52 protein-coding genes and 5 pseudogenes (2 of these 57 only partly in view) are annotated in these 56,698 nt (G+C 63.0%); 18 read left to right on the forward strand and 39 right to left on the reverse strand.

The window, feature by feature from the left end; genetic code table 11:
* On the reverse strand, positions 1–623 hold the 5' portion of the coding sequence (locus OKW26_RS00525; protein WP_184037292.1) for an AraC family transcriptional regulator. The gene continues 289 nt to the left of window position 1, outside the view; 623 of the gene's 912 nt are visible here — the first part of the coding sequence; its start codon is at positions 621–623; its stop codon lies beyond the left edge, outside the window.
* A gap of 182 nt (positions 624–805) precedes the next feature.
* On the opposite strand from OKW26_RS00525, the gene OKW26_RS00530 reads away from it, so the two are divergent.
* On the forward strand, positions 806–1,807 hold the full coding sequence (locus OKW26_RS00530; RefSeq protein ID WP_429352326.1) for an autoinducer binding domain-containing protein: 1,002 nt from the start codon (positions 806–808) through the stop codon (positions 1,805–1,807).
* A 76-nt stretch (positions 1,808–1,883) separates the two neighbouring features.
* Here the strand turns inward: OKW26_RS00530 and OKW26_RS00535 are convergent, their stop codons facing one another.
* From OKW26_RS00535 to OKW26_RS00550, 4 genes are all read right to left on the reverse strand, one after another.
* Positions 1,884–2,645, reverse strand: a complete 762-nt coding sequence (locus OKW26_RS00535; RefSeq protein ID WP_184060479.1) for an ABC transporter permease — start codon at positions 2,643–2,645, stop codon at positions 1,884–1,886.
* On the reverse strand, positions 2,642–3,568 hold the full coding sequence (locus OKW26_RS00540; RefSeq protein WP_184037299.1) for an ABC transporter ATP-binding protein: 927 nt from the start codon (positions 3,566–3,568) through the stop codon (positions 2,642–2,644). Before OKW26_RS00540 ends, OKW26_RS00535 begins: the two co-directional genes overlap by 4 nt.
* Positions 3,569–3,824: 256 nt before the next feature.
* On the reverse strand, positions 3,825–5,519 hold the full coding sequence (locus tag OKW26_RS00545; protein ID WP_429352327.1) for a tannase/feruloyl esterase family alpha/beta hydrolase: 1,695 nt from the start codon (positions 5,517–5,519) through the stop codon (positions 3,825–3,827).
* Positions 5,516–6,631, reverse strand: a complete 1,116-nt coding sequence (locus OKW26_RS00550) for an OpgC domain-containing protein (protein ID WP_429352328.1) — start codon at positions 6,629–6,631, stop codon at positions 5,516–5,518. The genes OKW26_RS00545 and OKW26_RS00550 overlap by 4 nt, the downstream gene beginning before the upstream one ends.
* Positions 6,632–7,015: 384 nt before the next feature.
* On the opposite strand from OKW26_RS00550, the gene OKW26_RS00555 reads away from it, so the two are divergent.
* The gene (locus OKW26_RS00555) at positions 7,016–8,140 is read left to right on the forward strand and encodes an acyltransferase family protein (protein WP_184060469.1); all 1,125 of its coding nucleotides are present in this window, start codon (positions 7,016–7,018) and stop codon (positions 8,138–8,140) included.
* Between the two features lie 113 nt (positions 8,141–8,253).
* Here OKW26_RS00555 and OKW26_RS00560 read toward each other — a convergent pair.
* Positions 8,254–10,153, reverse strand: a pseudogene (locus tag OKW26_RS00560) (ATP-dependent metallopeptidase FtsH/Yme1/Tma family protein).
* Between the two features lie 604 nt (positions 10,154–10,757).
* Here OKW26_RS00560 and OKW26_RS00565 point away from each other — a divergent pair.
* Together OKW26_RS00565 and OKW26_RS00570 are read left to right on the forward strand one after the other, a co-directional pair.
* Positions 10,758–11,606: a shikimate dehydrogenase family protein gene (locus OKW26_RS00565; RefSeq protein ID WP_429352329.1), complete on the forward strand. Its 849-nt coding sequence runs from the start codon at positions 10,758–10,760 to the stop codon at positions 11,604–11,606.
* 128 nt (positions 11,607–11,734) lie between these two features.
* The gene (locus OKW26_RS00570; RefSeq protein ID WP_184060463.1) at positions 11,735–12,358 is read left to right on the forward strand and encodes an ABC transporter ATP-binding protein; all 624 of its coding nucleotides are present in this window, start codon (positions 11,735–11,737) and stop codon (positions 12,356–12,358) included.
* 334 nt (positions 12,359–12,692) lie between these two features.
* Here the strand turns inward: OKW26_RS00570 and OKW26_RS00575 are convergent, their stop codons facing one another.
* Together OKW26_RS00575 and OKW26_RS00580 are read right to left on the reverse strand one after the other, a co-directional pair.
* The gene (locus OKW26_RS00575) at positions 12,693–13,700 is read right to left on the reverse strand and encodes a zinc-dependent alcohol dehydrogenase family protein (RefSeq protein WP_090810426.1); all 1,008 of its coding nucleotides are present in this window, start codon (positions 13,698–13,700) and stop codon (positions 12,693–12,695) included.
* 129 nt (positions 13,701–13,829) lie between these two features.
* Positions 13,830–14,144, reverse strand: coding sequence for an antibiotic biosynthesis monooxygenase family protein (locus OKW26_RS00580; RefSeq protein ID WP_429352330.1), 315 nt, complete (start codon positions 14,142–14,144; stop codon positions 13,830–13,832).
* A 190-nt stretch (positions 14,145–14,334) separates the two neighbouring features.
* On the opposite strand from OKW26_RS00580, the gene copM reads away from it, so the two are divergent.
* The gene (gene copM, locus OKW26_RS00585) at positions 14,335–14,730 is read left to right on the forward strand and encodes a CopM family metallochaperone (protein WP_429352331.1); all 396 of its coding nucleotides are present in this window, start codon (positions 14,335–14,337) and stop codon (positions 14,728–14,730) included.
* Positions 14,731–14,743: 13 nt separating this feature from the next.
* Here the strand turns inward: copM and OKW26_RS00590 are convergent, their stop codons facing one another.
* From OKW26_RS00590 to prpC, 4 genes are all read right to left on the reverse strand, one after another.
* A complete protein-coding gene (locus OKW26_RS00590) occupies positions 14,744–15,985 on the reverse strand; it encodes an MFS transporter (RefSeq protein WP_429352332.1) in 1,242 nt (413 codons plus the stop codon).
* A gap of 223 nt (positions 15,986–16,208) precedes the next feature.
* Positions 16,209–17,396, reverse strand: a complete 1,188-nt coding sequence (gene prpF / locus OKW26_RS00595; protein ID WP_429352333.1) for a 2-methylaconitate cis-trans isomerase PrpF — start codon at positions 17,394–17,396, stop codon at positions 16,209–16,211.
* A 106-nt stretch (positions 17,397–17,502) separates the two neighbouring features.
* Complete coding sequence (gene acnD, locus OKW26_RS00600) at positions 17,503–20,100, reverse strand: Fe/S-dependent 2-methylisocitrate dehydratase AcnD (RefSeq protein ID WP_429352334.1); 2,598 nt, start codon at positions 20,098–20,100, stop codon at positions 17,503–17,505.
* 112 nt (positions 20,101–20,212) lie between these two features.
* Positions 20,213–21,382 (reverse strand): bifunctional 2-methylcitrate synthase/citrate synthase, encoded by a 1,170-nt coding sequence (gene prpC, locus OKW26_RS00605; protein WP_090809234.1) that lies wholly within the window; start codon positions 21,380–21,382, stop codon positions 20,213–20,215.
* Positions 21,383–21,619: 237 nt separating this feature from the next.
* On the opposite strand from prpC, the gene prpR reads away from it, so the two are divergent.
* Positions 21,620–23,578 carry a propionate catabolism operon regulatory protein PrpR gene (gene prpR, locus OKW26_RS00610; RefSeq protein ID WP_429352335.1) on the forward strand — a complete coding sequence of 653 codons (1,959 nt, stop codon included), beginning with the start codon at positions 21,620–21,622 and terminating at the stop codon, positions 23,576–23,578.
* A gap of 6 nt (positions 23,579–23,584) precedes the next feature.
* Here prpR and OKW26_RS00615 read toward each other — a convergent pair whose 3' ends face one another.
* The 4 genes from OKW26_RS00615 to OKW26_RS00630 all read right to left on the reverse strand — a co-directional run bounded on the left by OKW26_RS00615 (position 23,585) and on the right by OKW26_RS00630 (position 25,170).
* Complete coding sequence (locus tag OKW26_RS00615) at positions 23,585–24,010, reverse strand: hypothetical protein (protein WP_429352336.1); 426 nt, start codon at positions 24,008–24,010, stop codon at positions 23,585–23,587.
* Positions 24,010–24,531: a lysozyme gene (locus OKW26_RS00620; protein ID WP_429352337.1), complete on the reverse strand. Its 522-nt coding sequence runs from the start codon at positions 24,529–24,531 to the stop codon at positions 24,010–24,012. The genes OKW26_RS00615 and OKW26_RS00620 overlap by 1 nt, the downstream gene beginning before the upstream one ends.
* Complete coding sequence (locus OKW26_RS00625; protein ID WP_429349236.1) at positions 24,495–24,740, reverse strand: hypothetical protein; 246 nt, start codon at positions 24,738–24,740, stop codon at positions 24,495–24,497. The genes OKW26_RS00620 and OKW26_RS00625 overlap by 37 nt, the downstream gene beginning before the upstream one ends.
* Positions 24,741–24,906: 166 nt before the next feature.
* Positions 24,907–25,170, reverse strand: a complete 264-nt coding sequence (locus OKW26_RS00630) for a hypothetical protein (protein ID WP_090809231.1) — start codon at positions 25,168–25,170, stop codon at positions 24,907–24,909.
* A 96-nt stretch (positions 25,171–25,266) separates the two neighbouring features.
* Here OKW26_RS00630 and OKW26_RS00635 point away from each other — a divergent pair, with 96 nt between their 5' ends.
* The gene (locus OKW26_RS00635) at positions 25,267–25,476 is read left to right on the forward strand and encodes a hypothetical protein (RefSeq protein WP_187620044.1); all 210 of its coding nucleotides are present in this window, start codon (positions 25,267–25,269) and stop codon (positions 25,474–25,476) included.
* 58 nt (positions 25,477–25,534) lie between these two features.
* On the opposite strand, the gene OKW26_RS00640 is transcribed toward OKW26_RS00635, so the two are convergent.
* The 4 genes from OKW26_RS00640 to OKW26_RS00655 all read right to left on the reverse strand — a co-directional run bounded on the left by OKW26_RS00640 (position 25,535) and on the right by OKW26_RS00655 (position 27,360).
* Complete coding sequence (locus OKW26_RS00640; protein ID WP_090809227.1) at positions 25,535–25,810, reverse strand: hypothetical protein; 276 nt, start codon at positions 25,808–25,810, stop codon at positions 25,535–25,537.
* A complete protein-coding gene (locus OKW26_RS00645) occupies positions 25,810–26,082 on the reverse strand; it encodes a hypothetical protein (protein WP_429352338.1) in 273 nt (90 codons plus the stop codon). Before OKW26_RS00645 ends, OKW26_RS00640 begins: the two co-directional genes overlap by 1 nt.
* An 84-nt stretch (positions 26,083–26,166) precedes the next feature.
* On the reverse strand, positions 26,167–26,517 hold the full coding sequence (locus OKW26_RS00650) for a hypothetical protein (RefSeq protein ID WP_221307645.1): 351 nt from the start codon (positions 26,515–26,517) through the stop codon (positions 26,167–26,169).
* A 12-nt stretch (positions 26,518–26,529) separates the two neighbouring features.
* The gene (locus tag OKW26_RS00655; protein WP_429352339.1) at positions 26,530–27,360 is read right to left on the reverse strand and encodes a hypothetical protein; all 831 of its coding nucleotides are present in this window, start codon (positions 27,358–27,360) and stop codon (positions 26,530–26,532) included.
* A 180-nt stretch (positions 27,361–27,540) separates the two neighbouring features.
* Here OKW26_RS00655 and OKW26_RS00660 point away from each other — a divergent pair, with 180 nt between their 5' ends.
* The gene (locus OKW26_RS00660) at positions 27,541–28,623 is read left to right on the forward strand and encodes a tartrate dehydrogenase (RefSeq protein ID WP_187631190.1); all 1,083 of its coding nucleotides are present in this window, start codon (positions 27,541–27,543) and stop codon (positions 28,621–28,623) included.
* Between the two features lie 96 nt (positions 28,624–28,719).
* Here the strand turns inward: OKW26_RS00660 and OKW26_RS00665 are convergent, their stop codons facing one another.
* Entirely contained in the window at positions 28,720–30,342 is a 1,623-nt protein-coding gene (locus OKW26_RS00665; RefSeq protein ID WP_429352340.1) for a hypothetical protein, read from the reverse strand.
* Positions 30,339–31,274 (reverse strand): glycosyltransferase family 2 protein, encoded by a 936-nt coding sequence (locus OKW26_RS00670; RefSeq protein WP_184060446.1) that lies wholly within the window; start codon positions 31,272–31,274, stop codon positions 30,339–30,341. The genes OKW26_RS00665 and OKW26_RS00670 overlap by 4 nt, the downstream gene beginning before the upstream one ends.
* 367 nt (positions 31,275–31,641) lie before the next feature.
* Between OKW26_RS00670 and OKW26_RS00675 the strand changes: the two genes are divergently transcribed.
* From OKW26_RS00675 to OKW26_RS00695, 5 genes are all read left to right on the forward strand, one after another.
* Positions 31,642–32,337 (forward strand): class I SAM-dependent methyltransferase, encoded by a 696-nt coding sequence (locus tag OKW26_RS00675; protein ID WP_184060444.1) that lies wholly within the window; start codon positions 31,642–31,644, stop codon positions 32,335–32,337.
* Positions 32,338–32,350: 13 nt separating this feature from the next.
* Complete coding sequence (locus OKW26_RS00680; RefSeq protein WP_184039660.1) at positions 32,351–32,758, forward strand: GtrA family protein; 408 nt, start codon at positions 32,351–32,353, stop codon at positions 32,756–32,758.
* A gap of 168 nt (positions 32,759–32,926) precedes the next feature.
* Positions 32,927–33,913, forward strand: a complete 987-nt coding sequence (locus tag OKW26_RS00685; RefSeq protein ID WP_429352341.1) for a M14 family metallopeptidase — start codon at positions 32,927–32,929, stop codon at positions 33,911–33,913.
* Positions 33,914–34,297: 384 nt separating this feature from the next.
* Positions 34,298–35,656: an MFS transporter gene (locus tag OKW26_RS00690; RefSeq protein WP_184039656.1), complete on the forward strand. Its 1,359-nt coding sequence runs from the start codon at positions 34,298–34,300 to the stop codon at positions 35,654–35,656.
* A gap of 385 nt (positions 35,657–36,041) precedes the next feature.
* Complete coding sequence (locus tag OKW26_RS00695; protein ID WP_184039654.1) at positions 36,042–36,374, forward strand: hypothetical protein; 333 nt, start codon at positions 36,042–36,044, stop codon at positions 36,372–36,374.
* 24 nt (positions 36,375–36,398) lie between these two features.
* Here OKW26_RS00695 and OKW26_RS00700 read toward each other — a convergent pair.
* The 6 genes and pseudogenes from OKW26_RS00700 to OKW26_RS00725 form a co-directional block, all read right to left on the reverse strand.
* Positions 36,399–36,521, reverse strand: a pseudogene (locus tag OKW26_RS00700) (glycosyl hydrolase 53 family protein); the annotation flags it as partial.
* A 37-nt stretch (positions 36,522–36,558) separates the two neighbouring features.
* Positions 36,559–38,523, reverse strand: coding sequence for a beta-galactosidase (locus OKW26_RS00705; RefSeq protein ID WP_429352342.1), 1,965 nt, complete (start codon positions 38,521–38,523; stop codon positions 36,559–36,561).
* A gap of 60 nt (positions 38,524–38,583) precedes the next feature.
* Positions 38,584–39,435 carry a carbohydrate ABC transporter permease gene (locus tag OKW26_RS00710; protein ID WP_018424689.1) on the reverse strand — a complete coding sequence of 284 codons (852 nt, stop codon included), beginning with the start codon at positions 39,433–39,435 and terminating at the stop codon, positions 38,584–38,586.
* Positions 39,436–39,462: 27 nt separating this feature from the next.
* Positions 39,463–40,368: a carbohydrate ABC transporter permease gene (locus tag OKW26_RS00715; protein ID WP_090809213.1), complete on the reverse strand. Its 906-nt coding sequence runs from the start codon at positions 40,366–40,368 to the stop codon at positions 39,463–39,465.
* A 90-nt stretch (positions 40,369–40,458) separates the two neighbouring features.
* Positions 40,459–41,712, reverse strand: a complete 1,254-nt coding sequence (locus tag OKW26_RS00720; protein WP_429352343.1) for an ABC transporter substrate-binding protein — start codon at positions 41,710–41,712, stop codon at positions 40,459–40,461.
* 117 nt (positions 41,713–41,829) lie between these two features.
* Positions 41,830–42,969 carry an ABC transporter ATP-binding protein gene (locus OKW26_RS00725; RefSeq protein WP_429352344.1) on the reverse strand — a complete coding sequence of 380 codons (1,140 nt, stop codon included), beginning with the start codon at positions 42,967–42,969 and terminating at the stop codon, positions 41,830–41,832.
* 204 nt (positions 42,970–43,173) lie between these two features.
* Here OKW26_RS00725 and OKW26_RS00730 point away from each other — a divergent pair, with 204 nt between their 5' ends.
* Positions 43,174–44,190, forward strand: coding sequence for a LacI family DNA-binding transcriptional regulator (locus OKW26_RS00730; protein WP_090809209.1), 1,017 nt, complete (start codon positions 43,174–43,176; stop codon positions 44,188–44,190).
* Between the two features lie 4 nt (positions 44,191–44,194).
* On the opposite strand, the gene OKW26_RS00735 is transcribed toward OKW26_RS00730, so the two are convergent.
* From OKW26_RS00735 to OKW26_RS00745, 3 genes and pseudogenes are all read right to left on the reverse strand, one after another.
* Positions 44,195–45,196 carry a 4-hydroxythreonine-4-phosphate dehydrogenase PdxA gene (locus OKW26_RS00735; RefSeq protein ID WP_429352345.1) on the reverse strand — a complete coding sequence of 334 codons (1,002 nt, stop codon included), beginning with the start codon at positions 45,194–45,196 and terminating at the stop codon, positions 44,195–44,197.
* 23 nt (positions 45,197–45,219) lie between these two features.
* A complete protein-coding gene (locus tag OKW26_RS00740) occupies positions 45,220–46,395 on the reverse strand; it encodes an L-rhamnonate dehydratase (RefSeq protein ID WP_090809205.1) in 1,176 nt (391 codons plus the stop codon).
* Between the two features lie 31 nt (positions 46,396–46,426).
* Positions 46,427–47,768 (reverse strand): annotated as a pseudogene (locus OKW26_RS00745) (MFS transporter).
* Positions 47,769–47,924: 156 nt separating this feature from the next.
* Between OKW26_RS00745 and OKW26_RS00750 the strand changes: the two are divergent.
* Positions 47,925–48,917 carry an IS5 family transposase gene (locus OKW26_RS00750; protein ID WP_090812378.1) on the forward strand — a complete coding sequence of 331 codons (993 nt, stop codon included), beginning with the start codon at positions 47,925–47,927 and terminating at the stop codon, positions 48,915–48,917.
* Positions 48,918–49,119: 202 nt separating this feature from the next.
* Positions 49,120–50,055, forward strand: a complete 936-nt coding sequence (locus OKW26_RS00755) for a LysR family transcriptional regulator (protein ID WP_429352346.1) — start codon at positions 49,120–49,122, stop codon at positions 50,053–50,055.
* Here OKW26_RS00755 and OKW26_RS00760 read toward each other — a convergent pair.
* Positions 50,030–51,367 (reverse strand): MFS transporter, encoded by a 1,338-nt coding sequence (locus OKW26_RS00760; RefSeq protein WP_187614191.1) that lies wholly within the window; start codon positions 51,365–51,367, stop codon positions 50,030–50,032. The genes OKW26_RS00755 and OKW26_RS00760 overlap by 26 nt on opposite strands.
* Before the next feature lie 309 nt (positions 51,368–51,676).
* On the opposite strand from OKW26_RS00760, the gene OKW26_RS00765 reads away from it, so the two are divergent.
* Positions 51,677–52,003 carry a hypothetical protein gene (locus OKW26_RS00765; RefSeq protein ID WP_429352347.1) on the forward strand — a complete coding sequence of 109 codons (327 nt, stop codon included), beginning with the start codon at positions 51,677–51,679 and terminating at the stop codon, positions 52,001–52,003.
* An 80-nt stretch (positions 52,004–52,083) separates the two neighbouring features.
* Positions 52,084–52,263 (forward strand): annotated as a pseudogene (locus OKW26_RS00770) (LysR family transcriptional regulator); the annotation flags it as partial.
* A gap of 20 nt (positions 52,264–52,283) precedes the next feature.
* Here OKW26_RS00770 and OKW26_RS00775 read toward each other — a convergent pair.
* The 7 genes and pseudogenes from OKW26_RS00775 to OKW26_RS00805 all read right to left on the reverse strand — a co-directional run.
* Positions 52,284–52,694: a hypothetical protein gene (locus OKW26_RS00775; protein ID WP_184067498.1), complete on the reverse strand. Its 411-nt coding sequence runs from the start codon at positions 52,692–52,694 to the stop codon at positions 52,284–52,286.
* Positions 52,687–53,175 carry a M35 family metallo-endopeptidase gene (locus OKW26_RS00780; protein WP_429352348.1) on the reverse strand — a complete coding sequence of 163 codons (489 nt, stop codon included), beginning with the start codon at positions 53,173–53,175 and terminating at the stop codon, positions 52,687–52,689. Before OKW26_RS00780 ends, OKW26_RS00775 begins: the two co-directional genes overlap by 8 nt.
* A pseudogene (locus OKW26_RS00785) lies at positions 53,070–53,372 on the reverse strand (hypothetical protein); the annotation flags it as partial. The pseudogene OKW26_RS00785 and the gene OKW26_RS00780, both read right to left, overlap by 106 nt.
* A 329-nt stretch (positions 53,373–53,701) precedes the next feature.
* Positions 53,702–54,037, reverse strand: coding sequence for a hypothetical protein (locus tag OKW26_RS00790; protein WP_429352349.1), 336 nt, complete (start codon positions 54,035–54,037; stop codon positions 53,702–53,704).
* A 36-nt stretch (positions 54,038–54,073) separates the two neighbouring features.
* Positions 54,074–55,060, reverse strand: coding sequence for a sugar-transfer associated ATP-grasp domain-containing protein (locus OKW26_RS00795; RefSeq protein ID WP_429352350.1), 987 nt, complete (start codon positions 55,058–55,060; stop codon positions 54,074–54,076).
* A gap of 101 nt (positions 55,061–55,161) precedes the next feature.
* The gene (locus tag OKW26_RS00800; protein ID WP_184067486.1) at positions 55,162–56,544 is read right to left on the reverse strand and encodes an undecaprenyl-phosphate glucose phosphotransferase; all 1,383 of its coding nucleotides are present in this window, start codon (positions 56,542–56,544) and stop codon (positions 55,162–55,164) included.
* A 41-nt stretch (positions 56,545–56,585) separates the two neighbouring features.
* Positions 56,586–56,698 carry the 3' end of a mannose-1-phosphate guanylyltransferase/mannose-6-phosphate isomerase gene (locus tag OKW26_RS00805; RefSeq protein WP_429352351.1) on the reverse strand. The gene runs 1,408 nt beyond the window's last position, so the window shows 113 of its 1,521 coding nt (coding positions 1,409–1,521); the start codon falls outside the window, past its right edge; the stop codon is at positions 56,586–56,588.

Genomic DNA, 56,698 nt, shown 5'->3' on the forward strand with positions numbered 1-56,698 from the left:
TCGGTCACTCGGCGAATCCGGCGCGGCACCAGCCGTTCGGGCCGCGTCGCGCCGCCGCGCCGCGCGTCGTTGCCGCTCGAATAGTGCTGCAGCAGGTGCGCGGCGAGCGCGTGAGCCAGCGTATCGACATACAGACGCGAATCGGCCGGATCGCGGGCGGCGCGATGCAGCGCGGCAAGCATCGCGGCGATCAGCGGATCGTTGAAGCGCATCGCGTCGCCGAGCGACAGTTCACGCGACGCGTCGAGCCCCATCTGTTGCGCGACGCTGTCGATCAAATCGCGCTCGATGTGCACGTGCAACGTAGACAACGGCTCGTCGCTGATCGAATGCCAGCGCCACGAGATCGGCGTGGGCGGCACGAACCACAGGTCGTTCACGCGCATATCGGCGCTTTCCCAAGCTCCGCCGAGGTTGCGTTCGAGATGCTCGGCGCCGCTCGCGAGCGTCATCAGCGTGAAGTCGCGCAAACCGGGCGCTTCGAGCAGGTCTTGCCGCACCGGCTCGAGATACGAGCGCAGCACCAGATGCCGCCACTCGCGATCCACGCTCGACACGAGTCGCTGGCCGGCCATGTAGCGGTCGTAGGCGAGCGTCGTCGTGAGCTTGGGAATTCGTGCCATCACATCCCCTCGAAGGAGGTGCCGTATGGAAGGAGAAACGCCGCCGTACCCGTATTGCCGGTCCACTGTCAGCGCAAGATCACAAAAATGATAGCAAGGAACCGGCTACCGACATTTCACGAAATCGCTAATCATTGAGGTTGTCGTCTTTCACGCGTTTAGAACGCCGGAGCTACCGTTTCATGGAACATGAATGCGATACGCTGCCGCAATGGCTGACCGGCTCGCCGCAAGGCGAAGCCGGGCACGCGTCGGCAGCACACCCGAGAGCGGCATCCGCCCAACCGGCTTACCCGGCCGGCGCGCGGCACGCCGCGCAATCAGCCCACGCGGCTGAAGCAGTGAAGATGTCTCCCCGCGCCACGAATGGTGCGGGTCGCAGTGGCTTTCTGACTCTGTTCACCGAGGAAGAAATCGGCACGCCGTCGCCCGCGGCGCGGCGGGCCGCGCCGCTGATCGGTCCGCTCGGACGGTTCGGCAGCGCGCAGGACCGCATGGAGTTCGTGCGACAGCGCATCAGGCAATTGGGCTTCGACTCGTTCAGCTATACCGCCACGCGCACGTCTTCGCATCACAAGACGATGTTCGTGTTGACGAGCTACGAGTCGCAGGCCTGGCTCACGCGCTATTTCCGCGAGCGCTATTTCGAGCTCGATCCGCGCGTCGCGCTCGCGTCGCCGACCGGCATGCCGTTTCTGTGGAATACCGCCGACCTGCGCGCCGACCTGCCGCGCGCGCAGCTGCGCAGCGAGCGGCTCGGCGCGCTGATCGACATGCTGGAGGCGACCGGCCGCAAGAGCGGCATTCTCACGCAGATGCCGCTGCCGGAGCCGGAGCTGAGCGCGAGCCTGTGCTTCAATTCGGAGATCGGCAACCCGCGCTGGATGACCGAATCGATCGTCGCGGAAACGCTGATGTTCGCGCACTCGATTCATGAGTTCATCTGGATGCACGCGAAAAGCGTGATCGGCATCGCGCCCGCGCAGCAGCAGCGCGTCGCGCTGAGCACGCTGCAGCACGCGGTGCTGAAGGCGGTCGTGCAGGGGCAGCGCGACAAGGAAATCGCGTATTTCCTCGGGCTCTCGCCGCATAACGTCGACTATCATCTGCGGCGCTTGCGGCAGCTGTTCAACGTGCGCAACCGCGTGCAGTTGATCAATGTCGCGCAGGCGTATCTGTTGTAGTCGGCGTCTGCGCGTATCGATGAAGAGGGCGCGACGGCTTTTCGCTGTCGCGCCCTCTGCTAATCGCGCGGTCTTATCAGCTTTTCAAGCGATAGCCGGTCCTGAAGATCCAGCCGACGATCACGAGGAACACCGCGAGGAACAGCAGTGTCATGCCGAGACTCAGGCCGACGCCGACGTCGCCCAACTCGTAGAAGCTCCAGCGAAATCCGCTGACCAGATAAACGATCGGATTGAACAGCGTGACGGCGTGCCAGAACGGCGGCAGCATGTCCACCGAATAGAAGGCGCCGCCGAGAAACGTGAGCGGCGTGACGATCAGGAGCGGCACCAGTTGCAGCTTCTCGAAGCTGTCCGCCCAGATGCCGATGATGAAGCCGAGCAGACTGAACGTGACGGCCGTCAGCACGAGAAACAGCACCATCCATAATGGATGCATGATCTGCAACGGCACGAACAGCGCGGCGGTCGCGAGAATGATGAGCCCGAGCAGGATCGACTTGGTGGCCGCCGCGCCCACATAGCTGACGACGATCTCCAGATACGATACGGGCGCCGACAGCAGCTCGTAGATCGTGCCCGTGAAACGCGGGAAGTAAATCCCGAACGACGCGTTCGCGATGCTTTGCGACAGCAGCGACAACATGATCAGACCCGGCACGATGAACGCGCCGTAGCTGATGCCCTCCACTTCCTTGATACGCGAGCCGATCGCCGAGCCGAACACGACGAAGTACAGCGACGTGGAAATCACCGGCGCGATGATGCTTTGCATCAGCGTGCGCCACGTGCGCGCCATTTCGAACTTGTAGATCGCGCGCATTGCATAGATGTTCATGGGTTCCCCCGCAGCAGACTGACGAAAATGTCTTCGAGCGAACTCTGCGTGGTGTGCAGGTCCTTGAAGCGGATACCGGCGTCGTCGAGCGATTTCAGCAGCGCGATGATGTCGGTGCGCCCGCCCTCGCCTTCATAGGTGTAGGTCAGTTCGTTGCCGCCGTTCGCGACCGCGAGCCCGTAGCCGGCGAGCGAAGCCGGCACCGTGTCGAGGGGGCTCTCCAGTTGCAGCGTCAACTGCTTCGTGCCCAGCTTGCGCATCAGCTCGGTCTTCTCTTCGACCAGCATGATTTCGCCCGCGTTGATCACGCCGATGCGGTCGGCCATCTCCTCGGCTTCGTCGATGTAATGCGTGGTCAGGATGATCGTCACGCCGCTCGCCGCGAGCGAGCGCACGAGCTTCCACATGTCGCGCCGCAGCTCGACGTCGACGCCGGCGGTCGGCTCGTCGAGAAACAGCACGCGCGGCTCGTGCGACAGCGCCTTCGCGATCAACACGCGCCGCTTCATGCCGCCCGACAGCGTGATGATCTTGTTGTCGCGCTTCTCCCATAGCGACAGGTCGCGCAGCACTTTCTCGATGTAAGCGGGGTTCTTCGGCTTGCCGAACAGGCCGCGGCTGAACGACACGGTGGCCCAGACGGTTTCGAACGCGTCCGTGGTCAACTCCTGCGGCACGAGGCCGATCAGCGAGCGGGCCGCGCGATAGTTGGAGCCGATGTCGTGGCCGTCCACCGTCACGCCGCCTTCGCTCGCGTTGACGATGCCGCAGACGATGCTGATCAGCGTGGTCTTGCCCGCGCCGTTCGGCCCGAGCAGCGCGAAGATTTCTCCACGGTGGATCGCCAGATTGATGTTCTTCAGTGCCTGAAAACCGCTGGCATAGGTTTTCGACAGATTCTTGACCGAAACGATTGGCTGCATGGACTCGATGATGGCCGACACCGCTGTTGAATGACAGGAAACGGCGCGAAGGAACGCGCCGCATCCGCAATGTAATGGAAAGTGCGAAAGCGTGCAGCGCACGCGAGCGGACGAACAGATCGTGCGGTTGCGGCGCTACGTGCGCGAAAAGGCGCTGGCGCTCGGGCTGTCGGCTCGTCGGGCGTGGGCCCCGGCTCGGTCCGCACGTTTTCTAGCGCGGCTCGCCGGCCAAACAGGCGCTGCGACGACTCAGACCTCAGGGCTGCGCACAGACAAAACTACTCGCCAGATTTACATTGCCTCGGCCGAGATAGCGCGGAAACCCGGGATAGCGGCACAGCGGCCGCGAGCGTCCATTCGTCGCCGCGGCGAGATCTGTGGCCATCAGCGTTTCGGGCGCGATGCCGCGCGTGACCCACGCGTCGAGCGCGCCGAGCAGATCGACCGATGGAATGAACACGCCGTTGCCATGCTGAAACCCCGGCACCATGTACAGCCGCATGAAGCGATCGACCTCGTCCTTGCCGAAACGCGCGACTAGCGCGTCGTGATATGCGATCGTCTGGTTCGGGCTGATCACTTCGTCGGCGAGACCCTGCAGCGTGATCAGCTTGCCGCCGTGCGCGATGTAACGCGACAGGTCGGGGTTCATCGCGCCGATCGTGCCCGACAGCGCGATCAGTTGCGCGCGATATTTGCCGGGGCGTTGCGGATCGAACGTCAACGAATCGAAGTCCGCGTCGCGCGCGACGAAGTAGCGCAGATAGCCGTCGCCTTGCGCGAACAGATAGCCGTTCGCATAGAACGTCGGCACCGGTTGACGCCGCGGCTGATGCGCGAGCCCGAGCGCGCCGGTCAGCTGCGTGCCCTGGAACACGTTGTAGCCGCGATAGCCGCTCACCTCCCACGCGAGCCGATACGGCAGCGACAGCCCGTCGCGCATCGCCAGCAAGGTGGCCAGTTGCGCGTCGGTCAGACACGCATCGTCAGATGAAAGGCGCAGCGCGCAACGCAGCGAATCGACAATTTGCGCTTCGTGGGCGCGACATGCTTCGACGTCGCTGACGATGCCGTCCGCCATGCCGTCGAGCCGGTCGCATACCTCGAGCGTGCGTTGATAGACGCGTTCGAGCAGCGTCGGCGGCACGAAGCCGCCCGGCGTACCGTACTCGGCCTGGCCGAGCTTCACGCCGATCAGCCGCACGCCGGAAAAATTCAGCGCGGGCGCATTGGCGATCACGCCGTCGTAGTCGTCGGGGAAGCGCTGCATCACCGTGTAGCCTTCGCGGCCCCCCGTCGAGCCGCCGGCAAAATACATGCGCTGCGGCGGCCTGCCGTACGCGTGCGCGATCAACGCGAGCGCGACGTCATGGGTTTTCTTCAGATGCGCATAGCCGAAGTTCGTCACCGCTTCATCGACGAGACCAAACGCCGCGAGCGACGAATCGCCGACATGCCCCGAGTCGTCACCGAACGTCGCGTAGCCTTGCGCGAGCGGCGCGCGATCCGGCGAGAACGGCATCACGCCGGTGCCGCTGACAACCACGCCGTTGTACCCGCCGCCGCCGATCTGCAACGCACGGCCATTCCAGCGACTCGGCAGATTCAGATCGAAGCGGATGTCGGGCGTTGTCCGATTCAGCGCCTTGATGCGGCCCGTGATGCGGCAATACTCGCCGCCTTGCTGATTGCCCGGCGCGGTCGCGCCGATCATTGCCGCGCTTTCGATCAGCGCGCCGGCCGTCGGCATCTCGATCAATTCGGGCGACAGCACCGCGCCCGCGAACTCCGCGCAGTGCATCGCGAACGGTGTCTCTTTGGCCTGCGCGGCCGTGCGATGCATCGCGAGCCACGCGAGCACGACGACGCTCATCACGGTCGCGAGTCCAACGAGCTTGCGCGTCGTGTGCATCGTGGTCGTGATGCGCCCGCGGCGCTCGCGTCGTGTCATCCGCAACCCGCGCCATTCGCCTGTGCGCCCGACTGCTGCCCTTTCCAGCCGCTCCAGCCGCGCGCGATCATCAGCAGCGCGCCGATCGCCGCGAGGTCGCCGCCGAGCCCGACCAGCACCGCGCGAAAGCCGTGAAACGTGTGCGGTGTCGCCGTGTCGATGATCAACGACACCAGCGTGCCGGTCACGAAGCACACGAGTCCGGTGCGCCCCACCGTCACGACGGCGGGCAGCCGCCTCGCTAGCCACGCGATACTGCCCATCCGCACGAACTGGGCGGCGAGCCACGCGATGACGATGAAATTGATCACACGTTCCACTGAAAGATTCTGCTTGTGCGTGCCGGACAAAGGCTGCGTCAGCACGAAAAGTTTGACCATCGCGAAGCCAAGCACCGCGACCACCGCGACGCGCGTGAGCCACTGCGCGGCATAGCTCGCATGAAAACGTTCGCTGATCGGCTGCACGCGGCACAGCATACCGAGCATGAACATCAGTTGCCACGCAAACGGATTAAAAGCCCAGTCGGCGACAGCGTCAATGCTGAATAACGCGGCGAGCGGCCGCGCGACGGCCCACACCGCGACGCTCACCGCGAGCGCGAGCGATACAGAGCGGCGCGCGAGCGGCACCATCACGGGCACGCATAGCGCGAACAGCACGTACATCGGCAGCACGCTGGACAGATACGGTTGCCGGCGCAACAGCGCGATATCGAATGCTTGACGCCATGGCTGCAACGCGAACGGCGGCCAGCCGGTCATTTCTACCATCGGCCGATTCAGATCGAGCAGCGCGAGAATCGCGCCGGACACGAGCGTCAGCACCGCCGTCAACAGATACGCGCGATAGATCTCCCCGCAGCGTTTGAGGAAGCGCAGCTGCGCCGCGTGTTCGCCGCGATGCGCAAGCACCGCCGTATACGCCGCCGCCGATGCATAGCCGCCGAGAAACACGAACACCTCGGCCGAATCGCACAACGCGTACGCGTGCAGCATCAGATGCGATAGCGTGCTGCCGGGAATGTGATCGAGCACGATGACGATCAGCACGATACCGCGAAAAAAATCGACTTCGACCGATCGTCCACGGCCACGGCCTGGGGTTTCCATTCGTCTTCTCGAAGAATGCGCGCTGGCGGCACGCAAGAACGTGAATGGCCACGCATCAGCGTGCCAACCTGTGCGAACGACAAAAGACTCGATCGTTCAATGCATCACCTATGACGCAGGCGAAGGCGCTGACGATTCGCCTCTAATGTTCGCTTTCACAACGGCTTTCTGAAATGGAGTCGTTGGCGACTGGTAATACTCGGCGCGTCTTTAGCGAACACGCGGAAAGTTTTGCGGCTTTTCATGCACGAAACAGGGATACCCGTCTTCATGGATGGACGCGAGCCTCGAAAATAAATCGTCGAACGCGCGCTGCGATTTTTTTCGCATTTTTTCCCCGTACGATGTTTTCGTGCTTTTCCGCCGCTTTGCGAATAGAGGTTTATGAAAAACAGAATTGCCGGATTCGATGGATTGCGCGCGATCGCTGTGCTGATGGTGTTTCTGCAGCATCGACTCTTCGGCGACATCGGCGAAATCGGGCATCTCGGCGTGTGGATCTTCTTTGCACTGAGCGGCTTTCTGATCATCGGCATCCTGTCGTCGCGGCGCGCGCGCATCGAAGAGGGCGACAGCTGTTTCCGCACCGAGCTCGGGCGCTTTCTGTTTCGTCGCACGGTGCGCATCTTTCCGATCTATTACCTGATGCTCGTCGTGATGTGCGTGCTGATGGCATTCGGCCTCGCGAATCCGGAACTGGCGAGCGGCATGCCGTTTCACTTCGCGTATCTGTCCAACTTCTGGATCGGCTCGGTGCTGCGTTACTGGCCGGGCCGCTATTCGCACTTGTGGAGCCTCGCGATCGAGGAGCAGTTCTATCTCGTCGTTGCGCCGTTTTTGCTGCTGCTCGCGACGCGGCGACATCGAGCGGCATGTTGGGCGATCGTGGCGCTCGGCCTTGCCGCGCTGTTCGCGATGCGCGCCGCGCATTGGGATGAGATCACGATCTATACGCACCCGTTGAGCAATGTCTGGTTGCTCGCGTTGGGCGGCATCGGTGGTCTGGTGATCGAGGACGATCGCGGCCGCGTGCGTGCCTGGCTCGGTCATGGCCTGACGCTGTTCGCGCTGAGTCTGGTCGTGATCGGTTTGTGCGCGGCCGAGCCGAAGTGGAACATGCTCGACGATCCCTTGCTGTTTACCGCGATCAGCGCAACGTACGGGATCGGTATCGCGGCGCTGGTGGCTTCGATCGCGTGTTGCCGCAATGCTGCCGTGATGGGTCTGCTACAGACGCGTTGGCTCGCCGGTCTTGGGCGTATCAGTTACGGCTTCTATCTGTATCACAACCTGATCCCCGATCTGACGCGTAACCGTCACGCCGAGGCGTTGTTTGGCGGCAGCGTGCCGATGTGGGCACACATGCTTGGCATCGTCGCGTCGTTTGCGATTTCGCTTGGCATTGCGGTGCTGTCGTGGCGGTTGATCGAGGCGCCGATTTTGCGAGTGAAGACGCGCGGCGAATCGGTATTGAAAGCGGCGGAGAACGTCGCTTCCGACGTAGCCTGACAGATCGAACCAGGTCGCCGATCTATCCGGCTACGCGCCTCACGCTATCATTCGGCCTCACCACCCGGCCGCCCCGGGATCGTCGGACTTCGCGTAGCGCATCATCAGGCCCGTCAAGCCGCCGCAGGCTCGTGCACGATCTTCAGCGTGCTCTTGTGCTCGGCGATGAACCGATAAACGGTGTCCCCGGGTACGGTCTCGTGCTCGAGCAACTGGTCCGAAATGTCGCGCAGTACCGGCTCGTACGCGTGCAGTAGCCCGTAGCAAAGTTCGTTGAGCTCCTTGAGCAGCACGTTCGCATGCTCGATTGCGCTCTTCATTTGCAGGCCCGCATACTGCGACGGCAGCGCCGCGAGACTGAACAGATCGCCGTCGCTGTTGAAGCCGAACTTCGACACCATGTCGAGGCTGATACGCGAGGCCTCCTGCAAGTCCGACGCGGCGCCGCTCGATGCTTCGGAGAACATCAGAATCTCCGCGTTGCGTCCGCCGAGCAGCACCTGGATCTCGTTGCGGATTTCCGTTTCGCGGTACAGGTGCTTGTCCTGCGCCTTCGTGATCAGCGCGACGCCAAGCGCGCCGCCACGCGGCAGAATCGTCACTTCCTCGAGCACGCCGGTGCCAAGCAGCGCCGCGACCAGACCATGACCCGCCTCATGCACCGCGATGCGCCTGCGCTCGTCCTCGGTGAGTGCGCGCTCGGCGCCGCTCACGTCGCCGATGCGCGCGATCTTGATCGCTTCCATGAAGTGCTTCGCGGCGATTTCGTTATCGCCCGCCTTGCGCGCGATCAGCCCCGCCTGATTCACGACCATCGCGACGGTGGCCGGCGACAGTCCAGTCGTCAAACGCGCGAGCTGGTCGTAGTCGATATCCGCCGCCTTCGATTTCAGCCGCTGCGCGTAGAAACGGAAAATCTTGGCGCGGTCTTCGCGATCCGGCAGACGCACCTGCACCGTGCGATCGAAACGGCCGGGACGGCGCAATGCTTCGTCCAGATTGTCGGGATGGTTGGTCGCGGCCACGACGATCACGCCCTCGTTCGACTCGAAGCCGTCCATCTCCGCGAGCAGCTGGTTGATGATCCGGTTGCTTTCGGCTTCGACCGGACCACCGCCGGTGTCGGTTCGTTTCGCGAGACCGTCCGCTTCGTCGATGAAGATGACCGTCGGCGCATTCTTGCGCGCGAGTTCGAACAGGTGCCGCACCTTCTGGATACCGACACCGTAGTACTTCGCGCTGAAATAGCTGCCCGTGATCGAAATGAAGTTCGCGCCGCATTCGCCGGCCAGCGCCTGAGCGAGCCGCGTCTTGCCGACGCCGGGCGCGCCCACCATCAGGATGCCGCACGGCGCGCGCACGCCCAGCGACGAGAACTGCTTCGGATCGGACAGGTAACCGCGAATGTCGGCGAGCGCGGCCTTCGCTTCGTTCGCGCCGATCACGTCGTCGAAACGCAGCGTCGGTGTTTCGCTGAGCAGCTTCGCGCCGCCCTTCATCTCGCGTCGCATGAACCACCGCCATGCCGCCGATCAGCACGAGCGGCAGCAGCACGCTCAGCGCGTCGCGGAACTGGTCGAACAGTTGGGTCCAGCGTGCACCGTCGCTGTGGATGTCGACGTCGGGCAGCCATACGAGCTGATACGCGGCGGCGTCGGAGCGCTCGCCCAGCAGCAGCGCGTGCGAGAAGGTTGCGTTGTGATCGGTGACGAAGTACTTCGAGCCGTCACGCAGCGACACCAGAATCGCGTTGGGACTCACGCCGATCGCCGCGACGTTGGTGTCGTGAATGTCGCGCAGCATCGTCGACGCATCCTTCTCCGCATGCGTCCACGCGGATGCATCGTGACGCATCTGGCTCGCAATGCCGCTCAGCGCCGGCGCCTGCGGCTCGGCGCGATGCTGGATATACCAGACGCCCCAACCGACCAACACCGCGATCAGCACCGCCGCAGCCGCGACCGCAATTTTGCGTGCGCGCTTTTTCCCAAGCGAATTATTTCCCGGCTTCATGAGTCATTTCCAAAATGCGGACTTGAACAAGCCCTTACTTAATCAAGCTTTCTGTCAAACTTACCTGTCGAAATCGGAAGGCGGAGTCTGCGGAAAATCGGCTGGGGGCGAAGCGCCACACGGCGAGGCTCAAAGGACAATTCAGAAGGACGACGATCTGTGCGTCCCGGTGAGCCGCGTTAGCCGAAGGTACTATGCCGGCGGTACGCGTCTGTCAAAGCCGCGGAAAAGGCCTATTTGTACCATCTATCCGGCCATCGACACGCCGGAAGGGGACGCGGCAAGCGCGCGTAGGGCGTCGCCGCCTTGGCTCCGCGCACAGTTTATCAGCGTAAAAAGCAGCGCGTGTTTTTAATGTCTATATCTAACCGCACCCCAATTAAAATCAGTCACAATTACTGACAAAGCGTAATTAGACGGACCTAAATGATCTGAAAATAGGCCACGATTAAGTCAGGATTTTGGAATCAGCTGGCAGGATGAGCGACGGCTCTCTACGGACCCGTTCGCGTCATCGGCACTTTCTCTCAGGTTCTGCTTTTTGGGCGCCGGCGCCGAGCGGCGTCGACGGTTCTTTCCTATGCTGCACTCAGGAGATTCGATCATGCAGCGGGCTGAAACCCCTTCCTTCGCGGCGTCGCTCGACGCGGGTCTGAGCGGCGCGACGCGCGTGTATTTCATCGTCGGCGATCCGATTGCGCAGGTGCGCTCGCCGTCCGGCGTGACCGCCGCGTTGCGTTCGGCCGGCTGCGATGCGCTGGTGGTGCCCGCGCACGTCGCGCCAGCCGATCTGCCGGCTTTTTTCGCGGGCATCGCGCCGATGCGCAACGTCGACGGCGTGATCATCACGGTGCCGCACAAATTCACCGCGGCGAGCTATTGCGCGACGCTCGCCGAAGAAGCCGCGTTCCTTGGCGCGGTCAACACGCTGCGCCGCAACGCCGATGGCGGCTGGCATGGCGGCATGTTCGACGGCACCGGCTTCGTTGCGGCGCTCGTCGCGGCGGGCTGCGAACTACGGGGCAAGCGCGCGCTGCTGGTCGGCGCGGGCGGCGCGGGCTCGGCGATCGGCCATGCGCTGATTCAGCGCGGCGTCGGCTCGCTCGACGTGCGCGACAACGACGTCGAACGCACCGACTCGCTGACCGCACGGCTCAATGCGCTCGGCCGAGGCACGGCGCGCGGTGCGGCGGCCGACCTCGACCCGAGTCCGTATGACGTGGTCGTCAACGCGTCGCCGCTCGGCATGCGCGCGGGCGATTCGTTGCCGATCGACGTCGCGCGCTTGCCGGCCACGACTTTTGTCGGCGATGTCGTAACGAAACCGCCACTTACGCCGCTGATCGAAGCGGCACGCGCGCGCGGTTGCCCGACCGTGACGGGCACGCAGATGTTCGAACGCGTGTGTGATCGGATGGTGGAGTTCTTGCTGGAGACGCCGACGTCTGCGTAACGGCGCGAACGAACCAGGCGCGCGCTGCTACACTGGCGCGAAATTGCCGTGGCGCAGATCCCGCACGGCATGCACGAGGCGTGGCGCAATCCTGCGCCGCGTTCACATCGCCCTCTGCGCGCCAACCCATGCTTCGATTCGACAACCTCAGCAAGCGCTATAGCGACCGCGTCCTGTTCGAAGGACTGCACTTCGACGCGACGTCCGGCTGCGTCGCGTTGAACGATGAATCCGGCAGCGGCAAATCGACGTTGCTCGCCATCCTCGCCGGCGCGCTCGAACCCGACACCGGCGACGTATGGCTCGGCGGTCATTCGCTGCGCGCCGCGCCGCATGCCGCGCAAGCGCTGCTCACGTATGTGCCGGAAGACAGCATGAGCTGGCCCGATCAGACCGGCCGCGATTATCTGCGGCAGGTTGCGGCGGCGCGGCACACCGCTCTGACCGACGACGTGCTCGCGCTCGCCGAACGCTTCGGCCTCGCGCCGCATCTGGACAAACGTTTCGAGCAGATGTCGTATGGCAGCCGCAAAAAGGTGTTTCTGACGGCGGCCGCGCTCGGCGAAACCCGCGTGCTGATCGCCGACGAACCGGCCGGCGGACTCGACGCGTCAGCGCGCGCGGTGCTCGCCGAGCTGTTCAGAACGCTCGGCACGACGCGCACTCTGTTTTTCACGAGTTACGACGAAGGGTTCACGCAGGCCTGCGAGGCGACGGGTGTCTGTTTCGCGGACCTCGCGAGGGGCATCTGAGCTAGGGCCTGTTCACGCTAATAACGGGCTTGCGCTGGCCGCCAGAAGGGCCGAGCGCAAGGATTGCGACGCAACGAATACTCGACGTATTCGCAAGGAGCATGACGCGGCGATCGGCCCTTCTGGCGGCCAGCCCCTTGAAGGTTTTTTTAAAACAGGGGAACGTGCCTTTGCGCCCGTATTGCGGCGTCGGTCGTCGCTTGTTTGGCTCGGCCAAACGGCGCTCCTCTCTCCTTGCACTACGCGCGCAAAGGCACGTTCGCAAGCCCGTTATTAGCGTGAACAGGCCCTAGCGATCCCGCGGGTCATGCGGGCCGGGCGCGAGCGTTGAATCTCAGATCGCCACACAAATCTTGCCGAAGTGCGCACCCGATGCCTCGTGCCGGAACGCGTCGGCGAGCTTGTCCAGCGCGAACGTGCTGTCGATCACCGGCTTGATGCCCGTGGTCTCCAGCGCGCGCACCATGTCGATCTGATCCTGCCGGCTGCCGACGATCAGCCCTTGCAGACGCTGTTGCCGCGCCATCAGATGCGCGGTCGGCACCGGACCCGCGCGGCCGGTCAGCACGCCGATCAGCGCGATGTGCCCGCCGATGCGGCATGCGGTGATCGACTGCGGCAGCGTGCCGGGACCACCCACTTCGACCACGTGATCGACGCCGCGCCCGTTGGTGATGTGACGCACTTCTTTGCCCCATTCGGGATTGTCGCGATAGTTGATCGTATGGTCGGCACCCAGTTCGCGCAGCTTCGCGAGCTTCGCATTCGACGACGACGTCGCAATCACCGATGCCCCCATCGCCCTCGCCATCTGCAAGCCGAAGATCGACACGCCGCCGGTGCCGAGCACGAGCACGCTGCTGCCTGCCTTCAACTGACCATCGACGACCAGCGCGCGCCACGCGGTCAGCCCCGCCGTGGTCAGCGTCGCCGCTTCGGCGTGGCTGTAGCCGGCCGGCGCGCGCGTGAAGTAGTGGCTCGGCAGCACGACGACTTCGCGCGCGTAGCCGTCGACGCCGTCGCCGGGGGTGGTCGCAAAATCGCCGATCGCGGGCGAACCGTTTTCCCAGTGTGGGAAGAAGCAGGACACGACGTGATCGCCGGCCTTGAATTCGCGCACGCCTGCGCCGACCGCTTCGACGACGCCCGCGCCATCGGCCATCGGGATGCGGCCCGCTTCGGCCGGCAGATTGCCGCTGACGACGCCGTAGTCGTGGTAGTTCAACGAACTAGCGCGAATGCGCACGCGAATCTGCCCGGCCTCGGGCTGACCGGGATCGGCGAGATCGACGACCTGCAGGCTATCGACTGTGGCGGGCGAACCGATTCTGACGGCTTTCATGTTTTCGATCCTTGGTGAGTCGTGCGCTGCCGTGAGCAGCTCGATGTCCACGCGCGTTGCGCGTCGGATGTGCATGCGCCATGCCCGCGCGAATGCGAACCGGCATGCAGGCGCCGCGCGAGCACCGCGTTATTTGACGGTCTGGATGACTTCGAAGCCTTCGAATTCCGGGTGGCCGAGATACAGCACGCGGCTTTCGTTACCGGCACTGCGATGCGCGGCACGAAACGCGTCGGACTTCGTCCATGTCTCGAACGATCCATGGTCGCGCCAGATCGTATGGCTCGAATAGAGGACGTGATCGTCCTTGCGCGGTCCCTTCAGCAAATGAAATTCGACGAAGCCCGGCACCTCTTTCAGATGGGTGTCGCGCGTGGTCCACAGATGTTCGAAGGCGTCCTCGGAGCCGGGCGCCACCTTGAAGCGGTTCATCGCGATGTACATGCTGTCAGCCTCGTTGAGTGAGTGATGCTGCCAATGATGCTGGCTTGGTCATCCAGTCGCGTTTCATTATAGGCGTGCGTTGCTTTGCCTCCGCTTGACCTTACCACGGCAGGAAGCTCCACGATGTCCGACGTGACCGTTAGAATCGCGCGGATCACGTCGCCACACTCTTCAACAACGGAAAACCAATATGAAAAACCTTCGCGCGTTGCGCGCTCTCTGTGTGTTCGGCGGTTTGGCATTCGCGGCGGCAGCTCTGCCCGCTCACGCGCAACATCAGGGCATGCCCGGCATGGACATGCCGGATTCGGCGCATACCGACGCGGGCGCATCGACGCAAGCCTTCAAGGCCGCCGACGAGCGCATGATGCATGAGATGAGCGCCCCCGAGTACACCGGCGACGCCGACCGGGATTTCGTCGCGCACATGATCCCGCATCACCAGGGCGCGATCGAGATGGCGCAGGCGGAGTTGAAATACGGCAAGGACCCGGAGATCAAGCGGCTCGCGCGCAACATCATCACGGCGCAGCATGACGAGATCGCGTTCATGCGGCGCTGGCAGGAAAAGCGCGGCGGCAAGTAACGCAGCGCGAGCATCACCAGCGTGGCTGCTTGCGCAACAGTGGCGTCATCGCGATCAGACCGATGATCGGCCCAGGCAGCAGCAGCCATGCGACGCGCACGTCGAGCGCGTGAAATACGCTGGTCGACCACAGGATCGAGCAGGCGGACAGGAAAAAGCCGAAGCTGTTCTGCAGCGTCAGCGCGCCGCCGATCTTGTCGGCGGGACAGGCCTTCACGGACAGCGCCGAAAACTGCGGCGAATCCGCGATCACGCTGATGCCCCACACGAGTAGTAACCCGAGCTGCGCGGCGGTGCCGAGCCCCGTGGTCAGCGGATAAATCGCGCACAGCGTGCCCGAGATCGTCAGCGCGAGAGCGGCGGTACGCGCGCTGCCGACCACCTGGCTGAGTCTGCCGCCGAACAGGCAGCCGAGCGCACCGATCGCGATGATCAGGAACGACCACAACGCGACGGTGCCCGGCGCCGCCGGCGCCCCGCTCGCGAACGCGCGCTGCACGAGCAGCGGCGTCAGCGTCCAGAACGCGTACAACTCCCACATGTGACCGAAATAGCCGAGCGCGGCCGAGCGAAACTCGCTGATGCGCACGACCTGCCCGACGCCCGCCGACAAACCGAAGCGTCGGCTGCCCGAGCGCCGCGCGTGCGGCCCTTCGCCGAGCACCAACACCAGCAGCGCGCCGATCACCGCGAGTCCCGACGAAGTGAGCACCACGGTTTGCCACGGCACGCTCGACAGCAACGCACGAATCGCATGCACCGACGCCGTGCCGAGCGTCAGCATCGCAACGAGCAACGCGAGCGTCTGCGCGGCGCGCCGCGGGTCCCACGTAACGAGCAGCTTCATGCCGAGCGGATAGATGCCGGCAAGCGCGACGCCCACGCCGAAGCGAAACACGAGCGCCGACGCGAGCCCGCTGCTGCACAGCGCGAACAGCGCATTCAAGGTCGCGCCGAGCACGCCGCAGACGGCGAACACCTTGCTCGCCGACACGCGATCCGCGAGTCCGGTGGTCGCCGACAGCAAGGTCCCGACGATAAAGCCAGCCTGCACCGCATTCGTCAGCCAGCCGATACCGGACGCGCTCAGATGCCAGGCGATCTGCAGATCGCGCATCGCGCCGTTCGCGCTGAACCACAACGACGTACCGAGCAATTGCGCAATCGCGATCACGAGCACAGCGCGTCTCGCGCGCGCGATGTCGTGCGCCGCGTCGCCGGACTTCGTTGCGTCGGCGTCCAGCCTGTTCTGCATCGTGGCTCCTCTGCGTCGGGACTGAGTCGGCCGCTGGGGAGTGGTTATGGGAGCGCGGCCGAAGCGGCCATTGTAGACGACGCGAAGGTTTGCATCGGCCGCGTTGCGCAATGCGTCGTCCGGTTCGACCGCGAGCACCGTATGCCCCCATCGCCGCGAGCGCGACGGCCTGCTCTCTACGTAGCCTTCCGTGCCGCTGACGTTGGCCGACATCGGCGCCGCCTCAGCCCTGCTGCGGCACCCTGACCCACCCCTCCATCAACACGCGCGCGCTGCGGCTCATGATCGCCTTCGTGACGACCCACTCGCCGTCCTGCAGACTCGCCTGCGCGCCGACGCGCAACGTGCCCGACGGATGCCCGAAGCGCACCGACTCACGCTCGCCGCCGCCCGCCGCCTGATTGACGAGCGTGCCCGCGATCGCCGCCGCGGTGCCGATCGCGACCGCCGCCGTGCCCATCATCGCGTGATGCAGCTTGCCCATCGACATCGCGCGCACCAACAGGTCGACGTCGCCCGCGCGCACCGGCTTGCCGCTCGACGCCACGTAATCGACCGGCTTCGCGACGAATGCGACCTTCGGCGTGTGCTGCCGCGTCGCGATCTCGTCGAGATGTTTGATCAGCCCCATGCGCAGCGCGCCATGCGCGCGAATCGTCTCGAACATCGCGAGCGCCTTCGCGTCGCTGTTGATCGCGTCCTGCAACTCGGTGCCCTTGTAGCCGATCGCCTCGGCGTCGACGAAGATCGTCGGGATGCCCGCGTTGATCATCGTCGCCTTCAACGTGCCGACGCCCGGCACTTCCAGGTCGTCGACGAGGTTGCCGGTCGGGAACATCGCGCCGCCCGCGCCTTCTTCGTCGGCGGCCGGGTCCATGAATTCGAGCGGCACTTCGGCGGCCGGGAAGGTCACGCCGTCGAGCTCGAAGTCGCCGGTTTCCTGCACCGCGCCATCGCTCATCGGCACGTGCGCGATGATCGTCTTGCCGATATTGGCCTGCCAGATGCGCACGATCGCGACGCCGTCACGCGGCACGCGGCCCGCCTCGACGAGGCCCGCGCTGATCGCGAACGGCCCCACCGCGGCCGACAGGTTGCCGCAATTGCCGCTCCAGTCGACGAACGCCTTGTCGATCGACACCTGCCCGAACAGATAGTCGATGTCGTGATCGGGCCGGCTGCTGCGCGAAACGATCACGGTCTTGCTGGTGCTCGAAGTCGCGCCGCCCATGCCGTCGATCTGCTTGCCGTACGGATCGGGACTGCCGATCACGCGCATCAGCAGCGCGTCGCGCGCGGCGCCCGGTCGCTGCGCGGCCTCGGGCAGATCCTGCAGACGGAAAAACACGCCCTTGCTGGTGCCGCCGCGCATATAGGTGGCCGGAATCTTGATCTGGGGAAGGTGGGCCATGAAGGTGTCCTGAGGTGACATGTTCTTTGATGAAGGGCGATGCGGCTCGTCAAGCCGCATCGCCCTGGTCTGTTGCGACGTTCACTGCAAAACGCGCGTCTACCCGTCAAGCCGCCGCTCTGGTCGACTCGAGAAAGTCCTGCGCGAAACGCTGCAGCACGCCACCGGCTTCGTAGATCGACCCCTCTTCGGCCGTATCGAGCCGGCACGTCACCGGCACTTCGACGCGCTCGCCGTTGCGGCGATGAATCACCAGCGTCAGATCGGCGCGCGGCTTGCGCTCGCCGATCACATCGAACGTCTCCGTGCCGTCGATGCCGAGCGTCAGGCGATTCACGCCGGGCTTGAATTCGAGCGGGAGCACGCCCATGCCGACGAGGTTCGTGCGGTGAATCCGCTCGAAGCCTTCCGCGACGATCGCTTCGGTGCCGGCCAGCCGCACGCCCTTCGCGGCCCAGTCGCGCGACGACCCCTGGCCATAGTCGGCGCCCGCGATCACGATCAGCGGCTGCTTGCGCTCCATATACGTTTCGATCGCTTCCCACATGCGCGTGACCTTGCCCTCGGGCTCGATGCGCGCGAGCGAACCGGCCTTCACCTGGCCATTCTCCAGCACCATCTCGTTCTTCAGCGTCGGGTTCGCGAAGGTCGCGCGCTGCGCGGTCAAGTGATCGCCGCGGTGCGTCGCGTACGAATTGAAGTCCTCTTCGGGCAGGCCCATTTTCGTCAGGTATTCGCCGGCCGCGCTGTCGGGCAGAATCGCGTTCGACGGCGACAGGTGGTCCGTCGTGATGTTGTCGCCGAGCACGGCCAACGCTCGCATGCCCTTCAGCGTGCGCTCGCCGGCGAGCGCGCCTTCCCAGTACGGCGGACGGCGAATATAGGTGCTTTCTTCGCGCCAGTCGTACAGCGGGTCGGCCTTCGCGCCGGTGTCGGGGGAGACCGCGAACATCGGTTCATACACTTTGCGGAATTGCTCGGGTTTCACGCTCGCGGCGACGATCGCATCGATCTCCGCATCCGACGGCCACAGATCTTTCAGCGTGACCGCATGACCGTCCGCATCGACGCCGAGCACGTCCTTCTCGATGTCGAAGCGGATCGTGCCCGCGATCGCATAGGCGACGACCAGCGGCGGCGACGCGAGAAATGCCTGCTTCGCGTAGGGGTGGATCCGGCCGTCGAAGTTGCGGTTGCCCGACAGCACGGCGGTCGCATACAGATCGCGCTCGATCACTTCCTTCTGAATCACTGGGTCCAACGCGCCGGACATGCCGTTGCACGACGTGCACGCATACGCGACCACGCCGAAGCCGAGCTGTTCGAGTTCAGGCAAGAGCCCTGCCTCTTCCAGATACAGCGTGACCGCCTTCGAGCCCGGCGCGAGCGAGCTCTTGACCCACGGCTTGCGCACGAGTCCACGCCGGTTCGCGTTGCGTGCGACCAGGCCCGCCGCGATCATGTTGCGCGGATTGTTCGTGTTGGTACAGCTCGTGATCGCGGCGATGATCACCGCGCCGTCCGGCATCAGACCGGGCTCGTTCTCGACCTTGCCGCTGACGCCGCGCGCGGCCAGCTCCGACACCGGCAAGCGGCGATGCGGATTCGACGGCCCCGCGAGCGTGCGCACCACGCTCGACAGATCGAACTCGAGCACGCGCTCGTAGTCGGCGTGCTTCAGCGTATCGGCCCACAAGCCGGTTTGCTTCGCATAGGTTTCCACGAGTTTGACGAGTTCGTCGTCGCGGCCGGTCAGCTTCAGATAGCGGATCGTCTGCTCGTCGATGTAGAACATCGCGGCAGTCGCGCCGAACTCGGGCGCCATGTTCGCGATCGTCGCGCGATCGCCCAAGGTCAAATTCGCCGCGCCCTCGCCGTAAAACTCGAGGTACGCGCCGACCACCTTCTCTTTGCGCAAGAACTCGGTCAACGACAGAACCACGTCGGTCGCGGTAATGCCCTCGCCCGGCTTGCCGCTCAGCTCCACGCCGACGATATCGGGCAGCCGCATGTACGACGCGCGGCCGAGCATCACGCTCTCCGCTTCGAGGCCGCCGACGCCGATCGCGATCACGCCGAGCGCATCGACCATCGGCGTATGCGAGTCGGTGCCGACCAGCGTGTCGGGAAACGCGACACCGTCCTTCACCTGCACGACCGGGCTCATGCGTTCGAGGTTGATCTGATGCAGGATGCCGTTGCCCGGCGGAATCACGTCGACGTTGCGGAACGCGCGCTTGGTCCAGTTGATGAAATCGAAGCGGTCTTCGTTGCGGCGATCTTCGATCGCGCGATTCTTCGCGAACGCATCCGGATCGAAACCGCCGCACTCAACGGCCAGCGAGTGATCGACGACCAGTTGCGTCGGCACCACCGGATTCACGAGCGCCGGATCGCCGCCTTGCGCGGCGATCGCATCGCGCAGACCCGCCAGATCGACGAGCGCGGTCTGGCCGAGAATGTCGTGGCACACGACGCGCGCCGGGAACCACGGAAAATCGAGCTCGCGCTTGCGTTCGATGATCTGTTTCAGCGAAGCGGTCAGTGTCATCGGGTCGCAGCGGCGCACCAGGTTTTCGGCGAGCACGCGCGACGTATACGGCAGTTTGTCGTAGGCGCCGGGCTCGATCTTGTCGACCGCGGCACGCGTATCGAAGAAGTCGAGCTTGGTGCCCGGAAGGCGTTTGCGGTTGGCAGTATTCATGGCGTAGGGACAGGACGGTTATCGGCCGCCAGACAGGATGCCGGCGGCGTCCGGCGGCGCTTCTCGCGCGCGGCCGGTTGGACAGTGCAGGCAGTTTAGCTCGCTGCTCGCGTCAAACGCGCTTCGCCAGCGGCACGAACGGCAGATCGTCCGGACCGGTGTAATTCGCGCTCGGGCGGATGATCTTGTTGTCGACGCGCTGCTCGATGATGTGCGCGCTCCATCCTGCCGTACGCGAGATCACGAACAGCGGCGTGAACATCGCGGTCGGCACGCCCATCATGTGGTACGACACCGCGCTGAACCAGTCGAGGTTCGGGAACATCTTCTTCGCGTCCCACATCACCGATTCGAGCCGTTCGGCGATCGAGAACAGCTTCGTGTTGCCCGCTTCCTTCGACAGCTTCTTCGCGACTTCCTTGATGATCTTGTTGCGCGGGTCCGAGATCGTGTAGACCGGATGGCCAAAGCCGATCACGACTTCCTTGTTCTCGACGCGGCGGCGGATGTCGGCTTCGGCCTCGTCAGGCGTCTGGTAGCGCGACTGGATTTCGAACGCGGCTTCATTGGCGCCGCCGTGTTTCGGGCCGCGCAGCGCGCCGATCGCGCCGGTGACCGCCGAGTACATGTCCGAGCCCGTGCCCGCGATCACGCGGCCGGTAAACGTCGACGCGTTGAACTCGTGCTCCGCGTACAGGTTCAGCGACACGTGCATCGCATCGACCCACGCCTTCGACGGCTCGACGCCATGCAGCAGATGCAGGAAATGACCGCCGATCGAATCGTCGTCGGTTTCGACCTCGATGCGCTTGCCGTTGTGCGAGTAGTGATACCAGTACAGCAGCATCGAGCCGAGCGAGGCCATCAGTTTGTCGGCGATATCGCGCGCGCCGGGCAGATTGTGATCGTCTTTCTCGGGCAGTACGGTGCCGAGCACCGACACGCCGGTGCGCATCACGTCCATCGGATGCGCGGCGGCCGGAATCCATTCGAGTGCGGCTTTTACGTTGGCGGGCAGGCCGCGCATCGACTTCAGCTTCGTCTTGTACGCGGTCAGTTCGGCCTGGGTCGGTAGCTTGCCGTGGACCAGCAGATACGCGATCTCCTCGAATTCGCACGCCTCGGCGATGTCGAGAATGTCATAGCCGCGATAGTGCAGATCGTTGCCGGTCTTGCCGACCGTGCACAGCGCGGTGTTGCCCGCGGTGACGCCCGACAGCGCGACGGATTTTTTCGGTTTGAAAGCGCCTGCGTTCGGCGTGCTGTTGTCTGCTTCGCTCATCGATTGTCTCCAGAAAGGGTTGGAATTTGGCCATTGCTTCGACTGGGCTGCCTTGTACGCAAGGAACGGGCCACCCCGCTCACGGCCAGCTAAGTGCCTGATTTGGCGGCAGTCCGGCGAAGCAATGACGCGACCCCGTCCGACGCTCGATTTCATTAATGAAACTCCGGATTTCAAATCGGCAATGAATGCTCGCATAATGGAGGTCCCGAACCATCCCGTTGCGAGCCGTCCGCCTTGAGCACGCCTCTTTATGAACCGCCGCAGCGTCCGCGCGTCTGGGCGCTCAGCATTAGCCGCCTGCGCGATCTGTTCTTCGACATCGCCGGCGAATACGTGGAACGCGCGGATGTTCGCATCGTGTCGCACGCCTTCGAAGACGCGGTGCGCGAAATCGAGGCCGCGGGCGCCGCGCGGCCCGACGTCGTGCTCGCGGGCGGCTCGAACGGCGCGTATCTGAAGACGCGCGTGTCGGTGCCGGTCGTGCGGATCAGTCCGACCGGCTACGACGTCATGCATGCGCTCGCCCGCGCGCGTCGGGAAGGCGCGCGCGTCGCGCTCGTCACGCACGGCGACACGCCCGACGAAGTGCGGCGGTTCGCCGCCGCGTACGCGCTCGATGTCACGTTCGCGTCGTACCAGTCGGCGCAGGACGCGGAGAGCGTCGTGCTCGATCTCAGCGATCGTGGCATCGACGTCGTGGTCGGCCCAGGCATGGTCACCGACCTCGCCGCGAACGCCGGCATGGGCGCGGTGTTTCTGTACTCGCGCGCGTCGGTGCGGGCCGGCTTCGACACCGCGCTCGAAGTCGCGCAGGCGACGCGCCGCGAAACCGTGCGACGTCAGCGGCTCGACACGCTGCTGCAGCACCTGCGCGACGGCGTGGTCGCGCTCGATGCGCAAGGCCGCGTCGAACTGATGAACCAGCGGCTCGCGAGTGTGCTCGGTATCGATGCGGCAAAGGCCGTCGGCCGCGCGCTGCTCGAACTCGCACCCGACCTCGCGGGCAGTCTGCCGGACGCGGAGGGCGACAGCTTCTGCACGGTGCGCGGCGCCAGCTATGTCGTGCATCGCGGGCCGCTCGCAAGCAGCGGCGCGGCGCCGGGCACCGTGCTGACGTTTCAGGAATCGCGCGCGGTCGAACGGCTCGATCGGACGCTGCGCGCGCGTCAACGCGTGCAGCAGTTCACCGCGCGCTATCGGCTCGACGATATCGTCGGCGCGTCGGAATCGATCGAACGGGTGCGCGCGCTCGTCGTGCGTTATGCGAGGTCGGACGCGACCGTGCTGATTCTCGGCGAAAGCGGCACCGGCAAGGAAATGGTCGCGCAGAGCATGCATCAACTGAGCGCGCGACGCGACTTCGCGTTCGTCGCGATCAATTGCGGCGCGTTTCCGGAGGCGCTGCTCGAAAGCGAGCTGTTCGGCTACGAGGAAGGCGCGTTCACCGGCGCGCGCAAGGGCGGCAAGGCGGGGCTGATCGAGGTCGCGCATCGCGGCACGCTGTTTCTCGACGAGATCGGCGAGATGCCGTTGCCGTTGCAGAGCCGCCTGTTGCGCGTGTTGCAGGAGCGCGAGGTGGTGCGGCTCGGATCGACGGAGCCGATGCGCGTCGATATCCGCATCGTCGCGGCGACGCATCGCGCGCTGACCGACGCCGTCACAGAGGGCAGTTTCCGTACCGATCTGTACTACCGGCTCAACATCCTCAGCATCGCGCTACCGCCGCTGCGCGAGCGGCCGAACGACCTGCTGCCGCTCGCCGCCGAACTGTTGCGCCAGGCGGCCGCGCGCGAGCCGAGGCTGGCGGCGCGCGTGCCCGACGCGCCGACCGCCGCTCGCATGCTGGAGGGTTTGGGCGCGGCGTTGCGGCGCTATGCGTGGCCGGGCAATGTGCGCGAGTTGCAGAACGTGATCGAGCGGATCGCGGTCGAACTCGCCGATGGCGATGCGGACACGGATGCGAGTGCGGCGCTCGTCACGCGCGACATGCTGCGCGCGATCGCGCCGGAAGTCGTCGAGCCCATCGCGCGCGCGAAGCCGGCGGCGCTGACGCTGCGCGAGCGCAGCCGTCATGTCGAGGCCGATGAAATCCGCGCGGTGCTCGCGGTTCACGACGGTGATCGCGATGCGGCTTGCGCCGCGTTGGGCATCAGCAAGACGACGCTGTGGCGCAAGTTGAATGCGGGGCGGTAGAGAGGGTTACGGTTTCACTGCCCGCACGATCACGCCGTTCCAACCGAATACGACGCGATGCGCATCCATGCGGAATACGGCCGCGCAATTGTCGCTGTCCAGCAGTAGGGCCTTCGGGGGCAAGCCCGTATCTTCGAGGTTGATGCCGTAATAGTCTTTGAGCTTCGGCGCGGTCTCGACGGTGCGGACGTTGAAACCGCCGTGCGGACGACAGCGGTCGCCTGCGAATTCGATCTGCCCAGTCGATATGCTCAGCACCTTGCCGAGCAGTCGTTTTGCCTCAGGTATTCCGCCCGAGACATCGCTGTATCCGACCACATCGGTGACGGTCCATTTTCCGTTGAATGATGACGGGGTGGCCGTGATCCCGGTGGCAGAGCAGGTGGTCGCAATCAGGTAAATGATCAGCGCCGGGCACAGTGGTTTGAGCATCACGGTCGCTGCTTCCTGAAAGGCGCCGATTCCCGTACCCGCCGATTCGCCAGTCCCCGGCTTCTGCGGGGCGAGCCAATCGGGCGCCCCCGCCGATCGCGTGGGGTCACCATGATATTGAGCGACATGTGCTGCGCGACTCCTTCCATATCCCCCCGATTTGCAGGGTCCAGCGCTTCTCGTGTATTCCGATTCGTCGAGTTGTATGCGAAAGAGACTGCCGCGTCGAACTGCGCTTGTGTCAGTGCGTGCCCGGTGACCGTGGCCCTAACGAGCCGCTCGGCGTCGTGAACGCGCGCCGTTAAGACAGCGTTCACCTGCTCAGGTAAGACCGCGCGCTGCAACTCCGCGTGTGTACAGGGTCCGAGGTGCGCCAGTGTTCCGACTCCCCACGTACAGTTTCCGTTGATGGGCGCATCGTTGTAATAGCGCATGACCACGCCCTCATTGAACCTGAGTGCAGCGTAACCTTCCGCGCTCATCCTCATTGCGTCGTTTGCACCCGGCGTATTTGCCGCCATGTCATCTCCTCGAAAACAATTGCATAGGCGAGCGCTACGGACAACTTGCTCACTGCCCGTAACGCGAGCGGAAATTTACCATCGCTTGCCCTGCTTGAAGCGCTATGCAGTAAATTTTGGGCCGTCGCCCAAACAAACCGCATACCGTCGTCATCCGGCATGCCGCGCTGATAGTCGAACGGCTGCGCATTGCTGAGATTCTGTGGCACGCGGGGCTTTTGTAATAGCGCTCATAAAAACCGCCTCAATAGAGGCAGTAACAGTAATGCAACAGGGGTACCAGGGGAAACAGGCAACCATCGACTCTGCTGCTGGCGACCCGATCATCATACGGACCCTTGACTGGTGGATCCGACTTCGCTGACGCGGTACGGCCTACGGAAACGGAAACTGATCCGGCTCCACGCGCAAACGTTGCTGCACTTCAGGGTGATATATCGAGAGAACGCCAAGCGCCATAGCGCCGAGACGCTTCGCGATGTTTTCACCTAATTTGCCGCCCGGAATCGCTGAAAGACGCCAAGGCGCGACAACGGCGTTTTCGCGTAGAGCGGCCAAGTCGGAATCCTTGAGTGAATACATTTCAAACTGTTGCAGCTCTTCGTTATACGAGACGACGAATGATTTTGACGGGACCATAGTTCAGTATCCTCGACATTGGTTATACAACCGGAAAGCGTTGTCCTTGCACGCGCGCCCGGTTGCCGCAGCGACACCACCGCGGCCGGAGCAGTCGTGGCGGCGGTACTCGCAAGGACGGGCTGGCAGCGGGCAGACGTGATCGTCTATCGCGACAGCACTGGGCAGTTCGACGGGCTGCTGGTGGACGACGACGACAGCTTTGCCGGCTTTCTCCCACTCGGCGGCGCACGTTCGCTAGCGGAAGCGCTCGCGCGACTTCCTGAAGCGCTCGCGGCCCTGCGCGCGCCGGACGCGCAACAGTAGGTTTGATAACTCCCGAATGCCCGTTGCACGCCCAGCGCATAAGTGCGCGGGCGGCGGGCTACGTCTGTGAAGGCTTGTCGATCGGCTCTTGCGTAACTGACATGTACTGCTTGATGTCAGGCTGACCGAGCGCAATCACGTTGAGTATTGCGACGCCGAGCCTCCGCGCAAATTCGTCGTCGAGTTTGAAATCGTACTCATCGAGAAGGATCGGCATTTCGATTTTCCCGGCCAGCAACGGGGCAAGCCTGGTTGGGTCAACGGTTTGCACCGTGAGCCGTTGACGGTCCTCTGTATAGGTTAGAACCACGGAATACGGCGGATGAGTAGCCATCAATATCCTCTGCACTGTTGATAGTTCTGGAACGCCTGCGTTTTGCATAGCACGATGCCGCGTGTACCGCCGATTGGGCCAGCCAGTGCGTTGCACAGGTCTAGGTCCCGTTCGTACTGCGCGAAGCATTCGGTCTCGTGAAAATCGCTCACTCCGCGCGCCGCAATGTCCTGGACATCGTCACTCACGGCATCTGGCTGATAGTTGAACGCCTGAGCATTGCCAAGGTTCTGCGGCGCGCGCGGGCTGTTGCCATAGAGCGAACTTAACACTGGGTACAGTGTCTTTTAGCATCACGGCCACTGCTTCCCGAAAGGCGCCGATTCCCGTAGTCGGAGATTCACGAGTCGAATCGCCTACTCAGCGTCGATGTCGAGCGTCTCAAATTCCACAGCTAGCTCCGCGCCGGCCGTTGCGAGGACTAGCGCTACTTGAGACCCCGGCGTCTTCGAAAACCGCTCGCTTTTAGAGAGCATGGCGCGGGCGAGATCGTAATTCGTGTCCCCCGGCGTGAGGATCTTCATCTCAAAGACGATGTTATTGGACACGCTGAAATGTTCAACGGTGCAGCGACTGGTTCCGCTAAAAGTTGCCGTTGCTCGCTTCCCTTCATCCTCCAACATGACAATAAGTTTATGCTTATCCCGAACCACGAGAGCGTTGATATACCAGTCGTGGAAGTAACCAAATTCCTTGAGTTTGTCCATCAAAAAAATCCTTTACCAAGGTAGCAGCGAAAATGCATTTCCCTTATCTCTAACGCCATTTTCCCAATTATGGGAGTGTGGAACGCCAAACCCGTGATCGTGACCGAAATCAATATCGACGGCCGCGTTACCGTCTCCGTCATATAAGCGCCATTGTTTCTTGCCCGATGTGTTTTCGACCCATTGGTTAGGTGACCCTCCTTCTGAGGGAAGCCATGCCGTTTGCATTTCACCGCCCGTGGGAATGTCCTCGCTGTACTCGAACGGCTGAGCTTCGCCTAACGAACCAACACGGGGAGAATACGACGGCGTACCGGCATTCTGCGGCACCCGGGGGCTGTTGCCATAGAGCGAACTTAGCATGTCCGCGTCGGCCGGTTGTTGCGCGCGCGCTGACGCTGTCCGGGACGCCTTTTCCCGCTGCTCCCGTATCGCCTGCACGCACTTGCGCATCTCGTCCCGCTCAGGGACGAAGATCAGGCTACCGTCCTTCACTTCGTTGTAGAGGGCTTTAGCAACCTCATCGTCTTTCATCCTGTACATATGAAAGCGGTTGTCACTCCGGCCGAGCATATCGCGTAACTCGTATGGCTGGTGCGACAGCAGCACGGATGGGCTATGTTGCAGCCACGCCGCGCGCGCTTCCTCCATGCCCTGCACAATGTCATCGTGCGCTTCGCGGGCTGTGCTCGCCGGCAATGCAAAATGGAACCACCGATCCACGTCAAACAACCAGCGAGACCTGATGTGAAGGTTGAACGATCTGTAAAGGCTGACCGAGAAGAAATGTCCGTGCCGCCTTTCACGGACCTCATGATAAGAACCCAGGGAAAGTGAAGTCATCGTGCCTCACAGTCAATAAAGGAGGCCCGATTGTGCATCAAGGTACCATCCCAAAAAACCCCTGGTTAAGCCTTGCAGGAGAGGCACGCCGCGCCTGGCACGGCATGATCGAATGCACCACGAATAAAATAACCACCACCACCACATCCCCAACCCAATTCTTCAAAGGAGAAGCCCAGCATGTCGAACAAATACCGGATTGCCGTCATCCCCGGCGACGGCATCGGCGTCGAGGTGATGCCCGAAGCGCTGCGCGTACTCGAAGTCGCGACGCAACGCTTCGGCATCCAGCTCGAATATCGGCACATCGAATGGGCAAGCTGCGACTACTACGCGAAGCACGGCAAGATGATGCCGGACGACTGGAAAGCGCAACTGCAATCGGCCGATGCGATCCTGTTCGGCGCGGTCGGCTGGCCCGACACCGTGCCCGATCACATCTCGCTGTGGGAGTCGCTGCTGAAGTTTCGCCGCGAGTTCGACCAGTATGTGAATCTGCGGCCCGCACGGCTCTTTGCGGGCGTCCCCTCGCCGCTCGCGGGACGCAAGGCCGGCGACATCGACTTCTGGATCGTGCGCGAGAACACCGAGGGCGAGTATTCGTCAGTGGGCGGCGTGATGTTCGAAGGCACCGAGCGCGAGTTCGTGCTGCAGGAGTCGGTGTTTACGCGGCATGGCAGCGAGCGCGTGCTGAAGTTCGCGTTCGATCTCGCGCAGCGCCGCGCGCGCAAGAAAATCACCGTCGCAACGAAGAGCAACGGCATCGCGATCAGCATGCCGTGGTGGGACAAATGCGCGGCCGGCATCGCCGCGCAGTATCCGGACGTCACGTGGGACAAGCAGCACATCGACATCCTGTGCGCGCGTTTCGTCCTGAACCCGGACCGTTTCGACGTAGTCGTGGCGACCAATCTGTTCGGCGACATCCTGTCCGATCTCGGCCCCGCGTGCACGGGTACGATCGGCCTCGCGCCGTCGGGCAACCTGAATCCGGACCGCAAGTTTCCGTCGCTGTTCGAGCCGGTGCACGGCTCGGCACCCGATATCGCCGGCAAGCACATCGCCAATCCGATCGCGATGATCTGGTCGGCCGCGATGATGCTCGACTTCCTCGGTCATTCGAGCGGCAAGGAGCGCGAAGCGCACGATGCGATCCTGAAGGCGATCGAGGCGACGCTGATCGAGGGTCCGCACACCGGCGACCTCGGCGGCAAGGCAAGCACGAGCGAAGTCGGCGAGGCGATCGCGGCAAAACTCGCCTGATATGAACGACGCGCCAGGCCCATCAAAGCGCGTTGCGAATGCCTGGCCGCCGATCGTTCGACATGAAGGGATGACGGCGCAACGCCGGATGCGCCGTTATCGACAGTTGCGCCGCTCGTAGAGCGACCATTCGCCCTCGTGCGTCACCAGGGCGACATCGCATTCGCTATTGGCGAAGAAATCTTTCGGCAACGGCCCCTCCTTGCGAACGAAGAAATAGCGGTACAGACGGCCATTGTCCTTATTCCATTCGAAACCCGCCGGATCGTGTTCGAGCGTCAGCGGGGCCATAGGCATCATGCCCGGCCTGAAGCGCGCGATCTGCGGCACGTAAGTCGCGAAGTTCGGATCGACGAAACCGTGTTTCTCCGCCTGATACCACAGCGACTGGTGCTCGTACGCGGCCGGGCTCCTGTACGCGGGACTCGCGCGATCGAATATCAGACTTAGCGCGCGTTGATCCGGTTCGGTCCGCGACAGCAGCTCGTCCAGCGGCGCGTTCTCGACGGCGAAACGATGCAGACGCACCGTCTGGTCAGCAAAGAAGATCCAGCATCCGGCGATGATCAACGCTTGTACGGCGACGCCGGCCAGCGCACCCCGGTTCGAACCGGACGACGCACGGCGAGCGCCGTTCGCCGACGTTTGCGGCGCGCAGAACATCAACGCATACGCGGGCAACAGAAATAGCGCGAAACGGTGATACAGGTACGCAGTCTTCAGCGCCGTGCCCGGCACGACGAACCACACGAACGCCACGGCGAGCATCGGCACGAGGACCGAGCGATCGGGATTGATCCTGTTGCGCCACAGCCACGGCGCGGCGAACATCAGCGCGACGAGCGGCAAATACACGGCCGCGCTTTTGTTCATGCCCCACACGTAGACGGGCAGCGAGAGCACCCGCTGCAAGTCGAAGCCCCATTTGAATACGTCTACGCCGGGCACCGTCTGCCCGAGCAGCGGATCGGTCGCGCGGCTCCACACCATATACGCGATGCACAGCACACCGAGCGGCACGAACGGCGCGAGCGCGAGGATCTTGCGGACGAACGTCTTCTGTTTGAACAGCACGAAGCCGACGCCTACCGCCATCGCAAGCAGAAACACGAGCCCGTGACAGAAGAACAGCGCCGTGCCCGCAACGAACATCCATACCCCCTTCCTGACGGAAGTCGCCTTCGCATAGTCGTGCGAGAGCCACATGAACAGAATGCCCAACGGGGTCGCGACCAGAAACGTATAGAAGCCCCACATGAAGGCGAAGCCGAAAAATCCCGGCACGAACAGCCAGTCGAGCCGTGGATCGCCGCCCAGATACCTGCGAAAGCCCACGCATGACGCCACGAACGCGAAATACGCGAACATCAGCACGCAATTGAGCGCGGCGCCGATCGGCATCAGATACGTGAGCGGCAGCGCGAGGCCGTAGCCGACGAGATACGGCGTCAGCAGATTGAGCTGCACGAGGTTTTGCCACGGCGACGTATGCTCGAGCAGATCGCGCAGCAACATCACCTGTCCCGCATGTTGCGGCAAGTCCACCAAGGGCGGACGCGGCGCGATCCAGAACAACGCTCCGCCACACAGCACGGTGACGATGAAAAGCACGCGCGGAAGAATGGCGGCGAGCCGGCCGGAGCGCGAAAACAGCGCGTCTGCGGACACCGCGTCGGCGCCCGGGGTCGCCGGCGCCGAACGATCGACGGGAGAATTCATAACGTTTGCTCAATGATGAAACGGGGACGCTGCTTGGTTTCGGCGTACGTCTTCGAGATGTAGCCGCCGATCACACCGAGGAAGAGCAACTGGATACCGCCGAGAAAGTACATCGGGATTACCGTCGAAGCCCAGCCGGGCACCGTGAGGTTGGTGAAGATGCGCGCATAGGCGGCCCATGCGCCGAAGCACAGCGAGCCGATCGCCAGCAATGCGCCGATGCGCGTACTCCATTGCAAGGGAACGGCGGAGAACGACGTGATGCCGTCCAGCGCGAGGACGATCATTTTGCTGAGCGGGTATTTGCTCTCGCCCGCAAAGCGCGCGGCGCGCTCGTATTCGACGATCGCAGTCTTGAACCCGAGCAGCGGAATGATGCCGCGCAGGAAAAGATTGACCTCCTGAAACTGACGCAACGCTTCCACTGTCTTGCGGCTCATCAGGCGAAAATCCGCGTGGCCCGGCAGGATATCGACGCCGAACGTCCGGAGCAACTTGTAGTAGTTGCGAGCGGTGAAGCGCTTGAAGAATGTGTCCGTCGTACGTTTGTGACGCACGCCGAAGACGATTTCCGCACCCGACTGATATTCCGCGAGCATGCGTGGAATGGCTTCGATATCGTCCTGAAGATCCGCGTCGAGGCTCACGAGTACATCGCCTTGAGCCGTCATCAGACCGGCGAGCAGCGCATTCTGATGACCGCGATTGCGCGAGAGTTTGATGCCGCCGCAGCGGGCATTCTGCGCGTGCAGCACTTCGATGATCGACCAGGTACGGTCGCGGGAACCATCGTCAATGAAAGTGATGCGGCTTTCGTTGCTCACCTCGCCGGCTTCGATCAATCGCTCCAGAAGTGCGAGCAGCCGCTTGCTTGTCTCGGTGATAACCTCTTCTTCGTTGTAGCACGGTACGACGAGATTCATCGTCGTCATAGGCAACTCCCCATTCTGAAGCTGGCTCGACCCAGAGTCAGGCACAGAGTCCGGCGTTTAACCTAGTTGGACATTAGTACGCATCGCCGACCACAGGCAAGCATACGGACCTCTTTGTCCGAAATGTACTAAGGCATCGGAAAAAACGTCGAATTAGAGCCGCAACGGAATTACCACATCGGAATACGAACAACCACTTTTTACTGGCACTGGTCTGCATCAGCATGCCGATACGCGCAAGGCCATGCGATTGTTCGCGTGGTCCCGTATGATTGGGTCGTGGAGACAATGGAGAATGCATGAACCGTCACGCCAGATCGCTTTCCAATTGCCTTTGGAACGGATGTTCACGGAAAGGATGAATAGCATGGACAAGGCCGAGTTCGACAGCTTTGCTGACGAGTATCTTTCGCTGCACGCCCGTAACATCGCGGCATCGGGAGAAGGTCCGGAGTTTTTCGCCGAGTACAAGATCCGCGACATCGCCGAGGAGATGACGCGACGCGATGCGCTGCCCGCGCGCATGCTCGATTTCGGATCGGGCGTGGGCACGTCGATTCCATGGGTGAAGCGCTATTTGCCGGACGCACAGCTCACGTGCGCGGATGTATCGGAGCGTTCACTGGAAGTCGCGCACAGCCGCTTTCCCGATTCCTCGCGCTTCGTCCACTTCGATGGTCACACGCTGCCTTTCGAGCAGGGCGAATTCAATCTCGCCTATGCGATGTGCGTGTTCCATCATATCGATCACGCCGAGCATGTTCATTTGTTGGGCGAACTGAAACGCGTCGTGGGTCCGCGGGGCACGGTCGTCATCTTCGAGCATAATCCGCTGAACCCGCTGACCGTCAGGGCGGTCAACACCTGCGAGTTCGATGTGAACGCCAAACTGATCACCGCGCGCAACATGAAGCGGGCGTGCCTCGATGCGGGCTTTTCCGACGTTGTCGTGCGCTTCCGGATTTTCTTTCCTCACATGCTGGCCAAACTGCGTCCACTCGAAAAATATCTGACCCATGTTCCGCTCGGCGCCCAATATGCCGTCTACGCGAGCGCCGCATGAAGGCGGCCATTCGATGAACAGTCTACGCACGACAGCATCGCGTACCGAACCTCTTCGCCAGTTCATCAAGTATCTTCTGGTTGGCGGCCTCAATACGGTGATCTCGGCCGCCATCATCTTTATCGTGCAGGCGGCGGGCGCGATTCCTGTAGTTGCGAACATAGTCGGCTACGCGATGGGTGTGGGACTGAGCTTCGCGCTCAACAGCAGGTTCACGTTCAGGACGGAGGCCACGCGGCACACCGCCATCCGCTTTCTGATCGTCGTGCTGATCTCGTACCTGGCCAATCTCGCGACGATGGTTTCGGTGTTGCATCTCACGCACGCGCCCTATCTCGCGCAACTGTGCGGCATTCCCGTCTACGTGATCGTGGGCTTTCTCGGCAACCGGTATTGGGCGATGCGCGGGCGCGCACGCTGAAGATGCGCCTCGCATCCGCACGTCATTGATATCCGTTCACGATTTTGTCGACGTGGCGGGATACGGTAAGCACATGTCTGAAGAACATTTACTATCTTTTGCGGAAGGCGCCGGGAATAACAACGTCTTACGAAAAGATTACCAATGCCATTCACCGAGGACGCCGCCATGAGCCGAGAAGCCTATCCGATCGAAGTCGAATTCCCCGATATCGCGCCGCACGAGCCATCGTCGTCGGGCATTGCATACGTCCACACGTTCGATTCGGGCGTGCCCGGCCCGCACGTGATGATCAACGCGCTCACGCACGGCAACGAAGTGTGCGGCGCGATCGTCGTCGACGAACTGCTGCGTCGCGCGTTGCGGCCGCGACGCGGACAGCTCACGCTGTCGTTCGCGAACGTCGCCGCGTACCGGCGCTTCGATCCGGCGAATCCGGACGCCGCGCGCTTCGTCGATCAGGACTTCAACCGCGTGTGGACGGCGGCGGTGCTCGACGACACGTCGCGCAGGTCGAGCGAACTGCAGCGCGCGCGTGCGATGCGCCCGGTGATCGATACGGTCGACGTGCTGCTCGACCTGCATTCGATGCACGAGCGGTGCAAGCCGCTGATCGTCGCGGGACCGCTGCAAAAAGGCATCGACCTCGCGGTGCGGCTCGGTACGCCCGCCGCGGTGATCTGCGACGAAGGGCATCCCGAAGGCCGCCGCATGCGCGACTACGAAGGGTTCGGCGATGCCGCGAGCCCGAAGAACGCGCTGCTGATCGAATGCGGCCAGCATTGGGAGCGCCATGCGGTGGCGGTCGCGCGCGATACGACCGCGCGCTTCCTGCTGCTGGCCGGCGTGATCGACGAAGCGGATCTGCCGCCTGGATGGCTCGCGCCATTGCCGCCCGAGCAGAACATCGTGCGCGTGACACAGCCGGTCGTCGCGACCAGCATGGACTTCAGCTTCGCCGCGGCGTACACCGGCCTCGAAGTTTTCGCCGAGGCGGGCGCCGTGATCGGCTGGTCGAACGGCGAAGAGGTGCGCACCCCCTACGACAACTGCATGCTCGTGATGCCGTCGCTGCGGCAGTTACGCCCCGGTGTGACGGTGGTCCGGCTGGGGCGAATCGAGCGGACGGTGGCCAATCCCGGGGTGACGGCCTGACGGGCAGATGTCTCGACGCCGTTCGCCGGTTGCTTTGGCGCGTTGAGCTTGGCGCGCCTCGTCCTTTCTGCGGCCCGATTGCAGCGCGCCGCCTGCCACGCATCGGCGGGCACGTCCGTCACTGCGAAGCTCGGGTATTCCCCCGTTGACCGCATCGATTTCATTCCTTACAGTGGCGCGCGTTCGCACAGAGAATCACAGTTCTTGATTCGAACAAATTCCCTCGCCCGGCGCGATTCCGTCAAACCGATCCGTCCGGGATGATTCATTGCCGATGAACGGCCAGTTGGCCCGCCGCAGGCATCGTACGCCGTTGCCAGACGGCGTACAGTCTTAGAGAAGAATAGCTCGTCGTGTCGGGCCTTTCGCTGCCAGGAGACCATCATGAACCGCAGCCCCGCTGTGAACGTTCAAACCTTCATCAACGAGCATCCGTTTTCGCCGTTCCAATGGCTGATCTTTTTCATGTGCTTCATCATCGTCCTGCTGGACGGTTTTGACACTGCTGCAATCGGCTTCATCGCGCCTTCACTGATCACCGAATGGGGTATCGACAAGCCCGCGCTCGCGCCGGTGCTGAGCGCCGCGCTGTTCGGCCTCGCGTGCGGCGCGCTCGGCTCGGGTCCGTTGTCCGACCGCCTCGGGCGTCGCTCGATGCTGGTCGGCTCGGTGCTGCTGTTCGGCGTCGCCTGCCTCGCGTCGGCGTTCTCGACCGGCATCGACCAACTGACCGTGCTGCGCTTCGTCACCGGCGTCGGCCTCGGCGCCGCGATGCCGAACGCGGTCACGATGATGGGCGAGTACTGCCCGGACAACCGCCGCGCCACCATGATCAACCTGATGTTCTGTGGCTTCCCGCTCGGCGCCGCGTTCGGCGGCTTCCTCGCCGCGTGGATGATTCCGCATCTGGGCTGGCGCAGTGTGCTGATCCTCGGCGGCGTCACGCCGCTGCTGCTGTTGCTGCTGGTGCTCGCGAAGATGCCGGAGTCGGTCCGCTACATGGTCGCGAATAACAAGCCGGCCGAGCGGATTCGCGCCGCTCTCGCGCGCATTTCCGGCGACGCGGTGCAGGCCGCCGGTTTCACGATGACCGAAACCGCGCCGCAAACCGGCGGCAAGGGTCTCGGCGTCGTGCTGTCGCGCTCGTACATCGTCGGTTCGGTGATGCTGTGGGTCGCGTACTTCATGGGCCTCGTGATCTTCTACGCATCGATCAACTGGATGCCGATCCTGCTGAAGGACGCCGGCCTCACGCCGCAACGCGCGACGCTGATCTCCGCGCTGTTCCCGCTCGGCGGCGTCGGCGCGGTACTGGCCGGCGTGCTGATGGACCGCTTCAACGCGAACCGCGTCATTGCGGTGTGCTATGCACTGACCGCCGTCAGCGTGTACTTCATCGGTCAGGCGGCCGGCAACGTCGGCGCGCTCGTGCTGATCGTGTTCATCGCCGGCGTGCTGATGAACACCGCGCAATCGTCGATGCCGGCGCTCGCCGCCGCGTTCTACCCGACCGTGGGCCGCGGCACGGGCGTCGCGTGGATGCTTGGCGTCGGCCGCTTCGGCGGCATTGCGGGTTCGTTCCTCGTAGCCGAGCTGGCGCGCCGCCACTTCTCGTTCGGCGGCATCTTCGCGACGATCGCGGTGGCGGGTCTGCTATCGTGCGTCGCGCTGCTGATCAAGCAGGCGGCACGGCCGCAGGCGGCGGAAGCGGGTGCGTCGAAGACGGAGTCGTTCGGCCATTGAGCCTGCAATGAAATGTGCGCGCCAGCGGACCGGTGACGCTTCGATCGAGTGGTGACCCAGAAGCCGCCCTGCGAATCGCAGGGCGGCTTTTTGTTTCGCTGAACGGCTGGAATCTCTCGCTTACCTGAACGCGAGCAGTTGCTCGACACACAGCAGCACGGCAATCAGAACCATCGCCGCGCCTGAAACCTGGCTAAAGGATCGGCCGCTGCCGCTGTGATGCATCGACGTCACGCCCGTTCGCCTGCGGCATTGCGATCCACGGCGGCGAAAAGCGCCCCGGCCTACTTCCCGATACACTACGCAACAATTTTTCCGCGCGCGGCCAGGCGCGGCGATCACCGCCGCTGCCGCGCCGCCGCCGTCTCATGTCAGGACTCCAGTAATGAAACGCGTAGTCGTATCCGCGCTCGTCGCGCTGTGCATCGCGCAGCCGGCCGCTCAGGCCGTCGCGCAGACCGTCAGCGATCAATGTTTCGCGCTCGGCGATATCGCCGGCCAGGTCGCGTCGTGGCGCGCACACAAAAAGACCAAAGCTCAGGCGCTCGAGCAGGCCGCCCACTACTACAAAGACCCGTCCGACCGCGCGGCCGTCGACGCGATCATCGAAAAGATCTACAGCCCCGACGCGCCACACATGACGCCCGATCAGGCGAGCATGGCGATCACGTCGGAGTGCGTGAACCAGCACAAGGGGCAGGCATCGCCGGCACAGTGATGCCGGCGTGTCACCCGCGATGCGCTAGCGCCGCCGGAACGCATCCAGCGACGACAGTGCGTTGCCGTGGAAATCGAACAGCGTGTTGTTGTCCCACTGGTCGCCGGCGCCGACTTTCCACCCGACGTTCGGCGTCGGAATCCACTCGGTTGACTTCGTGACGTGACGTGACAACCACACCACGTCACGCGTCTTTCCACGCGCAGACGTCGCCGGTATTCAGGCGCGGCTCGCCGAGCACGAACGTCGCATTGCGCGGTGCTGGCGCCTGCACCGGTTGCGCGCCGAAATTGAATGCGAAGGTCAAGCCGCCGCGGCGGCGCAGCCTCAGTCCATCGGCGAGTATCTGCGTATCGAGGCCCGCATCGCGCGCCGCCTGCCGCAACAGCGTGCGATGCAGTTCATGCGACAGCCAGCCGGCCACATAGCGCACGTTGCCGTGCGTCAGCAGCGCGGGCCAGGCATCGTCGAAGCGCGCGGCAATGCGTGTCTCGCCATTGGCGCGCACATGCTCGCGCCAGTGCAGCGCGTAACCCTCGGTGCCGTCGATCGACAGCGCGGGCGCCAGCGTCGAGCGCAGCGTTTCGACTTCGAGCACCTGGATCGGCAGCGCGCGCTGCAACGCGCCGGGCGGCAGATTGCCGGGAATCGCGAACGCGTCGGTTTTCGAGCCGCTGCGCGGGCCGAACACCCATTGCGCGTTCGAACGCGCGATCTGCTCGACGAGCGCGGCGTCGATCACCGCGAGACTCGGCACCACGACTAGCTGGTAGCGCGAAAGATCTGCCCGGCTCGACACGATATCGACATCGAGCCCGAGTTCGCGCAGCGACTCGTAGTAGTCGAACGCGAGCGTCTGGTAGTCGAAGCCCTTGCCGTGACGCTGGATTTCGAACATCCACTGCGTCTCGTAGTCGAATACCAGCGCGGTGGCCGCGCGCGCGGGCGCGGCGAGCGTCGACAGCGCCGTACTGCCCGCGATCTCACGCGCGGCCCGTTGCACCTCGAGACCGCCCGGCGACAGTTCGTCGTTCGGCAGATTGAGCCCGGAATGCATCTGCTCCTGCGCATACGGGCACTGACGCCAACGGAAATACGACACCAGCTCCGCGCCATGCGCGAACGCCTCGTACGCCCATAGCCGCACCATGCCCGGCGCCGGAATCGGATTGCACGACGCCCAGTTCACCGGACCGGCCTGCTGCTCCATCACCCAGAAGCGCCCGCCGCCAATGCCCCGGTAGCGGTCGTGATCGAACGCGGACACGTCGGGATGTCCGGTACGCGCGAAGCGCGCCTTCTGCTCCTCCGGCAACGCGATCGACTCAGTGCGCGCAATCGGATAGCTGTCCCATGCGGCGACGTCGATCGCGTTGTCGGCGGCGAAGCGATAGTGATCGAAGGTCGTGAAAAAGCCCATGAAGTTGTGCAGCAGATCCGCGTTCGGCGCATGCTCGCGCAACACCTCGATCTGCTCGCGATGGAAGCTCGCCACCTCGTCGGACATGAAGCGGCGGAAGTCGAGCAGATGGATCGGATTGGCGTCGGTGGGTGTCAGCGTCGGCAGCCCGATCGCGTCGAACGACGGGTACTCCATGCTCCAGAACACGTTGCCCCACGCGTCGTTCAACGCGCCGATCGTTGCGTAGCGCCGCTGCAGCCACGCGTGAAAGCGCTGCAACGCCGCGGCCGAATAGCTCGGCACCGTGTCGTGGCAGCCGAGTTCGTTATCGGTCTGCCATGCGACGATCGACGGATGCCGGCCATAGCGCATCGCCATCGCGGTGACGATGCGCACGCATTCGCGCCGGTACGTGTCGCTCGAAATATCGTAGTGACGCCGCGAGCCGAAATTCCAGCGCGCGCCGTCCGCGCGCACCGGCAACACGTCCGGGTGGGCGTCGACGAGCCACTTCGGCGGCGAAGCGGTCGGCGTGCCGAGCACGAGTTTCAGGCCCGCTTTCGCGAGCGTTTCGACCGCTTCGTCGAGCCATTGCCAGTCGAATTCGCCGGCGCGCGGCTCCATACGGCTCCACGCGAATTCAGCGATCCGCACATGCGTGATGCCGAGTTCGACCATACGTTGCGCGTCGTCGGCCCACATCGCGCGCGGCCATTGTTCCGGGTAGTAGCAGACACCAAGTTGCATGTGAAAGTCTCGTGGTGAGTTGACGTCGAGCCGTCGTTTCAATCGTGTTTCAAGCGCCGTTTATCCCTTGCTCGCCCCGAAGGTCAGTCCGGCGACGAAGTGCCTTTGCATGCCGAAGAACATCAGCACCGAAGGCAACGCGGCCAGCACCGAGCCCGCCGCGACGAGGTTCCACGCGGTCGTCCACTGCCCTTTCAGCGCGGCGACGCCCACCGTGATCGGCGCGGCGTCGTCGCCTTGCGTGAGGCACAGCGCCCAGAAGTAGTCGTTCCACACGAACGTGAACACGAGGATCGCGAGCGCGGCGAGCGCGGGGCGGATCAGCGGCAGCACGATGCGCAGATAGATCGTCCACTCGCCCGCGCCTTCGACGCGCGCGGCCTCGATCATCTCGAACGGCAGTTGCTTGATGAAGTTGCGCAGAAACAAGGTGCAGAAGCCAGTCTGAAACGACACATGAAAGATCACCAGCGCCCACACGGTGTTGAACAGGCCGAACTTCAGCGCCATGTCGCGCACTGGAATCATCAGGATCTGGATCGGCACGAAATTGCCGGCGACGAACGCGAACAGCACGGCCGTGTTGCCCGGAAAGCGATACGTCGCCAACGCGAAGCCCGCCATCGACGCGAGCACGATCGCGCCGATCACCGACGGCACCGTGATCAGCACGCTATTGGCGAAGTAATGCAGCATCGGCGTTTGCGTGAGCGCGGTGCCGTAGTTCTCGAGCAACGCGAAGTGTTTCGGCCACGTCCAGTAGTCGCCTTGCGACAACTCGTCCGTCGAGCGGATCGAAGTCAGCAGCACGGCGAGCATCGGCAGCAGCCAGATAAACAGCGCCAGCGGCAGCGAGGCCTTGTAAAGCGTGCGATTCAGCGGTTTCCAGCGTTCGACGGGAAGCGGATACATGAGCGGGTACTCCTGAGGTTCAGAGAATCAGCGTTCCTCGCGCAACATGCGGCGCAGATGGAACACGATATAGACGAGCATGATCGCGAACAGCACGACCGCAATCGCGGCGGAATAGCCTTCGCGGTAGTACTTGATCGCCTGGTCGTACATGAAATAGGCGAGCACGGTGGAACTGTCGAACGGACCGCCGCCACTCATCACCGCGATCAGATCGAAGCTGCGCAGTGCGCCGATCACGGTCAGCACCACTGCCATGAAGGTGGCGGGCCGCAATTGCGGCAGGATCACGTGCCACAGCAGTCGCAGCCCTTGCGCGCCTTCCATGCGCGCGGCCTCGACCACCTCGGGATTGATGCCGGTGAGCCCGGTCAGATACAGGATCATGCAGAACGGCGCCTGCGGCCACAGCGCGGCGAAGATGATGCCGAACGTGACCGTATGCGGATCGCCGAGCACCGGAATGCCACGGCCGACGATCAGCCGCAGCAGCCCGAACGTCGGATCGTAGAACCAGCTGAATACGAGGCCGACCACGACGCCCGACAGCACGAACGGCGCGAAAAACAGCGACTTCACGACGCGCATGCCGCGCACCTGCTGGTTCAGATACAGCGCGAACAGCAGACCGAGAGGCGGCGCGAGCAGAAACAGCGCGAGCCAGATCAGGTTGTTCTTCAGCGCCGTATAGAACGTATCGGACTGAAACAGCTCGACGTAATTGGCGAGACCGGCGAAGGTCTTCGGCGTCATGCCGTCCCAGTGGTAGAAGCTCAGCGAAATGCTGCTGATGATCGGATAGATCACGCACAGCGCGAACAACGCGCAGCCCGGCAGCAGAAAGAAAAACGCGGCGCGATGCTGATGACGGCGCGTCGTCGAGACGCGACGGTGCCGCGCCGCGGGCAGGCGGCGCGCTGCGGTATGTGACATGGAACGGCCTCGTCGGAAATCGAAGGCGGAATTGGGACCCGCAAGGGGACCCGCAAGCCGGCCGCGCTCAGGCGGCCGGCGCGGCGGGACTTACTTCTGGTAGATGCGCTTGCGCGTCGCTTCGAGATGAGCGAGCACGCTGTCGAGTTGCGACGGATCGCTGTAGAACTGCTGCATGGCCTTCATGCCTTCGTCGGCCATTTCCTTCTGCATATCGCGATCGTAGAACTGCGCGATGCCGCCCTTCGTGTTCGCGAGCGTCTGGAAGCCGACCTTCGAGATCGCGTCCTCAGGCGGCGCCGCCTGGCTGTTCGACGGCAACTGTCCCCAGCCCTTCGCGAGTTCGGCGTTGATCTTCGGCGTCTCCATGAACGCGAGCAGCTTGCGCGCGTCGGCCTTGTTCTTGGCCTTCGCCGGAATCAGCAGCACGTTGACGGGGCCGTCCTCGGCCATCGGCACGTTCGCGTCGAGCACCGGGAAACGGAAGAAGCCGATCTGGTCCTTGATCGACGGCGGGAAGCTCGCCGAGAAGAACGTGCCCATCAGCATCATCGCGGCTTTGCCGTTGTTGAGGATCGGGCCGATCGAATCGACGTCGTACGACAGCGCATTGTCGATAAAGTCGTGATTGTCGAGCAGCGTCTTCCACGTCGTGTAGACCTTCTTCACGCGCGGATCGGTGTACGGAATTTCGCCGGCCATCAGCTTCTGATGAAACTCGTTGCCGTTGATGCGCAGATCGAGATAGTCGAACCAGGCGGCCAGCGTCCAGCTGTCGCGTGCGGCCACCGCGATCGGCGCGACGCCGATCGCCTTCAGCTTCTTGTTGGCGTCGAGCAGTTCGTCCCACGTTTTCGGCTCGCTCCTGATGCCGGCCTTCTCGAACAGATCCTTGCGATAGAAGAAGCCGTACGCGTCATAGCCGAGCGGTGCCGCATACTGCTTGCCCTTGTACGTCGACGCGTCCTTGACCGACGCATACTGCTGCGACCAGCCGTTCTTCGCCCAGTCCGAGCTCAGATCTTCGAGCAGACCACGTTGCGCGTAATAGGCCATCCGCTCGCCGTCGTGCCACGAGACGACGTCGGGTGGATCGGTGGCGAGCCAGCCGCCCATCTGCACCTTGTAGGCTTCCTCGGTCACGTAGGTGATTTTCAGGTCGATGTCGGGATTGGCTTTCTTGAACTGGTCGAACGCATCCTGCCAGGTCGAGCGCTGATTACCGCGCGCCGATACGTTGACGTTCAGCGTGGCCGCGTCGACCGCGGCGCTGCCGAGCGCGCCGGCCACCACGGCGGCGGCGATCGACACCTGTGCGAAACGGCGAAGGCGAAGAGCAATCATCTATGTCTCCTTGTCTACCTTGTTGACCGGCTACGCAGCGTGGCCGGCGATGTAACCCGCTCTATGGCGGAATTCAGTCTGACGAACCGTTCAAGCAGGTCCGCCGTCGACGATCGTTCAGGCGGCCGCGCGTTCCGGCTCGAACGTGCTACGCCGCAGCGCGAGTCCCTGCTCGTCGAACAGATGACAGGCAGCGGGCGGAACATGGACGCGGATGCGCTCGCCCGCGCCGAGCGGCGTATCGCCGGGCGCCTTCGCGATCAGCGTGCCTCCCGCGTGGTCCGCGTGGATATAGCTGTGCTCGCCGAGCCGTTCCGATAGCACGGTCGCGCACTGAATGAACTGTTCGTCGCCATCGAGCCGCAGATGCTCGGGGCGCACGCCGAGCGTGACGCGCTGGCCGCGTTGCAGCCGTTTACCGTCGACGTGCACGACCAGCTTTTCCGCGCCGGCCACGAGCGCCACCGTCACACGCCCCGGTTCGATCGACTCGACGGTCGCATCGACGAAGTTCATACGCGGCGAGCCGATAAAGCCCGCGACGAAGCGCGACTTCGGGTGGTGATACAGCTCGAGTGGCGCACCGCTCTGCGCGATGCTGCCGAAGCGCTCGGCATCCGCGCCCGCATGCAGCAGCACGATGCGATCGGCAAGCGTCATCGCTTCGACCTGATCGTGCGTGACGTACACGACGCTCGCATTCGCGAAGCGCTGATGCAGACGCGCGATCTCGACGCGCGTCTGGCCGCGCAGCGCGGCATCGAGATTCGATAGCGGCTCGTCGAACAGAAACACGCCCGGCTCGCGCACGATCGCGCGGCCGATCGCGACGCGCTGCCGCTGGCCGCCCGACAGCGCTTTCGGATGTCGTTCGAGCAAGCTTTCCAGTTGCAGAATCCGCGCGGCTTCGCGCACCTTGCGCTCGATCACGTCCTTCGGCTGCTTCGCGAGCTTCAATCCGAACGCCATGTTGTCGAACACGGTCATGTGCGGAAACAGCGCGTAGCTTTGGAACACCATCGCGACGCCGCGCTCGGCGGCCGGCACGTCGTTGACGAGGCGGCCGCCGATATGCAGCTCGCCTTCGCTGAGGTCTTCGAGACCGGCGATCATCCGTAATAAGGTCGACTTGCCGCAGCCCGAGGGGCCGAGAAACACGCCGAATTCATGCTGCGCGATCTCGAGATTCACGCGCCGGATCACCGGCGGATGGTCGCCGTAGGCCTTTTGCACATCGCTCAAACGAATCGTCGCCATGCTGTCTCCGCCTTGATTTAACCGCTTAAATTTTGGCCGAAATAAAACGCCCTAGCCTTGTGCCGGCGGCATTTAATCGCTTAAATTCGAGTTCGACGGATAAAGTCATGGTGGGTGTCTCCGGTACGTTTTTGAGAAAGTTAGCAATGTCGCAGGCCGTTTGCAACATTTGAATTGACCTCCCTAAATATGGGATAACCCGACATGGTCACGTTGTCCGAAGTCGCGAAACGCGCGCAGGTTACCGCCGCCACGGTCTCCAACGTGCTGCGCAATCGCGAGAAAGTCCGCCCTGAAACGGCTGAGCGCGTGCTGCAGGCGATCGCCGAACTCGGCTACCGGCCGAACCTGAATGCGCGCGCGCTCGCCGAAGGCCGTTCGTCGACGCTCGCGCTCATGCTGTCGAACATCTCGAACCCGTTTTACCCGGAGTTCGTGCTCGCCGCCGAGCGCGCGGCGCGCAAGACCGGCCACTTCCTGATGGTCTGCAATACCGACGACGATGCCGAAATCGGCCGCGCGTATCTGAACCAGATTGCCGGCACGCTCGCCGACGGCGTGCTCGTGATGAACACGGACATCACGATCAACGACCTGTGCGCGTCTGCGACGCATAGCGCGCCGATTCTGCTCGCCATGTGGGAGCACCCCGAGTCGCCGCCCGAGCTACCGTGCATCGCAGTCGACTTCGCGCGTGCCGGCGAGCTGGCCGCGGGGCATCTGCTCGGACTCGGCCATCGCGAGATCGGCTTGCTGATCGGCGACGGCTGCGGCGGTTTGCAGGACGCGCGCTCGAACGGCTTTCGCGCCGCGATGCGCATGGCCGGCATCGAAGCCGATGCGGCCGCCGTGCTGCAGATTCGCGACTCGATCGACGCCGGCTTCGCCGCCTGCATGGAACTGATGGCGAACCGCCCGCAACTGAGCGCGATCTTCGCGACCAACGACCTGCTCGCGATCGGCGCGATCCAGGCGTTGATCACGCTCGGCCGCTCGGTGCCCGACGACGTTTCGGTGATCGGCATCACCGACATTCAGCTCGCGCATCAGGTGCATCCGGCGCTGACCACGGTCGCGATTCAAACCGCGGCTGTCGCGGAGTTGTCGATCAAGAGCCTGATCCGTTTGATCCAGACGCCGGAGCGGCAGCCGTCGATGGTGCTCGGGCCACCGCCCGAGCTCGTGGTGCGCGCCTCGACCGGGCCGCGCAGGAAACGCTGACGCGTTAGTTCACGCGCTCGGTCGCCATCCGCGTGACGATGTCGAACGCCTTCTGCGTCGCGCCGACGTCGGCCTTGCCCTGGCCGTGGATGTCGAACGCGGTGCCGTGCGCGGGCGTCGCGATCGGAACCGGCAAGCCGCCGTGCACGGTCACGCCGCGCCAGAAACCCATCAGCTTCATCGCGATCTGGCCTTGATCGTGGTACATCGTGACGACGCCGTCGAAGGCCTTCTGGTCGCGCGCGCGCACGAAGATCGTGTCGGCGGGAAACGGTCCCTGCGCGTCGTAGCCGAGCTTGCGCGCGGCCTCGACGGCCGGCGCGATCACGTCGATCTCCTCGCGGCCGAACGCGCCGTTGTCGCCGTTGTGTGGATTGAAACCGCATACCGCGATACGCGGCTGCGGATGGCCGGCTCGCTTCAGGCCTTCGTGAATCAGCCGCACCGCGCCGACGATGCGCTCCTCCGACAACTTCGCGCTGACGTCCTTCAACGCCATATGCGAGGTCACGCGCGAAGTCCATAGCTCGTCGAGCACGTTGAACTCGCAGAAGCTGCCCGTGTAGCCGAGCTGCTTCGCGAACCACTCCATCTCGTCGCCGGTTTCCATGCCGGCCAGATGCAGCGAGGTCTTGTTGACCGGCGCGAACAGCATGCCTTGGGTGACGTTGCTTTGCGTCAGCGCGAGCGCGTGCCTGAACGCGGCGAGACTATAGCGGCCGCCGTGTTCGGTCGCCACCGCACGCTCGAAAGCTTGATCGCCGGGCAGACGGAAATCGATCAGCGACGGCACACCGTCGCGTTGAAACGCGGCATGCGCATCTTCGACCACGTCGTAATCGAAGCGCTGCTGCGCGATCTTCATGCCGGTTTCGAGCTCGCGCCGCTCGCCGATGATCAGCAGCTCCGCGCGCGCGCGGTTCGCCCGCTGCGCGAACAGACGCGCGATCAGCTCGGGACCGATACCGGCCGGGTCGCCAAGAAGGACTGCGATGCGTGGCTTCATGTGCTTTCCTCGGATCGGTCCACTCATTCGACGATGTTGAAGTCGGCAAGATACTTGTCGCTCAACTTGATGCCAAGACCCGGCACGTCGTCCGACAGTTGCAGATAGCCATTTTCCGGCTGCGGCTCGCCTTCGAAGATGTAGTAGAACAATTCGTTGCCAACTTCGACATCGAACACCGGGAAGAACTCCGACATCGGGCTCGCGGTGCTCGACATCGTCAGATGATAGTTGTGCATCTGTCCCGCATGCGGAATCACCGGCACCGACCACGCTTCGGCCATCGCGTTGATCTTGCGCGCCGCCGTGATCCCGCCCACGCGATTCGTGTCGTACTGGATCACGTCGATCGCGCGGCGTTCGAGCAGATCCTTGAAGCCATAGCTCGTGAACTCATGCTCGCCGCCCGACACCGGCATCAGGTTCATCTTCTTCAACTCCTGATAGCCTTCGACGTCGTCGCCGATCACCGGCTCCTCGATCCAGCGTGGATTGAATTCGGCGAGGCGCGGCAGCATTCTGCGCGCGTATTCGAGCGTCCAGCCCATATAGCATTCGAGCATGATGTCGACTTCGTCGCCGACCAGTTCACGCAACAGACGCACCTGTTCGATGTTCTTCGCCATGCCTTTCGGGCCGTCTTTCGGACCGTAGCCGAAGCGCATCTTCATCGCGGTGAAGCCGCTGTCCAGATAGCTTTCCGCTTCGCCGAGGAAAGCGTCGCGATCATCGTTGTTGTAAAGCTTCGATGCATAGCACCAGATCTTTTCTTTCGTGCGTCCGCCGAGCAGCTTGAACACCGGCTTTTTCACGGCCTTGCCCATGATGTCCCACAGCGCGATATCGATCGCGGAGATCGCCGCCATGCCGATGCCTTTGCGGCCCCACGCGAGCGTGCGGCGATACATCTTCTGCCAGATGTATTCGTTGTCGAACGGGTCTTCGCCGATCGCGATCGGCGCGAGGTATTCGTCGATGATCTGCTTCGCGATGCGCGGCGCGAGCGCGCAATTGCCGATGCCCACGGTGCCGTCGTCGCATTCGACTTCGACGACGAGCCAGCCGTGAAAGCGGAACGAACCCATCGCATCGCCACGCTCGTACAGAATATCGACCGCGTTCGTGCAGAAATGCGCTTGCGGCGGCACGACTTTGCCTTTCCACTCGAAAACACGCGTTCGGATGTGCTTGATTTTCATGTTCGACGATTTCCTTCAGAGAATCAGAGAGTCAGTGGCCCGGGCGTTCGCCGAGCGGGCCGCTGCGATGAGAGACGGAATGGGAGGCGGCAGGGGCGAAGCGGAACGTCAGCAGCAGCAATGCGCCGATCAGTCCGACCACCGCGAGCGAGAACATACCCGCCTGCGAAGAGCCGAGCGCGCGCTCGGCCAGCCCTTTCAGATTCGGCGCGACGAAGCCGCCCAGATTGCCGATCGAATTGATCAACGCGATGCCGCCCGCGGCCGCGGCGCCGCCCAGGTAACCGGTGGGCAGCGTCCAGAACAATGGCTGCACGCAGACGAAACCGATGGCGGCGAAACAGAAGGCGGCAATCGCAAGGGTGACCGACGACGTCATCGCCGACGCGGCAATGCCGAACGCCGCGAGCGCGAGCATCGCCGCGGCCCAGATACGGTGATGACCGTGGCGGTCGGCGTAGCGCGTCACCCAGAACGTGCCGATGATCGCGGCGATCCACGGAATCGCTGTCAGCATTCCGACCTCGACGCCGACATGGCCGCCGCTTGCGAGCCCGGCGATGCGGGTTGGCAGATAGAACACGACGCCGTACACGCTCATCTGCACCGCGAAGTAGATCAGGCCGCAGAACAGTACGCGCGAATCGCGCAGCGCCGCGAGCACCGAAGCCGGACCATGCGCGAGCTTCTGGCGGTCTTCCTGGCGCAACGCGTGATCGAGCGCGTCACGCTCTTCGGCATCGAGCCAGTGCGCCTGCACGGGCCGGTCGGTCAGATAGAAGTAAGCGACGACACCCACCACCGACGCCGCCAGCCCCTCGACGACGAACAGCCATTGCCACGGATGCATGCCGAACGGATTGCCCGCATCGAGCAGCAGACCCGAGATCGGGCTGCCGAGCAGGAGCGCGAGCGGGAAGCCGAAATAGAACATGCCCATCGTCTGCGAGCGCGTTTTGGCGGGAAACCAGTTCGACAGGAACAGGATGATGCCGGGAAAGAAACCAGCTTCGGCGATGCCGAGCAGCGTGCGCAGCACATAGAAGCTCGTGGCGCTGTCGACGAAGGCGGTGCACGCGGACACGATGCCCCACGTGACCATGATGCGGCTCATCCAGATGCGCGCGCCGAAGCGGTACATCAGCAGGTTGCTCGGTACTTCGAACACCGCATAGCCGACGAAGAAAATGCCGGCGCCGAACGCGAACGCCGCGTCGCTCAAGCCCGTGTCGGCCTGCAGCACGTTCTTCGCGAAGCCGACGTTTCGCGCGGTCGATGAACGCCAGTACGTACATCAGGATCAGAAAAGGCAGCAGCCTCGTGCGCGCTTTGGTAATCGCGCTGTCGAGCGCGGGGCTCGCGGTCATCGTCATGCGTCGTCTCCGGTTTTGTCTTGTCAACGCGAACGGCGTTGCGATTGGCCGTCCTGCGATAACCGCTAGGGAAGCGCTGATTTATTCAGCTCGGTGGTCATCGTTGGCGTAGCTGAGGACGTTATAGAAGGCAACTCACGGAACAGACTCACACTGATGAAGAGGCAGATCGGCTTCGCCGAAGCGGAAATTGCAGGCAAGAAGCGAGTGACGAGGCGCCAACGCTTCCTCGCCGAGATGGAGAAGGTCGTTCCGTGGCAGCGCTTGCTGTCGGCAATCGAGCCGCACTATCCGAAGGGCACGCGAGGCCGCCCGCCGATTGGCCTGGAGCGAATGCTGCGAATCTACTTCCTGCAACAGTGGTACGGGCTGTCGGACGAAGGACTGGAAGACGCGCTGTATGACAGCATCGCGCTGCGAGCCTTCGCCGGCATCGATCTGGCAGTTGAGAACGTGCCTGATGCGACCACGCTGTTGAAATTCCGGCGCCTGCTGATCGAACACGAACTGACACGGAAGTTGTTCGACGAGATTGGCATCTCGCTGTGCGAGCGTGGGCTGATGATGAAGGAAGGCACGCTGGTTGACGCAACGATCATTGAAGCGCCGCCGTCGACCAAGAACGCCGGGAAGAGTCGTGACCCGGAAATGCATCAGACGAAGAAGGGAAACGAATGGCACTTTGGAATGAAAGCCCACATTGGCGTCGATGCCGATTCGGGCCTGATCCACAGTGTGGTTGGCACATCGGCCAACGTGTCGGATGTATCGCAAGCGCATGCCCTGCTGCACGGACATGAAGAGCAGGCGTTCGCCGACGCGGGCTACATTGGCGTAGACAAGCGCGAGGAAATGGCGGGCAAGACCGTGAAGTGGCACGTCGCTGCCAAGCGGGGAAAGATCAAGGCGATGCAGGACGGGGCGCTGAAGAACCTGGTGATCGCGGTCGAGCGAACCAAGGCGCAGATCCGGTCGCGGGTTGAGCATCCATTCCATATCGTCAAGAACCTGTTTCACCATCGCAAGACGCGATACAAGGGCTTGGCCAAGAACACCGCGCAACTGTTCAGCCTGTTCGCTCTTGCGAATCTGGTGATTGCGCGAAATCTGTCGCGATCGGTCCATGGGAGCAATCCGTCATGCGTATAAAAAATGCGAGCAGGGAGCCTCGTTTGCGCGTCCAATTCACCGAGTTGAGCATCGATTCGCTTCGTCATCCGGAAAATTCGACGGCATCTCGTCTGCAACTTGGGCAGTTGGTCCATTGATCAGCGCTTCCCTAGTGTGCGAAACTATCCGATAACTGACCACTGAATAATTCGAATCGGCCGATTCGCTAAAGTTATCGCTCATGATCCCGCCCGCCTCCACCATTCGCAAACGCTTGCGCCTGCGTCATCTGCAACTGATGGTCGCGCTGTCGGAAACGGAATCGCTGCGGCGTGCCGCCGACGATCTCGCGATGACCCAGCCCGCCGCGACCAAGGCCTTGCAGGAACTGGAGGACACGCTCGGCGTATCGCTGTTCGTGCGCCATGCGCGCGGCATGGAGCCGACGATCTTCGGCGAGGCCGTGATGCGCTATGCGCGCGTCGTGTTCCAGGATCTCGACGAACTGCGCGAGGAGTTGGCCGGCATCGAGGCCGGCGACATCGGCAAGGTGCGCATCGGCGCGGTGATGGCGCCGTCGCCCGAATTGCTGACGCACACGATCGTCAAGCTGAAGGAAGCGCACCCGCGCCTGCAGATGGCGGTCACGATCGACACCAGCGACGTGCTCGTGCAGTCGCTGCAACAGGATCAGCTCGATATCATGATTGGCCGGATTCCCGATGGTTTTCCGGCGCTCGATCTGAGCTTCGAGACGTTGGCGGAAGAGGCGCTGTCGATCGTCGTGCGGCCCGATCATCCGGCCGTGAAAACAGGCAAGCAAACGGGCACGCGGCCGAAGCTCACGGACCTCGCGCGCTATCCGTGGATCATCCAGCCGCATCCGAGCCCGATGCGCCAGGTCATCGATCAAACGTTTCGCGAGTCGCGCGTTGCGCCGCCGGTGAGCACGGTCGAGACGTCGTCGATTCTGACCACGCTGTCGTTGCTGCGCGACTCGGACATGCTCGCCGTGCTGCCGAGTTCGGTCGCGCAGTACTACGTCGCGCTCGATGCGATCGCCGCGATCGCGACGCCGCTACGCGGCCGGCTCGCACCGTATGGGCTGATTCTGCGCAGAAATCGGCGCATCACGCCGGCGATGCAACTGGTCATCGATTCGATTCGCGCGGCGTGAGGTTTTCTGCGAAGCGCAATTCGCCGCCCGCATTGATGTCCGCGAGATCCGGGTGGGCGCGAGCCGCGTCGAGCGGAATATCCGGCCGCATGAAAAAGGTCGCGACGATGCCGAGCGCGAGCAGTCCGAGCGAGCCCGCGAACGGCAGCGTCCAGCTACCCGTGCGGTCCACGATCAGGCCGAACACGATCGGCGTGAAAATCCCCGCAACCGCCGAGCCCGCATTCACGAGCCCGCTCGCGACACCGACGTGCCGCGGGCAGATGTCCATCGGCACGGCCCAGATCGGCCCGATCGTCATTTCGAGGAAGAAGAACGACAGGCTCATGCACGCTGCCATGACCGGCAGCGACTTCACGACCATCACCGGCGCGAGGAACACCAAAGCGCCGAGAAACGCGCAGATGATCACGTTGCGGCGCGCCGCGACGACGTTGCGCGTACGCTTCAACACGCGGTCGCTGAGCACGCCGCCCGCGGTATTGCCGACCACGCCGGACAGAAACACGCCCGCGGAGAACATCGCCGAGCTTTTCAGATCGAGGCCGCGACCGTGCATGAAGAACGTGGGCAGCCAGGTGAAGAACAGCCAGCCGGTCCAGCCGTAACAGAAGTAGACGAGCATCGTTGGTGCGATGCGTTTGAGCAGACGCCGCCACGGCGTGGGCTCGCGAGTCGCTTCGACCGCGAATTGACGGACCGGCGGCAATTGCGTTTCCTGCTCCGCGGTCATATGGCGATGCTTGCGCGGGTCGTCGGTGAAATACCATGCGTAGACCACGACCCACACGAACGTCAGCGCGCCGACCGCGAGAAACGACACCCGCCACGACGAATACGCGACCAGCAGCGCGATCAGCGGCGGTGTGATCGCATTGCCGAGCCGCGAGAACGAATGCGTGAGGCCTTGCACGAAGCCGCGCCGGTTCGACGGAAACCAGTTGGTCAGCGCCCGCGCCTGCGCGGGCAGCGCCGCGCCTTCGCCGATGCCGAGCAGCAGCCGCGCGCCGAACAGCGACGCGAGACCGCCCGCGAGACCGGTCGCGACCGTCGCGACGATCCAGATGCTTGCGCAGGTCACGAGCGTGAGCTTCGCGCCGAAGCGGTCGCTGACCCAGCCGCCGATCACCTGGCACAGCGCGTACGTGTATGCGAACGCGGCGAACACGAGGCCGACGTTGGTATTGCTCAGATGCAGATCGTCGCGGATCAGCCCGGCCGCCGCCGACAGGTTGACGCGATCGAGATACAAGATGAACGACATCGCGCACATGAGTGCGAGAACCGCCCGGCTGACCTTGGGTCGCAGCATCGTCTCCTCCGGATTGTCGCGTGAGCCCGCGCCGATGCTCCGACGGTGGCGTCCGCTATGGCTTGTTTTGTGCGCACATTATCAGAAGCCGGGTGATAGTTGACCAATGAATTGTTTGGATACAGCGATCACTGGGGGTTATCGCTTTCATCCTTCGCCCATAGCCGAGCGGTGTCGGTCAGGTATAGATTTGGGGCTCCATGCGACCGACCCGCAGTACGGCGCAAAAACTGATCAGCATCATTCGCTCACGCCATCTCGATCAATATGACGTCCGGTAGAACAGACAAAACCTTGAGGACACGATTGGTGACCTTCGCTCCGCTTCTCGCCAGCGTGCACGCAATGGCATCGGGGCAGACGACCGCCACAGCGGATCAGGCAGCGGACCGGGCAGCGAAAGTTACCCAGAGCCACCATCTATCCTCCAACCGCACCCAATGCCTGATGTTCGACGTATCCGATAAGAAGCGCTATTTCATCGTCGGGGTTCATGAGAAACACACCCCCGAATGCGGTGGCGATCCGGCTACCGCGCCGGTGCTGTTCTTCCTGAAGATACGCAAGCGAGATGGCTACGTCGTCACCAATCATCGTGACGGGGATCATTTCGCGCCGCTCCCGCCGAAACAATGATGCCGGACCCGCCACCACCACGGCGGGTTCCGCCTCTGTTGCCTCGCACCCCGCACTGGTTGTGCTCGCTCTTGCCCAGCATGAACCTCGGGGCTCTACAGTGCTTCGTCATTCTCGCGGAGGTACTCAACTTCAGCCGCGCCGCGAAGCGGCTGCATACCGCGAAGCCCGCGCTGAGCCAGCAGATCCGCTCGCTCGACGAACTGCTCGGCACGCGGCGGCGTCGACCGCACGCGGCGGATCGACTCAATCACAACTTAACGCACATTGGATGTAAGCGCTATTGACCCGTACAACACTTGTTAGGACAATCGGGCTCAAACGATATTTCAACACGCCGGCCGTTTTCGACATCGTTCTTCGAATAGACGCGCGAACTGGTCTTTACCGTTCCACGCAAGAAGCCAAATTGATCCAGCACCGCTTTACCCGCTATCAGGCGAGCTTGGGCCAACTGGGTTGCGTTCTGTTCGCGTTCCTCAGCATGCCCACTTACTAGCGTTGTTTCCTTGGTTTTGTGATTCGCATATGTAATCTTTTGATCGACTACCCAGTTAGCAAGCCTTAAAACCTCATCAACGGAGATAACGGCACTATTTGGTGGAAAGTAGATATCGAAATTCTCGCCAGGCATACATGCAAAAACATGTCCCGATATCAGAGCCGAAATGATGACGTAAAGTTTACGCATTGTAGATAACGTATCCGGCGATGCTGTCAGCGTTATCGATTGCCTGTTCGGGATTCGTTCCTCCCCACGAAAGGCACTCGTTCATGAAGTACTTCCAATCTTTGGTTCCCATAGTGTCTTGAAAGTGACTCGCCTCATGAATGAGCGTAGAAACAATTGAATCCTTGTCCCAAGAGAAGTCACGCATTGAACAAAAATCCAAGTGTATGGCGATCGTGTGTGTTTTGGTGTCTGGCGCGCATACTTCAGCGACCACGCCAGATCTTACGGGGTTTGGTACGCATCCCACGTATCTCGACGTATCAGGTTCCCATCGGACGAAATTGTCACCGGTTAACCCTCGCAACACGCGAACAATTGATGTTAAACCATAGCGAGCGGTTTGCCGTCGCGATCTTTGAGCGCGTATTGCTCGTCGTGAGTGAAACGCTTCGACGCTGGCTCTGGCGCTGCCTTGCGTCCGCGGCAATCGCACGCCCATGCGTAACCGAGGGCTTCGGCCATATCGTAACCGTTTGAATACGACCGAAGCCTATCCAGCCGAAACCATTCGCCGGTTTCGACGTTCAGAGCCATGGCGGACGGCATTGGCGGGAAGTTTGAATATATTGAATATGTCACGCGGCAAAGCTGGCATTCTTCCTTGCCCCCAGCGTCTTCCTGTTTCTGTTGCTCCATTTGACCTCTGCTGGTTTTCCAGAACACACCCGACGAATTAACCATCTAAAACGAATCACAGTCAATGACTTTAATCTGAGATAAAACCGTTTTTACAGATACTCACAATCGTTGCGGGTATCTGATTTTCGGGTCCATCTTTCCGGTATCGCCGCTCAACAAGAAAAGACGGCATTGAGCCGCCTTCTCCGTCAGTGATCGACGCCGGTCAGTGCCAGCGAGAACCGCTGCCGCGCCCGCCGGTGTCAGTCGTCGGTTGGGAAGCCTCTCGGCTGATCTGATCGAGGACGTGCCACTGCCCGCATAACGCGGTTTGCCATAGCCGCGCTTCACGCATCGTCCTTCCCCGTGCGCGCGACGCTCAGCAGTTCTCTAACGCGTCGCGCGAGATTCGACAACGGGCCGCCGGACCGCGCGACGGCCTGCTGTCTGTGTGGCATACGTTGCAGATCGTGCCAGTCGTCATCGAGCGCTCTTGCGTGAGCGTCGGCGCCAAACGGCCATTCGACCACCACCGCGCGCAAGCGGGCGGCGCGCGAGCTTCTGTCGGCGCGATCGATATACGCATTGATCTGCGACGCCTCGTACCGCGCCGATTCCTCCGAATCCACGGCAATGAAGTCGTTCAGTCCTTCGATATGGACGCACCATAACTGTTCGCTCACGTCGCGTCTCCTACTACGTTTTTTTGGCCTGCCCGATCAGCCCAGTGACAGCCGTGCAAACTCAGGTTCGGCCCTCAGCCGTTCCCAGTTCAGATCAGCGAAGCACGGGCCTTGCGTCGCCTCGCTGAATTTGACGTCGTTGTGCTTGCCGTTCCACTCCATCACCTTGACCTGGCCGTTCGCGTCGACCGCGAGATCCCAGCCGATGCAGCGCGCAAACGGAATCTTCCTGTGCAGGCGTAGCACGGTGGCCACGCATTTCTCGAAACATGGGATCTTCAGGCCCGCAAAGCGCGCGCCCGAGTCTGGATGCGCGTCCACCGCGGCCCAGTCGCTCATATACCCCTCGTCGCACAGTTCGCCCGTTTCGAGTTCGACCGGCACGCATATCTCGCGATCGCTCAGCACATGCGTATCGTCCGCTCTGCCGAGTCGCAAGTAGCAGGCCCGAATGGAAATGCGACCGGCCTCGTCCACCACGGTCGTGAAGCGCAATGTCGCCACCGGCTTCGCAGCAAACGTAGCGAACAGACTGTGCTGGTTGATGAACGTCTGAATCACGCCATTGCCGAGCGACCTGATGACCGCGGGGTCGAAGTTGGCACGGTCGAAGAAGTAGACACCGTTGCCCTGTCCGGAACCGTCGAGCTTGAATACGACGCGTTCGGTATGCTCGAACACGACGTCTGTCAGATCGCGCTCGGGCACCACGACGCCTTTGTCGGTAAAGAACAGCCCATTGGCAAAGTACGCGACGTCCGGCAATTCGTCGCCGTCGAAGATCAGCCGTGAAATCGGCTTGAGGCTCGAAATCTCGCCGTACCAGCCTTGCATATGCGGCACGACGACGATGCCGTAGTAGTTGTCCGGAATCCAGCCTTCCTTGAAGGTGCCGCAAAACGCGGTATAAACGCGCAGCCAGGGTGCGTAGACCGGGTCGCCGAACACGTCTCGCGCATAGGCGTCCGCGAGCCGCAGCTTGTTCGGATCGGTCTTGCCATACCTGCTTTCGAGTCGCTCCAATATTTTTCTCGCCTGCAATTCGTGATCGTGGTGAAAGCGGTAAAGCGAGACCCGCTTCGCAGATCGTCTTACTATATTTTCAACTCCGGATAGCATCATGCTCAGTACGCGTTTGGATGATGAAGCCCCTTGAAAATCGTGGCCAGAATGATCTTCATGTCGAGCCAGAACGACCAGTTGCGCAGGTAGTACAGATCGTGAGCGACGCGGCCCTCCATCTTTTCCAGGCGATCGGTTTCGCCGCGATAGCCGTTGATCTGCGCCCACCCGGTAATGCCGGGTTTGATCCGATAACGGTGGATATAGCCCGATACGATGTTCTGATAGAGATCGTCGTGTTCGAGCGCATGCGGGCGCGGCCCCACCACCGACATATCGCCGCGCAACACGTTGAAGAACTGCGGTAGTTCGTCGAGACTCGTGCGGCGCAGGAACGCGCCGACGGTCGTGATGCGTGGATCGTCGCGCGTGGCCTGTTCGAGAATGCCCGGCTTCTGCTCGTGCAGGCGCATCGTGCGAAACTTGTAGATCGTAAATACGCGGCCGTCGGCGCCTTTGCGACACTGCGTGAAGAACACCGGCCCGCGCGAACTCAGTTTGACGGCGATCGCGCAGCCCAGCAGTATCGGCGAGATCGCGATCAACGCGACGAGCGCGAACAGACGATCGAACAGGTCTTTTTGCACCAACGCCTTCGGCGGCAGCGGCGACGCGGCAAGATTGATCGTCGGCAAGCCGAGCAACTCGGTCATGCTGCCTTCGAACAGCGCAAGAGAGCGCACGTCGGGCATGAAGCGCACATTGATCAGGTCGTTGCGAAACTCCGCCACCAGCTTGAGAATCGCGCGCTCCTCGGTGAGCGGCAGCGCCAGCCATACTTCGCCGATCTGCTGTTCGCGCACGTAGCGAGCGAACGCACCCTGTTCTTCGAAGACCTGCACCGACGAGCGCGGCGGAATGCAGCAGCCGGGGTGCAGGTTATACAGCGCATTCGCGCGAAAGCCGGCCGCGGGCGACGTCTCGATCTTATGGATGATCTCGTCGCAATGTTCGCCGCACGCCGCCACCGCGACCTGCTGCAAGTTCATCCCCGCATGACGCATGCGCCCAAGCAACGCATGCGTGACCAGCCGGCCGGCCATCATTGCCGCGCCCGAAATGCCGGTCCAGTACACGAACCAGAGTCGCGAGACGAAATCGATCCGGTGCAGCGAGAACATCAGCACCATCGCGCAGGCCTGCACGACGAGCCAGCCGAGCGCCACCTGGCTCGCCAGCACTCTTTTCGAGCGGCCACGCCACGATTGGTAGACGCCGAGCGCCGGAAAGACCGCGAGAGCGAACGCCGCGGCAAAAGCGACGAAGGCGAAATAAAAGCTCCGTTGCGAGCCGCCGTCGAAGCGGATCTGGGAGGCCGCAAATGCCCCAGCCACGATCATCGCGACGTCGAACGCTCTCGCCAGTAGACCAGTCAGCAATCGCATCACAGCCCCCTCATAGGACGTAGCAGGTCGACTCCGTCGCATCAGCCGCAACGCCCGTACTTGTCGTCGAAACGAACGATGTCGTCTTCGCCGAGATAAGTACCCGACTGCACCTCGATGATCTGCAGCGGCACGCGGCCCGGATTTTCGAGCC

The sequence above is a fragment of the Paraburkholderia sp. 32 genome (assembly GCF_050435345.1).
Classification (GTDB): Bacteria; Pseudomonadota; Gammaproteobacteria; order Burkholderiales; family Burkholderiaceae; genus Paraburkholderia; species Paraburkholderia tuberum.

Excerpts from the sequence above, each read along its gene's own strand:
- OKW26_RS00530 (WP_429352326.1), top strand. The coding sequence starts at position 806 with ATGGAACATGAATGCGATACGCTGCCGCAATGGCTGACCGGCTCGCCG.
- OKW26_RS00535 (WP_184060479.1), bottom strand. The coding sequence starts at position 2,645 with ATGAACATCTATGCAATGCGCGCGATCTACAAGTTCGAAATGGCGCGC.
- OKW26_RS00540 (WP_184037299.1), bottom strand. The coding sequence starts at position 3,568 with ATGCAGCCAATCGTTTCGGTCAAGAATCTGTCGAAAACCTATGCCAGC.
- OKW26_RS00545 (WP_429352327.1), bottom strand. The coding sequence starts at position 5,519 with ATGACACGACGCGAGCGCCGCGGGCGCATCACGACCACGATGCACACG.
- OKW26_RS00550 (WP_429352328.1), bottom strand. The coding sequence starts at position 6,631 with ATGGAAACCCCAGGCCGTGGCCGTGGACGATCGGTCGAAGTCGATTTT.
- OKW26_RS00555 (WP_184060469.1), top strand. The coding sequence starts at position 7,016 with ATGAAAAACAGAATTGCCGGATTCGATGGATTGCGCGCGATCGCTGTG.
- OKW26_RS00565 (WP_429352329.1), top strand. The coding sequence starts at position 10,758 with ATGCAGCGGGCTGAAACCCCTTCCTTCGCGGCGTCGCTCGACGCGGGT.
- OKW26_RS00570 (WP_184060463.1), top strand. The coding sequence starts at position 11,735 with ATGCTTCGATTCGACAACCTCAGCAAGCGCTATAGCGACCGCGTCCTG.
- OKW26_RS00575 (WP_090810426.1), bottom strand. The coding sequence starts at position 13,700 with ATGAAAGCCGTCAGAATCGGTTCGCCCGCCACAGTCGATAGCCTGCAG.
- OKW26_RS00580 (WP_429352330.1), bottom strand. The coding sequence starts at position 14,144 with ATGTACATCGCGATGAACCGCTTCAAGGTGGCGCCCGGCTCCGAGGAC.
- copM (WP_429352331.1), top strand. The coding sequence starts at position 14,335 with ATGAAAAACCTTCGCGCGTTGCGCGCTCTCTGTGTGTTCGGCGGTTTG.
- OKW26_RS00590 (WP_429352332.1), bottom strand. The coding sequence starts at position 15,985 with ATGCAGAACAGGCTGGACGCCGACGCAACGAAGTCCGGCGACGCGGCG.
- prpF (WP_429352333.1), bottom strand. The coding sequence starts at position 17,396 with ATGGCCCACCTTCCCCAGATCAAGATTCCGGCCACCTATATGCGCGGC.
- acnD (WP_429352334.1), bottom strand. The coding sequence starts at position 20,100 with ATGAATACTGCCAACCGCAAACGCCTTCCGGGCACCAAGCTCGACTTC.
- prpC (WP_090809234.1), bottom strand. The coding sequence starts at position 21,382 with ATGAGCGAAGCAGACAACAGCACGCCGAACGCAGGCGCTTTCAAACCG.
- OKW26_RS00615 (WP_429352336.1), bottom strand. The coding sequence starts at position 24,010 with ATGCTCAAACCACTGTGCCCGGCGCTGATCATTTACCTGATTGCGACC.
- OKW26_RS00620 (WP_429352337.1), bottom strand. The coding sequence starts at position 24,531 with ATGGCGGCAAATACGCCGGGTGCAAACGACGCAATGAGGATGAGCGCG.
- OKW26_RS00630 (WP_090809231.1), bottom strand. The coding sequence starts at position 25,170 with ATGGTCCCGTCAAAATCATTCGTCGTCTCGTATAACGAAGAGCTGCAA.
- OKW26_RS00640 (WP_090809227.1), bottom strand. The coding sequence starts at position 25,810 with ATGGCTACTCATCCGCCGTATTCCGTGGTTCTAACCTATACAGAGGAC.
- OKW26_RS00650 (WP_221307645.1), bottom strand. The coding sequence starts at position 26,517 with ATGGACAAACTCAAGGAATTTGGTTACTTCCACGACTGGTATATCAAC.
- OKW26_RS00655 (WP_429352339.1), bottom strand. The coding sequence starts at position 27,360 with ATGACTTCACTTTCCCTGGGTTCTTATCATGAGGTCCGTGAAAGGCGG.
- OKW26_RS00660 (WP_187631190.1), top strand. The coding sequence starts at position 27,541 with ATGTCGAACAAATACCGGATTGCCGTCATCCCCGGCGACGGCATCGGC.
- OKW26_RS00665 (WP_429352340.1), bottom strand. The coding sequence starts at position 30,342 with ATGAATTCTCCCGTCGATCGTTCGGCGCCGGCGACCCCGGGCGCCGAC.
- OKW26_RS00670 (WP_184060446.1), bottom strand. The coding sequence starts at position 31,274 with ATGACGACGATGAATCTCGTCGTACCGTGCTACAACGAAGAAGAGGTT.
- OKW26_RS00675 (WP_184060444.1), top strand. The coding sequence starts at position 31,642 with ATGGACAAGGCCGAGTTCGACAGCTTTGCTGACGAGTATCTTTCGCTG.
- OKW26_RS00680 (WP_184039660.1), top strand. The coding sequence starts at position 32,351 with ATGAACAGTCTACGCACGACAGCATCGCGTACCGAACCTCTTCGCCAG.
- OKW26_RS00685 (WP_429352341.1), top strand. The coding sequence starts at position 32,927 with ATGAGCCGAGAAGCCTATCCGATCGAAGTCGAATTCCCCGATATCGCG.
- OKW26_RS00690 (WP_184039656.1), top strand. The coding sequence starts at position 34,298 with ATGAACCGCAGCCCCGCTGTGAACGTTCAAACCTTCATCAACGAGCAT.
- OKW26_RS00695 (WP_184039654.1), top strand. The coding sequence starts at position 36,042 with ATGAAACGCGTAGTCGTATCCGCGCTCGTCGCGCTGTGCATCGCGCAG.
- OKW26_RS00705 (WP_429352342.1), bottom strand. The coding sequence starts at position 38,523 with ATGCAACTTGGTGTCTGCTACTACCCGGAACAATGGCCGCGCGCGATG.
- OKW26_RS00710 (WP_018424689.1), bottom strand. The coding sequence starts at position 39,435 with ATGTATCCGCTTCCCGTCGAACGCTGGAAACCGCTGAATCGCACGCTT.
- OKW26_RS00715 (WP_090809213.1), bottom strand. The coding sequence starts at position 40,368 with ATGTCACATACCGCAGCGCGCCGCCTGCCCGCGGCGCGGCACCGTCGC.
- OKW26_RS00720 (WP_429352343.1), bottom strand. The coding sequence starts at position 41,712 with ATGATTGCTCTTCGCCTTCGCCGTTTCGCACAGGTGTCGATCGCCGCC.
- OKW26_RS00725 (WP_429352344.1), bottom strand. The coding sequence starts at position 42,969 with ATGGCGACGATTCGTTTGAGCGATGTGCAAAAGGCCTACGGCGACCAT.
- OKW26_RS00730 (WP_090809209.1), top strand. The coding sequence starts at position 43,174 with ATGGTCACGTTGTCCGAAGTCGCGAAACGCGCGCAGGTTACCGCCGCC.
- OKW26_RS00735 (WP_429352345.1), bottom strand. The coding sequence starts at position 45,196 with ATGAAGCCACGCATCGCAGTCCTTCTTGGCGACCCGGCCGGTATCGGT.
- OKW26_RS00740 (WP_090809205.1), bottom strand. The coding sequence starts at position 46,395 with ATGAAAATCAAGCACATCCGAACGCGTGTTTTCGAGTGGAAAGGCAAA.
- OKW26_RS00750 (WP_090812378.1), top strand. The coding sequence starts at position 47,925 with ATGAAGAGGCAGATCGGCTTCGCCGAAGCGGAAATTGCAGGCAAGAAG.
- OKW26_RS00755 (WP_429352346.1), top strand. The coding sequence starts at position 49,120 with ATGATCCCGCCCGCCTCCACCATTCGCAAACGCTTGCGCCTGCGTCAT.
- OKW26_RS00760 (WP_187614191.1), bottom strand. The coding sequence starts at position 51,367 with ATGCTGCGACCCAAGGTCAGCCGGGCGGTTCTCGCACTCATGTGCGCG.
- OKW26_RS00775 (WP_184067498.1), bottom strand. The coding sequence starts at position 52,694 with ATGCGTAAACTTTACGTCATCATTTCGGCTCTGATATCGGGACATGTT.
- OKW26_RS00780 (WP_429352348.1), bottom strand. The coding sequence starts at position 53,175 with ATGGGCGTGCGATTGCCGCGGACGCAAGGCAGCGCCAGAGCCAGCGTC.
- OKW26_RS00800 (WP_184067486.1), bottom strand. The coding sequence starts at position 56,544 with ATGCGATTGCTGACTGGTCTACTGGCGAGAGCGTTCGACGTCGCGATG.